Consider the following 57,671-nt stretch of genomic DNA (forward strand, 5'->3'; position numbering starts at 1 on the left):
TCTCCATCGTATAATCTTTAATATTCTACGACTCTAGTCCATCCAAAACCCAAAGAAATCTTTCGAATTACTTGTTGTTTATTCTACGCTGTCGTTTCAATATGTCTAATGAACTTTGTATTTATTTTACAACTTTTAACTCCATTTTCATTACCCTAAAGTAACTCCTCTTTCGCCTCAGTTAACACCCTGCTCTCTAGCAAAGCGGGTGCAAATATAAAACCGTTTTTTTAACCACCAAAAGTCTTTTCAATAATTTTCTAGAAAAAAATCAAATTAAAAACACATATTCTGATTATCAGTGCTTTACAAATAATACTTTAACACTTTTTTTAGGAAAAGAAATTCCAAACCAAACCAAAACGTATCACAAAATCTCTGTACGGATAATTTGGTGCTGCATAATAATTGTACTCTTTTTGCCAAAGCGTATTTAAATGTTCGGCCTTTAAATAAATTCTTGTTTGCCTAACTTTAGCATTTATAAAGAAATCTATTAGAGGATATGCTCCTAATTCCTCCGAATCTTGAATGTAGAAATCTCCTATAAGTGGATTGTAAGCATCCATATTATAAGCAGAAAAGTATTTAAATGTAACTCCTGTTTGTATATACATTGCTTTTTTAAAGACATCGCTTGAATAATACAATGTATTTCTAGTAAGAATCTCGGGCAAATTAAGTACCTGGTTATTTTGATTTACATTTTGATAAAGTACTGTATTGTTCAGTGCCCACTTTCGCCATTTTATTTCTTTTTGCCACTTAGCTCTCAAATAATTAATTGTAGCTGTTTCTTGAAATGGTTTCACAAAAGCATCTTGCTGTCCTGCTTCTATTTGTTCTGTAGTAGCATTGGAATCAAAATAGGTATAATTATCAATATTCGAATATTTAACAGAAATATCACCTAACCATTTTGAGTTTATACCGGCAGTTGCCGACTGTACTCTTTGCTTATCGAAAATGGTAGTATTTTGCCAATTAAAATTTTCATAATCGCTTTGATACAACAAGAAATTAAAATTCGGCATTCTTGAACTTCCATGAATTCTGAAGAATATCTTATTGTTATCATTCAAGTCATAATCAATAGAAGCGTTTAGTAAATTACCTGCTATATCCCCTGAAAGCTGATATTTGAGTTCGCCTTTTAGATGAATTGGCCCCAAAGAATTGTCATAGCTAGCCTCTAGAAGCATTTCATTACCTTCTATTCTATTGGTTATTGTTTGTTCTGGTTGCACTAAAATGCTATTGAAAAAATAATTATAGTTATAAAAACCAAAGCCTGCACTTAAATTTCCCCAACCAGGATTGCTAAAATCAATTGAAAGATTATTCTTAGTTAGCTGAAGTTTAGATTTATCATCTATACTTGTTAAAAACGCATCACCCAGGGAAGCATTAGCTGCTGCTTGAACAAATTGAAAGAATTTTGATTCATATTGAAACTTATGACTCAATGCCAAAAGCGTTTTTTTTGTTACTAAAGAATCTCTCTTTGGTTTTACCAAATTAAACTGATGATTCAAAACATATCTTCTACCCAACAATCTAGAATCGGCATTGGTATAAACCAAATCTATTCTAGAGCGATCTATAAAATCCTCTTCTCCAGATTCAAATTGTTCTGCTTTATTAAGGAGCCCACCGTTTTCTTCTGATTCTAAATCTTGAACTGCTAAATGTCCTCTTACCCAATACCTATTGTTTTTAGTTCTATAATTAAAACCTGTTCTAAATCTACCAGATTCTGCTTGTTCGTATGCATATTTACCCAATGATCTAAAACCAGAATACGCAACTGAAAAGTTTAATCTAGGAGAGGTATTAAAAGTTAATAAGGCATCTAAATATTGCCCCTGCTCAAATGTTGTTTTAAAAAATAGTTCAGTTAAAGGGGTAGGAACATGATAGTACTTAAAGTCTTCTGCTTTAATGTACATGAATTGTTTGGCCTGAGCACCGTAACCTGGCATTACAGAAGAACTCTCAAAATTTCTACCTAATCTATTATATGGTTGACCAACATTAGCAAACGGCATTAACTCAAAATCATCTTTGCGTAGAACATTATACTTATATTCTTTAGCTATTGTTAATGTAGTATCAACAAAGGTTGAGTCACCTTCTTGCGGAATTATTCTATAATCTTTTATGGTAAGCTTCACCTCTTCCTCTGGTTTTTTCTGCTTCAAACTTTTTTTAAGGTTATTAATAGAGTCTCTAAAAGCCTCATCTCGCTGATTCGCGGGAACGGAATTTTGGTTTTTATCTTTTTGACTCCAAATTAAGTTCGATGCTAACAATAACACCACTAACGGAAAGTACTTCATGCTATATACTTGGAGGGCAAAGTTATATCTTTTTGTTACTAAACAAATGTGAAAGTTAACCTTCGATATTACAAAAGCTTTTAAAACAACCAATTTATTAGATGCCCATTTTAAAACTTAAAACTGCGTTAAATTCCCTAATTTGTAGCATAATTAATATTAGATGAAAAAATTAGTACTTCTACTTTTTTTGGGTACATGTTCCTTGGTAATAGGACAGTATAACCAAAATGCTCCTTTTATTGAGAATTTAAAGAAAGAAAACCAAACAACCTTAAAGTCATCCAATTCTAGCTATACTATTAATGAGCTTTCTAATGCTTTTGAAGCGTATTGGAAGAACAAAGACTGGAAGAAAAAAGGAAGTGGTTTTAAGCCCTTTAAACGCTGGGAAAATTATTGGGCTAATCAAGCAGATGCAGATGGTTATTTACCATCTGCTAAAAGCATTCTTGAATCTTTTAAAAACAAACAACTTTCTAAATTAGCACCTAACCCTGTTGCCAATTGGACTGCCATAGGACCTTTTAATCCTGGGGTCTTAGGAGGTGCACTACCAGGTACTGGCAGAATTAACATAATGGCCGTAGACCCTAATAATTCTGACATCTGGTATGCTGGTGCGCCAGCAGGAGGTATTTGGAAATCTACAGATGCCGGACAGTCTTGGACTAACCTGTTTGATGATTTTTTACAAATTGGTGTTAGTGGTATAGCTATTGATTCCAATGATTCTAACATTATTTATATTACAACAGGTGATGATGATGCTAGCGATTCTTTCAGCATTGGCGTATTTAAGTCTATTGATGGTGGTAATTCATGGACAGAAACGTCTTTAGGAGTTTCTAGTGATGCAAATTGGAGTAACAATAGATTTATGAGTGAAATTGCTATTGACCCAAACAATTCTGATATAATTTGGGTAGCAACTAGTTTTGGTTTATATAAGTCGGTGGATGCCGCTAATTCATGGGAACGTAAACAATCAGGAAATATCACAGACTTTAGATTTAAACCCGGAGATAGCAACACAATTTACGCTATTACCAACTCAAATTTTTATAAATCTACAAATGGAGACTCGTTTACAGAAATAACTTCCAACTTACCAATTGCTTCTGGTAGACGAGTCTTAGATGTTACTCCTGCAAATCCGGAATTGGTTTATCTTTTAACAGCTGATACAGGTGCAAACAACTTTGAATACCAAGGTTTTTATGTTTCTACCGATAGTGGTGAAACTTTCACAGAAAGCTCAAATACTTCTGATGTTATGGAATCTAACCAAGCTTGGTTTGACTTGGCGATTGCGGTTTCTCCAACTAACGAAAATGAAGTTTATGTCGGTTGTTTAAATGTTTGGAAAACTACTGATGGGGGTTCATCTTTCTCTAAATTAAATGACTGGGCAATTAATAACCAAGCTTATGCTCATGCCGATATTCATACCCTAAAATTCTTTAACAACATATTATTTACTGGTACTGATGGCGGTCTATATACTTCAGACGACGGTGGAGCAACATTTACCGATATGACCAATAATATGGCGGTAACCCAGTTTTACCGTATGTCTGTAGCCAAGAATAATTCGCAACGCATTGCAGGAGGAACTCAAGATAACGCTGGCTACGTTGGTAACGGAACTTCATGGAACGTTTATACAGGTGGTGATGGAATGGATTATGAGATAGACCCAAATAACGAAGATATCATTTATGGCTTTGTACAATTTGGTGACCCCCTTTTCGTGACTAATAACGCTGGTCAATCCTTAGGCTTTGTAAATGCTCCCGAAGGTGAATCTGGCAATTGGATCACTCCTTTGGCAGTAAATTCTGATGGAGAAGTTTTTGCTGGTTACTCAAGAGCTATTTTTAAACTTGTTGGTAATTCTTGGGAAAAGTGGTCTAATAATTTTGCAGTGGCTGGAGCTGATGGTGGTTCAAACAATATAGAAGATATTGAAATTGACCCAAATAATCCGCTAACGATGTATGCGGTTGATGGCAATAGAGTTTATCGTAGTTCTGATGGCGGTAAAAATTTTTCACTTTATACTGAATTTGATGCAGTTGTTTCTGACTTGGCCATAAACACTACAGATGATTCTGCTATTTATGTTACCACATCTAACAGGGTTGGGGTTGGTGAAGCGGGTCAACCAGCTGCTAGAGGAGTTTTTAGAGTACCCCTAGAAGAAGATGGAAGCGCTGGAGTTATAGAAAATATTACATTAGATTTACCAACAGACCAAGCGTATTATGCCATCGTTCATCAAGGCAGACACTCTTTAAATCCCATATACGTTGGTACAACCCTAGGGGTTTATAGACTAGATGACTCTTTAACTGAGTGGGAAGAATTTGATTTAAACTTGCCAAATACCACTGTAAGCGATTTGGAAATCACCCTTGATGATGAAATAATTACGGCATCAACTTATGGTAGAGGGGTATTCCAGTCCCCTATTCCCATCGAAATTCCTGAAAATGAAATTAGGCTAATTAGTATATCTCCTGCAAATAATGAAATTAATTGCGGAGAAGTTATACCCACAGTAACTGTAGAAAATAAAGGCTTAAATCCCATAACGGAAGTCTTAGTAACGTATAATTTAAACGGTAGCAACAACCAAGAATACACATGGACAGGCACTTTAGAAAGCGAAAATTCCACAGTAATAGAACTTCCAGAAATAACCAATCTAGCAAATGTTGGAGTCAATATTATTGTAGTCAACACCACAATCACTAACGACACCTATGACGATAACAATTCTGCCGAAGGTAGTTTTATAATCAACCCTATCGAGACAGGTAATACTATTCTGGATTTTGAAAGTGAAGAATCAGAATTAGTTGCTTACAATGAATCTGATGACTCTGTTTTATGGGAAAGAGGGGTGCCCACTGGTACTGTTTTAAATACAGCGGTATCTGGTAATCAGGTTTATGGCACTAATTTAGCAGGTAATCATCCGGATGGTACCAAGGCAATTTTACTAAGCCGATGCTATGACTTTAGTTCAATTTTAGCACCAGTATTAAAATTTCAAATGGCCTATGACTTAGAGGTGAATTATGATATAGTTTACGTTGAGTATTCTATTAATAATGGTTTAACATGGTTAAATCTTGGTAGTACAAACAGTCAACCTAATTGGTATAATAGTGACCGTACTAATGCGAGTTCTGGCGCAGCAAACGATTGTCAAAATTGCCCTGGAGCCCAATGGGTAGGAACCAATGCTGAAATGACAGAATACGCTTATGATTTTGAACTTAATGCCACATTAGGCGAAACAGATTTAACCAACGAGAGTGAAATTATTTTTAGAATTGTATTTCAATCAGACCCATCAGTATTTCAAGAAGGTGTGATTGTAGATGATTTTGGAGTGGAAGGATTTCAAAATGATAATGATGATGATGATGATGGCATTTTAGATACTGAAGACAACTGTCCGTTAATAGCCAATGCTGAGCAATTAGATAACGATGGAGACGGTGAGGGTGACGTTTGTGATGTCGATGATGATAATGATGGTGTTCTAGATACAGAAGATAATTGCCCTTTTACCGCTAACCCAGACCAAGCAGATGGAGACAATGACGGTATTGGTGATGTTTGTGATGACGATTTTGATAATGATGGGGTGCCAAATGCAAACGATTTATGTAATAATACTCCAGCGGATACTATTGTAGACATTGATGGATGTCCAATTTTTACACTTCCGTCGACTAATTTTTCTATTCAAACCATAGGAGAATCATGTATAAGTACCAACAATGGGCAGATAGTTATTACAGCCGAAGAAATACTAGACTATACAGTAACTTTAGTTGGTGATGGAGTGGACTTTTCCAATCAATTTACTCAAGAATTTATATTTACGAATTTGTCTGCTGGTGAATATGAAATTTGTATTACCGTACTAGGACAAACTGATTATGAGTTCTGTAATACTTTAATAATTACAGAACCCGCTCCACTTTCTGTATCATCAAAAGTAAGCACTTTAAACAACGAGGTTGAACTAGAACTTAGTGGTGGCAAACAATACACCATAACTTTAAATGGTAAACTTTACCAAACCAGTAGAAACTCAATTACGCTTCCTTTGGAAAATCTGGTAAATTCGTTAACCGTCTCTACTGATATAGCATGCCAAGGCGTGTATTCAGAATCCATTGTTTTAAGTAATGATTTTCTTGTTTACCCCAATCCTGTATCTGTTGACTATTTAAATATTTATTTAGGTAATACTAGCGACTCAGAAGCAGAATTAAACCTATTCAATGTTCAAGGAAGAAAAGTCATGCACAAAACCTTAAAAAACCCTTCTAATCTTATTGAAATGAGTTTAAACGGACTACCAAATGGGGTTTACATTTTAAACATAAAAACAAAAGATTCTCTTAAGAATATTAAAATATTGAAGAAATGAAGAATTTGAAAAACACATCTCTACTATTCATTTTACTCATTGTTTCGGCCTGTAGCAGCTCTAGTACTGATGACGACCCAAATTCTGGCTCTGATGATGATAAAGTGATAATTACGCCCGCAGCGGCAACCTTAATTTTCCCTCTAAATAATACGGAGTGTAATACCGGTGAAATTGAAAATGTAAACCAATCTTGGGTAACCTTTGAGTGGAATGCTTCTAATAATACCGACAGTTATGAAGTAAACATTGTTAACCTCAATACAGGAAATGCAACCCGGTCTAGAGTTAGTGATACTGAGTCGAGGGTTTTAATTGCCAGAGGCACACCTTATGAATGGTTTGTGGTATCAGAATCTTCTTCAACAAATGAAACCGCCACAAGTGAAACTTGGCGTTTTTATAATGAAGGTCCAGGAATACAAAATTATAGTCCGTTCCCCGCAGTTGCTGTGAATCCAGAAAGAGGAGTCAATTTAGCTGCTTCTACTACTGAAGTTTCTTTAGAATGGAGCGCAAGCGATGTTGATAATGATATTTCTTCCTTTGAAGTCTTTTTTGGTACAGATGTTGAACCTACTACCTCAATTGCTGTGACAGAAAATACAGCTGTTTCTAATGTTGCTGTAATGTCAGGAAATATATATTACTGGAGGGTAGTAACTATTGATGAGATTGGTAACAGCTCATTCTCAGAAGTCTTTGAATTCAAAATATTGTAAACTAAAATTAAAAAATGCTATGCTTTCAAAAACCCAAATTTTCATTGCTGGTACCTTACTTTCGGCAACACTAACTGTTAATGGTCAAACCAACAACACCGATTCTGGTGATGCCAACTATCAATTACTTGCGCAAAGCGATTTGTTTGTGTTTAGAATAGTTTCTCAAGAAACCGAAGCTCTTGGTTCAACTTATTTAGATGAATCGTTCTCACCCGGAGTAATAGTTATTAAAAATACAGGCCAAAAGATTAGTTTTCCAATGCGCTATAACGCGCTATCAAATGAAATTGAAATTGATAGAGAAAATCGAGTTGAAGCCATTAAACCATTAGGTGGTTCTGAGGTATTGTTAAACAATAAAACCTTTGTTGCCGTAAAACACCCTATTACTAATAAATTTATTTACGTAGAAAAATTGGTTGGCGTAAAGGCAAAATTGTACGATTTTTTCGAAGTTAAATTGAATAAAGCAGTTGCAGATGCTACACTTCTTGGCATTGAAGATAAAGATGAATACGTGATAAAAGAACAATTATTTTATCAATTACCAGATGACACAATTAAAGAACTCCCTAATAAGAAAAAAGATTTGCTAAACATATTTAAAAAGGAACAAGAATTTATCAGTAATAAGAAGCTAAATCTTAAAAAGAAAGAAGATTTAATTGTCCTCTTTCAATATTTAAATACAATTTAAAAAATAAAAGCCCTGCAAATGCAGGGCCTTTTTATTTTGAAACAAATTACCAATTAATGGAATGGTAATACCTCAGGAGCTGTTTTATTGGCAACCAATATTTCATTTAAATCAATAGTAGTCGTTGCAACACCACTACCTGGAACGTAGTTAATGGCATCTAAATCAGGAATTACCGCCTGAATAAAAGATGGAATTACTGGCTCAGTACCTGCATCACCTTCAGAAATGTTTTCATTTAATAACACCTCATTTTCGTCGATAATAAGCTTAACGCCCATATCTACAAAACGAATACCTTCGGCAATAAAAACCTCTTGTCTAGTTCTGTATAGTAAGGTTAAACCTGCATCATCAGCAGTGATAGAAGGAACATCAGCAGCAGTTAAAGATGTACCAGAAACAGATGGAACATCTACATTTCCATTTTGTCTATCTAAAACTAAACCACTTCTACCATTTACAACGATATCATCGCTATCAGGTCTTGTTGCAGGCTCAAACTCACTTCTTTGTTCAATAGAGTCGTCAATAGTTCTTACTTCTCTTGTTGCAATAACGTCTAATAAACCTGTCATGTTAGTTTGAGCAGCACCAGCGTTACCATCAGCCAAATTAGCTTCAGCCAAAATTAGGTAAGCTTCTTCCGCTTTTAAAATGTGAACAGGTGCGTCACGCTCTGGAGTTAAAAAAGAATATTTAGGATCCAAGAAATCTAATGTTGGTAATGGTTGTAAATCATCGAAAGTTGCTCTTTCATAAAGAGCATTTTCAAATATGTTTGAAGGACCATTAGACTCATCAAAGTTTATTACTCTATCAAAATCTGAACCAAGGGCTAAAGCAGATTGTGCAGATGAAACTGCCTGTGCTTGATTACCTAAATAGTAATAAGCTCTAGCTTTACCTAAGTGATATTCTGGTTTAGCACTAATTGCTAAAGCAGCATCAAAGGATGCTATAGCATTTTGATAGTGATCAGCAGAGCTGATTGGAACTCCTGTTGGCTCAGCTGGTAATGCAGAGAAATACATTGCTGAATACAAATATGATAATCCAGCGTAAAAATTATACTCTGCTTCAATATCAGCCGTATAATTTGGGTCACCAGGACCAACTGTTGATAAACCAAAAAGCGCTAATTCTCTTAGTCTTTGAATTTGTCTTTGGGTATCACGCATATCTGGATCTGTAGGTACAATTACCAAATCATCCAAAAATTGACTAAAGAAAGTCTGCGTGTTAACGTAGTTGTCTGACCCTAATTCAGCAAGCACTAAAATTTCATTAAGCGCTATAGCTGTTTGTCTCTCTAAACCTGCTAACCAAATAGTTGATGAGTTTGGCACTCCAACTACTGAGCCTTCAGACAGGTTAGGGTTTTCTACTTCGGTAAAGTCTACGACATCATCGAAGCCATTTGTGCAGCTAAATAAAAGTAGCCCACCTAAAACTGTAAATATTATTTTCTTCATTATATTTTTCTTTCAATTAAAATTCAAACTTCAAAGAACTCATGAAAATTCTTGGTGGCGATTCAATACCGTAAGCAAAACCACCACTAGCAAATCCGTTCTGACCGCTAATACCTGAACCAGTAGTTTCTGGATCAAAATCACCAGCAGTGAAGTTAAATGGATTTGAAACAGTTACACCAAGACGAATGTTACTAAACACTCCTTTAGCAATTGGTCCAAAATCGTAAGAAGCACCAATTGTTCTCACTTTTAAGAAATCATTATCAAACACAAAGAAATTTGTGTAATTGAAAGGTGAAGTAGTTCCAATTAATTCTTCAGGAATACCCGTGTTATCCACACCTCTTAAGTGTCTTAACAAGAAACTTAAATCAGTGATTTTACCACCCCACTGATAATCAGCGTTAGCATAGAAATTAAAATCACCCCATCTGTAATTTAATCCTAGAGAACCAAAGTTTGGAGCAAAAGTATCACCTAAGAATGAGTTAAATTCAAAATCATAAGTGCCATCATCTTGCAATACAGCAGCCGTTCCTCTTAAGAAACCTAAACTTTGGCCTTCATCAACAACAGAACCCAATACGGTGAAACCACCTACTACGAATGCAGGAGCACCACCAGCATCTGTAACTCTGTTTTCATTTGTGTTATATGAGGCGTTGAAAGATAACGTGTGCTTCTCTGTTTGAATTGGCGTAGCTCTTAATTCAAATTCCCAACCTTTGTTTTCAACCTCACCAATGTTTTGAATTTGGTTAAGCTGACCTGAAGAAGGAGCAGATTGCGGTGTAAATAATGCATCTTCTGTAATTGCAACATAACGTGTACCACTTAAGAATAATCTATCATTAAAGAATCCTAATTCTGCACCAAATTCCGTTGTAGCCACAGTTTCTGAGATTAACTCATTATTTCCTGGATTAGCAAACGTAAATGAAGGGGCACCTAAGAAAGGATTTTGAGCAAATGTTCTATCTTGAGAGAAAGGCTGAGCAAAGTTAGTAGCCTCACCATAGTTAGCTCTTAATCTTACAGTTGATAAAATATTGCTGATGTTTGAATCTCTCCAAAAATCATGGCTTGAAAGGTTATAAGTAATACCAGCTTTAGGTAAGAATAGTGCATCTGTGTTGTCACCAGCTGAAGTGTTTCTATCAAAACGACCACCTAGTTCAACGAAAGCCACATCCCATAAACCAATATTTTCTAAGAAATATAAACCGTAGTTAGCGTTTTCCAATACGAAATCTGCTAAGGTTTGCTCAGAAAAGTTGTTTAATGATCGAGTACCATCAACACCACCTGAACCGTTTAATTGATTTTGTCTGTCTGATGTTCTAAAGAACTGCCCACCTAAAATAGTAACAAAAGAGAAGTTATCTAAATTAGCTTTGTGGGTAAAGTTTAAATCAGAAGTAACGGTAAAGGCTGAACGTAAAGACCTAGATAATGAACCTTGATCCGTTGTACCTTCTGCCACAGCACCAATTGCTACTTGAAAAGCATTTGATTGTAAAACTTCTTGAACCGTATTCCTGTTATCAACACCAATGGTGAAGTTAGCTTGAAAATTTGGCGAGAAGTCGTAAATAAATTTGTTCGAAGCCGTAAAACGGTTTGTTGAAGAAGTATTATCCACCAATGGGCCAATTGCATTAGATCTATCTAATTCAGATTGCCATTGTTCTGGAGTCAACTCGTCAAGATTACCACGACCACCACCTTCAAAAGCAGAAAATCTTGAGAAACTTGTATTTGCGTTGTAATCTAAGTTCGAATCAAAGTTTACATATGAGAATGAACCTTGATATCTTAACTTGTCACTTACTTTAGCCGTTAAACCAAATGTAAAAGTTCTTCTTACCTGCTCATTTAATAAGTTGAAAGAATCATCTTTATATAAGCTTCCACCAAAGTTATACGAGAATTTTTCGCTACCACCATTGATACCTACTCTAAATTCTTGCGAAAAACCAGTATCAAACAAGGCTTCTTTCGTTCTTTCATACTTTAAAAAGTCATCAGTTGCAGAAATTACACCCAATCTACTTTCAAAAAATGCAGAGGCTCTACCATCTCTACCTTTTTTAGTGATGATTTGAATAACACCATTTGCAGCATCTGCACCATATAGTGTTGTTGCAGCACCACCTTTAATGTATTCTATTCTCTCAATTGATTCTACAGGAATATCTGCTAAAGCAGAAGTTTGTAGACCACCAGTAGCAATACCTAGTTCTGGGTTAGAGTTAAGGTTATCAACTCTTACACCATCAACTATTACTACAGGAGTAGAAGAAGTAGCAGCAGAAATTGGACCCCTTGTTCTAATTACAGAAGCTGTACCTGGCTGACCAGAACTTAATCTAATCTGAGCACTAGGAGCAGTTGCTTGTAATAACTGATCAATTTGGTTAGCAGGAAGTTTATCAATGTCTTCCTCATCTAATACATCAACAGTTGTAGAAAGTTTTCTCCTTTCAATACCAGAACCCTGTCCTGTTACAATTACTTCTTCTAACGCTTGCGCATCAGTTTCCATTTGAACATTGATTGTTGAACCAGAACCAACTGTTTGGTCAACTGACTTTTGGCCTAGGTAGCTAAATCTTAATACCTGACCTTCTGATACATTAATGGTATAATTACCATCAAAATCTGTTTGTGTTCCATTAGTTGTACCAACTACAACTATGGAAACACCAGGTAACGGTAGACCAGTTTCGTCTGTCACGTTACCTGAAACCGTTTTCTCTTGTGCAAAAGAAAACGAAAAACATAACACCAATAGTGGTGTTAACATCCAAGTTAACTTTGATTTCATTTATTTGAATTTTGAATTAGTCAATCCCAAAAATGTCGAAAAACAAATAATTGTACAAGATAAATGCACATAAGAATTAAGGTATTGTTAAATAAAAAATGCTTTTTGTGATTTTCAAACTATTTTGGCGTTTTTAATAAGGATTATATATTTATTTAACAAAAATAAATACTAACAAAAGCTTAATAAAAATTTAAATATTTCTGATGCTAAAGCAATTTTACAAGCTTGAAAATGAAGCAGGCACTGATGAAGCTGGTCGAGGATGCCTTGCAGGCCCTGTTACTGCGGCCGCTGTAATTCTACCCAGTTCATTTAAAAATAAGGTGTTAAACGACTCTAAAAAATTAATTTCTTCTTCAAGAGCATCTTTAAAAAGTATTATAGAAAATGAAAGTATTTGTTACGCAGTAAAACATGTTTTTGAACAAGAAATTGATGAAATCAATATTTTAAATGCTTCAATCAAAGCTATGCACCTAGCAATCAATGAACTAACGGTTAGCCCTAACTTTATTATTGTGGATGGCAACCGATTTAAAAAATTTGGGACCATTGAACATGAGTGTATCGTAAAAGGAGACGCCAAATTTATGAGTATTGCAGCGGCCTCTATACTTGCCAAAACTTATAGAGATGAATACATGACGCAATTACATCATAAATATCCCATGTATAATTGGGCTAAGAATAAAGGATATCCAACAAAAGAACACAGAGAAGCCATTAGAGTTCATGGCCCTTCACCATACCATCGTAAAAGTTTTAAGCTCTTACCTGAACAATTACATTTTAAATTTTAAACAATGTCCTAACTTTGCCCAAACCTATAGAAAATGAAATTTAAAGCGTTATTGCTTTGCTTACTTTTTATGGCATGCGCCAAAAAAAAAGAATCTTCTACGAGTTTAATTGGGCATTTACCTAAAAATCCGATAGTTATTTTAAAAGTAAATTCCCTTTCGAATTTGCAAAACGAACTAACCAACAACACGTTTACTGCTAACTTAATTACTACTACTACAGGAAAGCGTTTCACAGACCGGTTGGCTGTCTTAAAAGGAATAGACTCTATAGGAGAAGTTGCCATTGCATTTTATGAGAATCCAGATACAGAAATTGATTTTTTGCTAACTACGCAAGGCCAAAGTAATCTCTTCAGAACTGAGAATTTTGAAAATATTAAAAAAGAAACTGTTTCTTACAACACCTATACCCTTGAAAAAGTTACCATTGAAGAGGATGCTTATTATGTATTTGAAGAAAACGGTTTACGCTATGCATCTAACCAACTTAATCTGATTAAAAGTATAGCTGAAGACACAGCTATTTATGAAAACTCAGATGAACTAAATACTCTTTATCAGACAACAGATAATAGCAAATCCGCCTCTATTTTATTTAATTTTCAAAATTCCGATTCACTTAATAATTCATCAATAATTGCTAAAAATAATAGTGTATCTGCTATATCTAAATGGGTTTCGCTTGATATTGTAAATGAAAACAACAACCTTTTTCTTAATGGTGTAGCAACAGCAAATGATAGTGTTTTTAAGTTTTCAAAACTGTTTGAAGGCACCATTCCGCAGACCGAACGTATTGCCAATGCTGTACCAGGAACTGCTGAAGGTTTATTAGTTTATGGTTATGGGGATTATTCACAATTTTCAAAAAACAAAGAAACCTATCTACAACAATCTCAAGATAGAGATACCATACTAAACACTACTGAAGAATTAGGAGTATTTACACTAGGTTCAGAAAAAGTAGTAGCTCTCAACTCTTACGGGCTTTCTGGATTGTTGGCATATATGGAACCTCATATAACAAAGACAAGCACTTTTGAAGGATACGAAATACACGCACTAAATGACACCAGCTTTGTAACTGATAGGCTTTCACCATTAGTAACATCATTTGAATCTAATTTCTATTTTATTTCAGACAATATCATCTTCTTTGCTGAAACTGCAAGTGCGCTAGAAAGGGTAATTTCGAACTATAAAATTGGTAACACCTTTGCTAAAACCAGAGCTTATATTTTCGCCAAAGAAAAGTTGCCTACAGAATCATCCATCTTTTTAGTTACTAAGGCGAATTCGTTAGAATCTTTTTTAAACAACACCTTAACTATTGAACTTAACCAAGATATCATCAATAGTGCAGAAAATATGGTGTTTGCCGCTCAATTAACAGCGGACCAAAGTGTTTATCACACCCAAGTTATCATTGCTAAACCCAAAGAAAAATCAAGCACCTCTGGCGTTTCTCAATTGGTATCTATACAATTAGATACAGATTTAGCTATTGACCCAATATTTGTAAAAAATCATAGGAATAATTCTTATGAAGTGGTTGTTCAGGATATTGACAACAATCTTTATTTAATTTCTACAGATGGAAAAATTCTATGGAAAAAGCCTCTAGAAAATAAAATTCGCGGTAAAATACATCAAGTTGACGTATTTAAAAACGGTAAACTTCAATTGGCATTTTGTACCAGTAATCAATTTTTGATTTTAGATAGAAATGGCGAATTGGTAGAACCTTTTAACAAAAAATTTGAGGGTGGCAACCTTAATCCATTAGCGGTTTTCGATTATGATAAAGACAGAAACTATCGTTTTGTTGTTACTCAAGGCACAAAAGTATTTATGTATAACAGTAAAGGAAATATCGTAAAAGGTTTTACGTATACAGACACTAACAGTCCTATTGTTAAAGCTCCAAAACATTTTAGCATTGGCAAAAAAGATTATTTAGTTTTTGCACTTGAGAATAATCAGTTACAAATAAGACATCGTTCGGGTGGCCAACGTATTAAGGTCAATCGTAAAATAGATTTTTCTAACAACCCAATTTTCTTGTATAAAAACAAATTTTCTGTAACCGATAAAAAAGGTGTACTACATCAAGTAGACACTAAAGGTGGATTAGCCGCAACTAATTTTAACCTTAGCAAAAATCACGGCATGTTTGCAACAAGCAAAACGCTCGCCTTAATGGATGAAAATGTACTTAGTATTAAAGGTAAGAAAGTAGAACTGGATTTAGGAGTGTATAGCGCTCCGCAAATCTTTTACATTTATGATAAAATTTACGTATCAGTTACCGATATTCAGAATCAGCAAATTTATCTTTTCGACAGTCAAGCTCAACCAATCTCAGGTTTTCCTGTAAACGGTAGCTCAGCCATTGATTTAATAGATGTTGATGGTGATAGAAAACTAGAACTGGTAACCAAAGACCAAGAAAATTCTATCCTATTATACCAACTTAATTAAACCATACAAGCTTACCTACCAGTTACACAATTTTTAAATTTTATTCTTAGACTACAGTTAACTTGTTATGGTTTTATTTTAATACAACCGTATTAACTTAGGCCTAAATCAACAAATAGAATTAATTAAATCGAAAACCAAAATGAAAAAATGTATTCTCCCACTGTTAGTGTTTTTTGCACTTACCAATTACGTTAATGCTCAATCTGCCTGTAGCCAATACTACCCCTTAGTAGAGGGTGCTACTATGGAGTACACCAACTACGATAAAAAAGGTAAAGAAGATGGCGTTATGCATTATAAGGTAACTAATGTTAAAACTTCTGGCTCTACAGATTCGGCTACTATGATGATGACCATGACCGACAAAAAGGGCAACGAATTTAGTTCAGAATACGATATCCTATGTGAAGGTGATATTGTAAAAATTGATTTTGAATCTCTAATGAACGAGCAAATGATGAATCAATTTGGTGACATGGAAATGGAAATGTCTGGTGTAGATATAGAAATACCCAACAACCTCTCTGTTGGCCAACGTTTACCAGATGCTAATATTAATATTAAAGTTACCATGGGCGGAGGTATGAATATGAATATGAATGTGGATACGGTTAATAGAAAAGTGGAGAAAAAGGAAAAAGTAACCACACCAGCAGGCTCTTTTGATTGTTATGTGATTTATAGTGATACTCAAACCAAAATGATGATGGCCAATCAAAGCTTTCCAACTAGAGTATGGTTAGCAGAAGGCGTTGGTATGGTTAAGCAAGAAACCTACAATAAAAACAGGAAATTAATGAGTAGTACACTTCTAACAGCTTACAATAAGTAAAAAACTATAAACCTCGGTACTAAACCGAGGTTTTTTCTTTTATAAGTTCAACTTCGAAGAGTTTAGTAAAGTGTTTTAATAACTTTTGCTGTACTTCCTCTACATCTATTTGTTTCTTTCCTAACTCTACATTTAAAGAAGTTACGGCTTTGTCTTTAATTCCGCAGGGTATCATCATATCAAAATAACCCAGATTAGCATTTACATTTAAAGCAAAACCGTGCATGGTTACCCATCTACTTGCGCGCACGCCCATAGCACATATTTTTCGAGCAAAAGGTGTACCCACATCTAACCACACCCCAGTCTCCCCTTTAGAACGTTCCGCTTTTAGTCCATACTCAGCTAGGGTTAAAATCACCATTTCTTCTAAAAAACGTAAGTATTTATGAATATCTGTAAAGAAGTTATCCAGGTCTAAAATTGGGTAACCAACTATCTGACCTGGTCCGTGGTATGTAATATCTCCGCCTCTGTTTATTTTATAAAATTTAGCGCCCTTTTCTTCTAGTTTTTTTTCATCCACTAAAAGATTGTCCATATCGCCACTTTTACCTAAAGTAAAAACATGCGGATGTTCTACGAACAAAAAATAGTTAGGCGTCTCTAGACCAGCTTCTTCTCTCCTATTTTTAATTTTGGTATCAACTATACCTTTAAATAGAGTTTCCTGATAATCCCAAGTTTCCTTATAATCTTTGTGACCTAAATCTTTAAGTAAGACCTTTTTATTCATCTTACAAAGTTACGAATACCCTATTTCTTTTCTAACTCCACAGTAAAGTCAATTGCAGTTGGGTTTTTCATCATGTTTAAGAAATTAACTTCGTAAATCATTGTTTTACCATCCATAGAAAATGTTGCTCCTTCAGCCGAAGTAGCTTTTATTCTTCGAGGAAAATGATATTTAAAAGTATACGTAGAACTGGATAAAAACATTTCAGCACTCTGCAAGCTATCTAAGCTTTTTTCAAAGAGTGTTTCATCTAAAATTTTTACAGTTCTAGAAAATGTGTTTCCATTAAAATCATAAACCACTTCAGTAGGCATTTGAGGTGGTTTTTGCCCAGCAGCATCATTATTTGAAGAAGGCCCTATTGATGATGCATCTTGAAAAGCGTTGAAAGCATCATTAACCTCATTTACGTTTTTAAATTCACTATACATATCAAAACTCATTTTTTGAGTCTCTGAATCCATTACCATGTGCATCGTAAATGGCTCAAGCTTTTTCAGTTTTTCTTGTTCTTCTACTGGTAACTGTGCAATACTATCTTTACGTTCTTCTAATAAATCTCTAAACACTAAAGTAGTATCAATTTTCTCTTCGAGGCTTGTACTATCAGTACCCATAGACCCCATAGCAGCCATTAACTCATCACCATTAAAGTGAATATTAATTTTACCAGAACCATTATCATCAAGAAAAATTTCTTCAGTAAAATTACAGGCAACAACAAGTACAGCAACCGTTAAGAAGCTTAAAAATTTAAAGACTCGCATAGTTCTTAGTTTGGATTGTTCAAAATAATTAACGCGGCAATTACCCCTGGCACCCAACCGCAAAATGTTAAAAGTAGAACAATAAAAAATGACCCACAACCTTTGCCAATAACAGACAAGGGTGGAAAAATAATTGCTAATAAAACTCGTAGAAAACTCATAGATTTGATTGATGTACCTATATGTCGCAAAACTGCTTATGTTGTTACAGTTTTTACACCTGTTTTTTAGACGTTTCTTTTACGTCTCTATACTTTTTTGTTTAGGAACTATGCAAGCGCAATTTCAATTTAGTGGCCAAGTAGGTGAGCCGTATAGGAATCAAAGCGTTTATTTATCTCTTGTTGAAGATTATCGTAAAACAGAACGGGTTTATCAAAGCCAATTTTTAGAACAAACTGTTGCCGACTCTTTAGGTAATTTTACTTTCTCTGGTGATAACCTTCCTAAGAAAAATAGAATTTACAGAGTTCATGTTGACGGTTGCAATGATAGCATTGTTAGCGGCAATCATTTTTTAAAAGCGTGCAATTCAATAGAAAGCATCTTATTTATTGCCAATAACAGCGATACCATAAATCTACCCTTTACATTTAATCAAACATTTTGTGAGGTTAATGCAACCAATAATTCGGCAGATAAGATTTTAGAATTTTATGCTCTAAAGGATGAAATGATTTTAGACTTTGCAAACGCCGATTCTGATTTAGCCAAGGATTTAAAATTTGCGAAATGGTTTGAAATTTTTCAAGAATTTGGCCTAAATTCAAACGAACCTCTTGTAGAATTAGTAGTTTATAATTTTTTATCTAATCGAAGTTCAGAAACTCACGATTACTATTTAGAAGATATTTTAGATTCTAAATATTATTCCGATTTATTGGAGCGCTTACATAGAAAATACCCAGAAGCTGCTTTTACCAAGCAATTTGAAGCGGAAATATCTGCAGACACTTATATTCAATCTTCTTCGAAAAATGCTACAAAAGACCCAAACTTTTGGTTTAAATGGTTTGCTTACACTTTACCAATTGTAGTCTTTCTCGTTGGTTTATTAATCTACAAATCTAGAAAAGTCAATACTAAAAACTACCACCTAACACAACAAGAAGAACGGGTGGTTAAAGCTATACTAGAAGGAAAATCGAATAAAGAAATTGCCGCAGAATTATTTATAAGTTTAAGCACAGTAAAAACCCATATTAATAGTATCTATAAAAAGTTAAATATTACTTCTAGAGCAGAAATTCATTCTAAATTTTAAATTTCAACGGGGGTCTAGTCCCATTTTCAAACCCTACCTTCTTTTGCTAAGTAGTGTTTTTATTGATTTTCGGACAAATTCTAAAAATCATGAAAAAACTAACATGCGTTGCAGTTATGCTTTCCACTTTTATGTTGAATGCACAGTCAAAAGAAATCGTTTTACCCAATGGTACTACCTTTCTAGTTGGAGAAATTTCGGTTACCGATTTAAAAACAAATTCGTATCAATCCTGGTTTGAACCGCAATTTGAGAACTATACCATTGACAACACCAAATCTGCCCTTATCGCTAGCAAGCTAAAAACGTATAACCTACTCTTATTTATGGGCACATGGTGTGGAGATAGTAAACGAGAGGTACCCAAAATTATTAAACTATTATCGCATTTGAATTTTCCAATGAATCAACTTAAAATTGTTGCTGTTGACCAACGAAAAGAATATTACAAAAAAAGCCCTGGCGGCGAAGAATGGGGTCTCCATATCAAACGTGTTCCCACGCTAATTTTTCTTAAAAATGGTAAGGAAGTCAATAGAATTATAGAAACGCCTGTTACTTCTTGGGAAGCCGATTTTTTTGCCATTGTTAGCAATCAAACATATAATCCTAATTATGAACAAACCAAGTAAGTACTAAAGGGTTTTTATTAAAGCGCAAAAGTGTAATTTTGCGCTTTAATTTTTGAGAAGTTTTTTTAGTTCCTATTGAATAAAACTGAACTACTTTTTAAAAAAACAAATTGGTTTTACTATGCAACTGTCTGAACAAGAAATAGTTCGAAGAGAAAAATTATCCAAATTACGAGAAATGGGTATTGACCCATACCCTGCAGCCTTATATCCTGTTGATGCCACATCAAAAAGTATAAAAGAAAATTTTGAAGCTGACAAAAAGGTAATTATCGCTGGTAGGTTAATGTCTCGTAGAATTCAGGGAAAAGCTTCTTTTGCTGAATTGCAAGATAGTCAAGGGCGTATCCAAGTATATTTTAATAGAGATGAAATTTGCCCTGATGAAGATAAAACCCTGTATAACGAGGTCTATAAAAAACTACTTGATATTGGTGATTTTGTAGGGGTTGAAGGCGAACTGTTTACAACACAGGTTGGTGAGAAAACAGTATTGGTTAAGAACTTTAAATTGTTAAGCAAAGCGTTAAGACCCTTACCGTTACCAAAGGTTGATGCAGATGGTAAGGTATACGATGAGTTTAATGACCCTGAATTACGATACCGTCAACGATATGTTGATTTAGTTGTAAACCCTAAAGTAAAAGAGACGTTTATTAAACGAACTAAAATCACTAACAGTATTCGTGAATTTTATAACGCCAAAGGGTACTTAGAGGTAGAAACGCCTATTTTACAACCCATACCAGGTGGTGCTGCTGCACGCCCATTTTTAACGCACCACAATGCGTTAAACATTCCTTTATACTTAAGAATTGCCAACGAACTGTATTTAAAAAGATTAATTGTTGGTGGTTTTGATGGTGTTTATGAGTTCTCTAAAGATTTTAGAAACGAGGGAATGGATCGTACTCATAATCCAGAATTTACGGTAATGGAATTGTATGTTTCATACAAAGACTATAACTGGATGATGGATACCACCGAACAATTATTAGAAAAAGTAGCCAAAGATGCCACCGGAGGTACCACCATTACCGTTGGTGATAACAAAATAGAATTCAAAGCTCCTTACCCTAGAGTACCTATTTTAGAAGCTATTAAAGAACATACCGGTATTGATGTTTCTGGTATGGGAGAAGAAGAATTAAGAGCTACTGCTCAAAACCTTGGTTTAGAGGTAGACGAAACCATGGGTGTAGGTAAATTAATAGATGAAATTTTTGGTGAAAAATGTGAGCATTTCTATATACAACCCACTTTTATAACAGACTACCCGAAAGAAATGAGTCCGTTAACTAAGGCACATAGAAGCAAACCTGGTCTTACAGAGCGTTTTGAATTAATGGTCAATGGTAAAGAGTTGGCTAATGCATATTCTGAGCTAAATGACCCTATTGACCAGCGTGAGCGTTTTGAAGAACAGTTACGTCTTTCTGAAAAGGGTGACGATGAGGCCATGTTTATTGACCAAGATTTTTTACGAGCATTAGAGTACGGTATGCCTCCAACTTCAGGTATTGGTATTGGTATAGATAGATTGGTAATGTTAATGACCAATAATGCTAGCATACAAGAAGTACTTTTCTTTCCGCAAATGAAACCTGAGAAAAAGAAGGTTGAATTAACTGAAGAAGAAAAGGTAATTATCGACATTTTAAAGCCCATAAGTGAAATGCCATTAGCTGATTTAAAATCTAAAGCTGGTTTAAGCGGTAAAAAATGGGATAAAAGCACCAAAAATCTCGCAAAAATTGGGCAACTTAAAGTTGAAAAAACAGACGATAACCTTATGGTAAAATATACAGGTTAGGTATAGCTGCCTAAGGTAAAAGTATTTAGGTATTTTTGAGAGAAGCTGCAATAATTATGCAGTATTACTCTTGAAAATACCTTTTTTATGCGCATCAATCTCATAATTCTCGGACTTGTATTCTTTTCGCTTGTAAATTTTAAGCTACAGGCACAACACAAAGCCATGTCTTACAACATTAGATATAGCACTTCTAATGATGGTGAAAATGCGTGGGATAATAGAAAAGAAGCCGTGGTGGCACTCATTAAAAATTATGAACCAGATTTTCTAGGAATTCAAGAAGGATTACTATCTCAAGTAGCTTACCTCAACAAAAATTTAGCTGACTATGCATATACCGGGGTGGGTAGAGATGACGGAAAAGAAAAAGGAGAATTCTCGGCAATATTCTACAATGGTAAGGCATTTAAACTTATAACAGGTGAAACTTTTTGGTTGTCAACAACCCCAGAAAAAATATCTGTTGGTTGGGATGCCGCCATGGAACGCATCTGTACGTACGCACTTTTTGAACATTTAACTACGGGTGAAAAAATATATGTATTTAATGCCCATTTTGACCATATTGGTGAGCAGGCAAGAAAAAATTCGGCATTACTCATTGAACAAAAACTACAACAACTACAAATTCTGACGGAACCTGTAATTGTAATGGGCGATTTTAATAGCGAACCTAATAGCCCTCCAATTCAAACATTTACTAGCTATTTAGATGACGGTGTAGCCATCTCAGAAAAATCGTTATACGGACCAAAAGGCACATTTAACGGCTTTGATGAAAACCTAATTCCACAAAACAGAATTGACTACATATTCTGTAAAAATTTAAAAAGTGTTCAGAAATACCGTCATATAAACGACAAAAGAAATAATGGCTTATGCCCCTCTGACCACTTACCTATTTACATGGAATTTACACTGAATAAAAAAATTACGGGTTATGATGTATCTTTAAGTGAAACCAAAAATCAATCAATTATGCAATTGGGTAACTTTTCTATTAGTCTAGCGGTTAAAGACATCAAAGCTTCGAAGGCATTTTATGAAAAACTGGGATTCACTGAGTTTGGTGGAGACATTGCTCAAAACTGGTTAATACTACAAAACGATACCTGTACTATTGGGTTGTTTCAAGGCATGTTTGATAAAAACACGTTAACCTTTAATCCAGGATGGGACAATAACGCAAATAACCTAAAAGAATTTACAGATATTAGGCAACTAAAAGAGCAATTAGAGGCTGAAAACATCACCATACTATCAGACGGAATCAAAGGCGAAAAAGGCCCCGGAAACTTAGTGCTCATGGATCCAGATGGTAATCCTATTTTAATAGACCAGCATCGTTAAAAATAGCTTTTTCACTTTGTTAAAAAATAGTTAGCTTAGTTTCCCATGGAGCTAAGTAAAAAAATTGGGCTATTTCTAGGCCCTATGCTATTTATCGTATGTGTTAATCTTCCATTTGAACTAATTTCTACCAAAGGTGATGCTGTAATTGCGGTAGCCCTTTGGATGCTTGTTTGGTGGATTACTGAAGCGGTTTCAATTTCAGTTACGGCATTATTACCATTATTACTCTTTCCCATTTTAAATATTATTCCTATTGCAGAAGTAGGCGCTAATTATGGTAGTCCTATAATATTTTTATTCTTTGGTGGATTTGTAATGGCCTTAGCTTTAGAAAAAGTAAATCTGCATCGTAGAATTGCGTTAACTATAATTAAACTTACTGGTACAACCCCCAACAAAGTTGTTTTGGGTTTTATGATTGCAACAGCAGCCTTAAGCATGTGGATTAGCAATACGGCAAGCACGGTTGTAATGCTACCAATAGCACTATCTGTTATCAATCTCTTAATTCATGATGCTGATGGCTTTACTCAAAAAGACCAAAATTTTGCCTTAAGTGTAATGTTGGGTATTGCATTTTCTGCCAATGTTGGTGGTGTGGCTACGCTCATTGGAACTCCTCCCAATTCAGTTATGGTTGGATTGTTAGAAAATGAATATCAAATTGAAATCTCGTTTCTAAAATGGATGGTATTTGGGGTGCCTTTTGCCACTTTAATGTTAGTAATAACCTACTTTGTTCTTGTAAAATGGATGTTCCCCAGCAAAGGGTTGCGTTTTAATGCTTCTAAAGATGTAATTAAAACGGAATTGGAAAAGCTAGGTCCAACTTCTGGAAAAGAAAAAATGGTCTTAGCCATTTTTGGAGTTACCGTTTTCTTATGGATTTTTAGAACATTAATAAATGGTGTTTTTCCAGCACTGGGCCTTACAGATACTATGATAAGTATTTTCGCCGCTATTTGTCTTTTTGCCATTCCTTACAATCTTAAAAAAGCTGACTTTATAATAGAATGGAAAGATACTTCGAAACTTGCATGGGGAATTTTAGTTCTGTTTGGCGGTGGCTTGGCACTTGCAAAAGGAATGTCTGTAAGTGGTATTGTTGACCTTGTTGCTAATGGTATTGCACAAAGTGATATCAGCATTCTGCTAACCGCATCTCTTTTAATTTTACTAATGCTTTTTATGACAGAGTTAATGAGTAATGTAGCGTTAGTTGCTGTTTTAGCACCCGTTGTAGCAGGTATTGCTATAGGTTTAGAAATACCTATTCTTTATCTTTTAATACCAGTTACCGTAGCTAGTAGTTGTGCGTTTATGTTACCAATGGCAACCCCACCTAATGCAATAGTTTTTGCTAGTGGCTATGTAAAAGTTCCGCAAATGGCAAGAGCAGGTGTAATTCTTAATTTAATTGCGGTTTCGCTATTAATCTTGGTATTTCAGTTTGTGTTACCACTCTTGTTTTAGTGGATAAAAAAAAAGGCTTGCAACACCATAGCAAGCCTTTAAAAATGAAAAGCATGGTTAAGATTACTCTTCGTTATCGTCTTCAAATTTAGTTTCCGCAGTACCTTCTTGAGGCGCCATAAAATCTAAAGGAATATATTTTAAGTCTTTAATATCAACATCTAAAGCAACTAATTGCTGCTGTGATAATTGGTGTAGACCTCTTAAATCATTAAAATTATTATTTGCCAAATACAATTTATTTAGCTTTTTTAAATTCTCCATCCCTGATGGCATGCCTCCTGTAAAATTGTTATCTGCTAAAACAAGGCTGTTTAAATTACGCAACTCAATTATCGATTTTGGTAATTCACCTTCGAAAGCATTTTTTCCTAAATCTAGATAGGCCAAGCTCTCTAAACGGTTTACGGTTAACGGCAAAGAACCTTTAAACATATTAGCGCTTAAATCTAAATACTTTAGATTTTCAAACTTTCTAAGTTCTCTTGGCATTCTACCCGTTAGTTCATTCTCTGATAAATCTAGATATTCTAAATTTCTGAGATTACCAACCGTAAGTGGCAAATTACCTTTAAGATTGTTGTCTGCTAAATCTAAGGCAACTACTTTACCATCTTTTACTTTGACACCATACCATGTTGAAATGGGTTGGTCCAAATCCCAAGGGTGGGTCCATTCGTGGCCATTAGTTCGAGCATGTAATTCTAATAAAGCAATTTCTTCTCGTTTACTTACTTCTTGAGCAAAAGTGGAAAAAGCGAAGGGTAAGATTAGCAGGGGAACTAAAAGTACTTTTTTAATCTTCATAATTATAGTGTGTTTGGGAACTGATTGAGACATTAAAAAAAATCAATTCGGTTAAATGTAACAAAAAATAGATGTGAACCACGCTTAACCAGAAGTGTGAACCCAAGATTTTGTTGTCTTTTCGACGAACTGCACAATCGTTCTTACACCAAACTATAAAACCCTGAAAAATCTCAGGGTTTTATAGGCCTATTTCATAAAGAGAATTCTTACTCGTAAGCATTAAAATTCTCTGGCAAATACTTTTTAGTATCAATAGTCAGCTCTTCTTCGATTTCTATAAAATCAATGGAGTGAATATTTGATGCCGCAGCATATGGGTCAAAATCTGCAGGCAAATAACTTTTGGTGTCAAAACCTAAGTTTATTTCCTCAGAAACCTCAACAAACTCAATAGCAGATACATCTACTTTTGAGTTGCTTTTTTCTGTTTTAGTTTTTGCACCCACTAATGGCATTAATAATAACGCTACAAATAAGGTACTTAAGTACATTTTGTACTTCATAATATTGCTTTTAAAATTGCACATGTATAACCCTATTACGATGATTTTCGTATGTGTAGATGAGTATGTAAGTAATTCTAAAACCCCAGTCATTCATAATTATTTTAACATACCTTAGAAACATTGCTACTCTGTTAATCTACTTAGTCACTTTGTTGCACATTTAACAACAAAATGATTGAAATTTTATCAGTTACACTTTATCGAAAAAATAGGTTAAGTTTTTGTTAAGCAGCGAAATAGAGCGATTAAGAGGAATAATAACAACGCATACCACATAAAAAAACCCTCGATTTCTCGAGGGTTTTTACCAACTAACTAACTCAAATTTGATAAAATGAAAACATCCTACCTAGATTGACCTTTTATAAGGGTCAAAGCCTTCTGGAAGATACGGTCTCGTATCAAATCCTAATTCTATTTCGTCATCCATATCTATAAAGTTTATAGAGTGTATGTCTATTATATTGGTGTAAGGGTCAAAAGAATCATCTAAATACGTGTCTGTATTTACGTCTAACACTTCTTCTTCCTCAATAATTTCAATGTCATGAATATTGAAGTATGCTTTATGTGGATTAAATCCTTCTGGCAAATAAGGTTCAGTGTCAAATCCTAAATCCTCATCTTCAATTTCAATAAAGTCTATAGAATGAATATCTGTTGGCGTGGCATACGGGTCAAAACCTGAGGGTAAATAATCCGAAGTGTCAAAACCTAACTCAATTTCATTTTCTATCACTGAACTTATATTGGAATCAAAATCAAAAATTGTAGTAGTTTCTTCTTCAGAGGTAGCACTATTAGTAACTACAACTTTAGTCTCCACTAATTCTTTTTCTAAGATTTCTGAATTCCAATCCATAAATTGTACAGACTCATTAAAAACGTCTGTTACAATTGGTCTTGTTTCAGCAGTAACATTTACTACTGTTAGTTCTTCTAAGCTACGGTTTGTTTCAACTTGGGGTTGAATTAAAAAGTCCGTACTTTTTTGTTCTTCTGCTATGGGTGAACCGCCGATTAAGGTACACGCATAAATAATTAATAACTGTTTCATTTTTGATTGATTTTTTGATTGATGTTATATGCTTATAAGACTACACTAAAACCAAAATGTTACATCGAATATTTCATTTTAACAATTTCCTAATACTCCGCTAAGTCAACTATAGCAGGAGCTAACAACTGAAACCAAGTCTAAAACGCAGGGTTGCCAAAGATTCACCATCAAAAAAAATAGTACACACCTTAGCATGGTTTTAACAGAAAGATTCTTCTTTTTTTTGGTTATTTACAGCACTGACAAATTCAAATGATGCTAAAAAAGATGATTTCAAAGTTATTTTTGAGGAGTTTCCTCATGTTTTTTGCATTAGTAAGCTTTCAAACTGCTGATGCACAACTATTCAAAAAGAAAAAGAAAAAAGCCGATTCGGCTGCTGAATCAAAACCTAAAAAAGACGAAAAAATTAAACCTTACAGCAAGGTAATTACTTCTGATGCTAAAACTGATGAAGGACTTTTTCATGTACATGATGTAGATGGAAAATATTTCTACGAAATTCCAGATTCACTATTTAATAGAGAAATGCTAATGGTGAGCAGAATTTCTAAAACAGCAACCGGTATTGGTTTTGGTGGCGGAAAAATAAATACTCAAGTACTACGCTGGGAAAAAAAGCCAGAAAAAGTATTGCTAAGAGTGGTATCTTACCAAAATTATGCGGCGGACTCATTACCCATACATGAGGCGGTAGTGAATTCTAATTTTGAGCCTGTTCTATTTTCATTCGACATTAAGGCCTTTAATACAAAAGATTCACTCAACACCACTACAGTAATTGAGGCTAACAATTTGTTTACCAAAGATGTTAAGGCGTTAGGTATGCCAGACTCTAGAAGAAAACGGTATAAGATTTCTCGTTTAGATGGTGACCGTAGTTATATAGAAAGTATAAAAAGTTACCCGCTTAACGTAGAAGCGCGTCATGTAAAAACGTATGCTGCAGGTAACCCGCCAAGTAATCAAAGTTTAGGTTCTATCTCTATTGAAATTAATAACTCCATGATTCTTTTACCTAAAGCACCTATGAAAAGACGCTATTTTGATGAGCGTGTGGGTTGGTTTGCAAGAGGTCAGGTAGATTATGGTGATGATGCTCAGCGCAGTAAAACGGTGACTTATTTAGATAGATGGCGTTTAGAGGTTAAAGATGAGGACATTGAAAAATATAAAGCTGGCGAATTAGTTGAGCCTAAAAAACAAATTGTATACTATATAGACAGAGCCACACCAAAAAAATGGGTACCCTTTATAAAACAAGGTATTGAAGATTGGCAAGTTGCTTTTGAAGCTGCCGGTTTTAAAAATGCTATTATTGCTAAAGACCCCCCATCAGCAGAAGAAGACCCAGAATGGTCACCTGAAGATGTTCGGTATTCTGTGGTACGTTATTTGGCTTCTCCCATACCTAACGCTAACGGTCCGCATGTAAGTGACCCTAGAAGCGGTGAAATTTTAGAATCAGACATTAATTGGTATCATAATGTAATGTCATTATTACGCAACTGGTATTTTGTACAAACAGCTGCAATTAATCCGGAAGCACAAAGTACTGAATTTAAAGATGAGATTATGGGGCGTTTAATTCGTTTTGTATCGTCTCACGAAGTTGGTCACACTTTAGGTTTACCTCACAATATGGGTAGTAGTGTGGCATATCCGGTAGATTCTTTACGTTCTGCAAGTTTTACAAAAAAATATGGTACTGCGCCTTCTATAATGGATTATGCGCGTTTTAACTACGTGGCACAGCCAGGTGATGGTGATGTGGCCATGATGCCTAATATTGGGGTATACGATAAGTATGCTATCAAATGGGGTTACAAACCTATTTTAGATAAAACAGCTAAAGAAGAAAAGCCAATTCTAAACAAATGGATTCTTGAACATGCGGGTGACCCAATGTACCGTTTTGGTCACCAACAGGTAGGAGATATTCATGACCCTAGTTCACAAACTGAAGATTTAGGTGATGATGCTATAAAAGCTAGCGAATATGGTATTGCTAACCTGAAACGTATTGTGCCTAATTTAATGAAATGGACAACAGAAGATGGCGAAAACTACGATGAGTTGGGCACTATGTATGGGCAGGTAATTTCGCAACTTCGAAGATACATGGGCCATGTAGCTAATAATATTGGTGGTGTTTATGAATATCACAAAACTGCTGACCAAGAAGGTGTAGTCTATACCCACGTACCAAAAGCACATCAGAAAAACTGTATGGCATTTTTAAATGAGCAATTATTTGAAACGCCTGAGTGGTTATTAGATAAAGCTATTTTTCAACGTACCGAATATTCGGGTTCAGTAGAACGCATTCGTGCTTTACAAGAACGCTCATTAAATACAGTTCTTGGTTTAGGGAAACTAGCAAGAGCTATTGAAAATGAATCCTTAAATGGTAGTGATGCTTATACTATTACCGAGTTAATGCGCGATTTAAGACGAGGTGTTTGGTCAGAAACTAGAAGCGGAAGGTCAATTGATACGTATCGTAGAAACCTACAAAAAGCGCATATTGATAGATTAGAATATTTAATGACTGCTGAAAACCAACGTAAATTGCCCGACTTTGGTGGTTATCGTAAATCAACTGCTGTAAATACAAGTCAGTCAGATATTAGGTCTGTAGCACGAGCGGAATTAAATAACTTAAGGCGCGATATTAGAAACGGACTTTCAAGAATTTCTGATACTATGAGTCGCTATCATTTACAAGATGTGCTCGAAAGAATTGATATGATTTTAGACCCAAAAAGCTAATTTCACATACATTTTAACAGTTGAAAGGGACGAAACCATGCATTTCGTCCCTTTTACATTGGTATTAACTCCATTCACCTACACTTTTCTGCATTTCGCAACCATTTAAAAATCTGAATTACTTAATTCGGTAATTTTACAGTCCCAAATCTTATTATCATGAATTCCCAAAAAGTAAAAAGCCTATTCTTTTTCTGTTCATTTGTTGTTGCTGCTATCGTTTATTATAACGTAGAGCAAAAAGATTCTTTTAATCCACATATGGACATGAGTCAGACCGCTGACCTCCAAGTAGATAACACAGACACCTTAGAAGACACTGAGCTAGAGAGCTTAACTGAGTAGAACACAACGTCTTCTGTTAAAACACTACTAAATTTTGTAGTTGGTTTAAACCTTGTTCTTGTTTTAAGGTCAAAAGAACAAACAGTAAAATTTAAACCATGAAAAAAATAGTAGTTGTATTAGTGTTGTTGACCACAACCTTAAGTTTTGCGCAAGAGCGCCAACGTGGCGAAAGACCACGTCAAAATCGTTTTGAAGATTTATCCGCGGAGCAAATTGCTACGCTTCATACCAAAAAAATGGCGTTAGCTTTAGATTTAACTAACGACCAAGTTAAAAAGGTTCAAAAAATAAATCTTGAAAACGCTGAGCTTCGCAAAGCACACATGGCCAAACGAAAGGCGAATAAGGAAAATGCTGATGCTAAAAGGCCAACGGCTGAAGAACGCTACGAGCGCGAAAATGCTCGTCTAGATAGACAGCTAGCAGTTCAAAAGCAAATGCAAGACATACTTTCTGATGAGCAATACCAGAAATGGAAGAAAATGTCGCATAGAAAGCATAAAAAAGGTAATAAGAGACCTAATAGGGATGAAGCAAAAAGAGGGTAGTGTTTTTTGTTGATTTGAAAAGCCCTGACAGAATTTGTCAGGGCTTTTTGCTTTTTATACAACTTATACGGAATAGGATACCGTGTTACCAACAAACGCCGTATAACCACTATCTGCAATAGTATCTATAAATTGATAGTTAGCCGTTGCCGCTCCTTGGCTAAATTCCATCAGAATATAACCTCGCTGTTTGGCGTCAAAATATTGAAGCCCATCTATTAGTAACGTAAAGGCTTGCTCAATACCAGCTATGGTTGCAGGGTCTGTACCAAAAATGCCTTCAAAACCTGGAGAGGTTACAGATGGACAGGCAAATTCCATTCCAACGTTGTTTCCATTCAAATCAGTTAATACATTATTCCATGCATTGTGTGTGTCTCCTGCTAAAACCACTGTGTTTTTTCCATTCAACAAACCAAACAATTGCTCGCGTTCAACAAAATAACCGTCCCAAGCATCTAAATTATAAGGTACTTGTGCAGCCAATCTTGCTTGCTCTTCTGGGGTTAAGGTGGGGTCTCCTGCTAGAGCTCTTGCTTTTAAAGTCGATAGCTCAACAATAAGGTTTTGCAGGGCTGTTAAAGTTTCAGGTGAATTGTCTCCACCAGCTACCTGACCTATTAAAATTAAAAGCTCAGCAGGAACTGTCATTCTTCCCATTAATACTTGCTGGCCAAGAACTTGCCATTTTGCAGTACTGCTACCAATTGCGTTTGCTGTCCATGCCAACTGCTCATCTCCAAGCAAACGTTGATTAGGGTCTCCTAATGCTGCTGCACAACCATTGAAGTCAAAACTTCCGTCAGTATTAAAATAATCGGTAAAACTTAGTTGTTTGTCTCTACCTACGATACGCGTATCTAAAAACACCAAATTGGCAAGATTACCATATTCAAAATTTCTGTAAATAACTCCTTCAGCGTCTGTTCTTACTGGCAGGTATTCGCTATGAACTTTTATAGCACGTTCTAAACGAGCTTGGTAATCTCCTTCACTTTCATCATGATTTTGAGCACCATCTTTATACGCATCATTAGTAATCTCATGGTCATCCCAAACCACCATAAATGGTTTTTTCTGATGTGCCAGTTGTAAGCCCTCATCAGTTCTATACTGACGATAACGCAATCTGTAGTCTTCTAAAGTTAATATTTCTGTTGCAGGGTCATGTTCTCTATTTAATGGCACTGTATTTTCATTGGTTCCATATTCGCCAATACCATATTCATAAATGTAATCGCCTAGATGAATAATGATATCTGCATCACTTTTAGCCATTGCATCATAAGCATTGAACAAACCAGCAGGATAATTACTACAAGAACACACGGCTAACTTTAAGCTATCTACAGCAGCTCCTGGTTCTGGTAAAGTAATGGTTTCACCAGTTACCGAAGCCATATTTCTATCTGGTTGCACAAAACGATAGTAGTATTTACCATTAGACGCTAAACCAGTAACGTCTTGTACAATGGTAAAATCGTTTTCAGCAGAAGCATACTGCATGCCTTCTTTAACCACCTCAGTAAAGTCAGCATCTGTAGCTACTTGCCAATTAATTTGTATAAAATCTGAAACCTCATCTGTGGTTGGCGTAAAACGTGTCCAAATAATTACTGCAGTGGCTGTAGGGTCAAAACTGCCTACACCGTGTAAAAAGCGTGGGGTTTGTTCGCCATCATCACCATCACCCAATACATCATCTAATCTATTGCATGCTACTATTTGTGAACTTAAAAGCACCCCTCCTGAGGCTAAAATAGACTTTGCCAAAAAGGCGCGTCTGGTTTGTATTTTTCTTTCCATTTGTTTGTTTTGAAATGTGTTCTCTGAATACTTTAAAGCTATAACCCCAACGTAGCTTTTGGGTTATTTGAACTTTACGAGAAAATTAAACTGTTGTGCCTTAATGTTAAGTTCTGGTGAACCAAGCTATGCTTTTAGAGCGTATTTAAAATAAGCTTACCACCTATTACGTTTAATTTTTAATTCTTTTCTTATGAAAACACGTAATTTTTTAGCTGCCTTTACCTTACTAATCACCTTTGCTATACAAGCACAAATGCACCCTAAATTTCATTGCCTTTGGGGCGAATGTGATTTTCAACCAGGTCAACTTATATATGCCTTTGGAGATAATGTAAAAATGCGTACTGCACCCAATACCAATGCTAAAGTGCTCGATTATTTGCCTATTGGACATCCGGTTTTAATTGTAGAAAAAACTTCAGAAACCATGACCTATAATGGTTACGAGAGCCCCTTTTATAAAGTGGAATATGACAATGCCACGGGCTACATTTTGGGCGCACTGCTTTCTTTGGAGAAAAAAGAAATTAATGGTAATACCTTACTCTTTAGCTACAAAAAAGAAGGGGATGCTACTTTTTTACTGATGCGAAATCGAAAAAGCGATGGTAGCTACACCCAAGACAAAATACCGTTAGCAAACAGCATGCTTAGTTTAGAAGTTAAAGATTCTGGAATTGACGGGCTAAACCAATTACTGTACGTAAGTTATTTATCTGAAGCGTGTGGCGTTGAAGGTGGCGGAATCTATCTTTTACCTACACAAGATAATCTTGTACAATTGGCTGAACTTTCTCAAGTGTCTGAAGCGGGGCAATTCTGGTACTCTGAGCGGTTTATATTTCCAAGTGATGAAGGCGGAGTGCCTCAAAAAATTCTCTTTAAAAAAGAAAGAAGCGTTACTATCGATGAAAGCCATAATTGGGTGAGTAACTCAGAAGAAAGCGTTGAATTAAGCTGGCAAGACGGTAAATTACTCCCCGATTTTAGAAAAAATCAGGATTAAAAATAAGGTTTCTCAATATTTTATGCTCTTTTTAAAGCATATTTTTAATTATGTATTATTTTATACATATATTTGATTATATCTTTTTAAGTACATAAAATGATTGCAATACTTACGGGTGACCTTATTAAGTCTCAAAAAGAAGATGCTAAATTATGGTTACCCACCTTAAAAGAAGCTTTAAACCATTTTGGGCCTACCCCAAAACAATGGGAAATTTACCGTGGCGATAGTTTTCAGTTAGAAACCTCAGCTACTGAAGCGTTGACGGCTGCCCTATTACTTAAAGCCAGTTTAAAAACCTACAAAAAATTAGATGTGCGTTTGGCTATTGGCTTGGGCGAAAAGTCTCATAATGCTGCCAATATTACCGAAGCTAACGGCACTGCTTTTGTGCATTCTGGGCAGTGTTTTGACCAACTAAAAAAACATACGCTGGCCATACAATCTGCTCAAACAGATTTTGATACCGAATTTAATTTGCTGTTTCGTTTGGCTGCGCTGACCATGAATAGCTGGCCACCAGTTACGGCTCGCATTGTAAAAACTGCTATCTTGAATCCAGAAATGGACCAAAGTGAGCTTGCCGCACTTTTAGACAAAGACCAACCCTACATTAGTCGTGCCTTAAAACGTGCGGGTTATGAAGAACTTTTGCAACTGAACCAACATTACAAACACAAGCTGAGCAACCTATGATGAGTTTATTTTTTGCCTTAAAACTGCTACTTGCACATTTTTTAGGTGATTTTGCCCTACAACCCCAAAAATGGGTTGCCCACAAAAAAGAGCACAAAGCAAAATCTAAATACCTCTATTTTCATGTAGGTGTGCATCTGCTACTCTTACTGTTAGTGTTACAATTTCAAAAGTTTTGGGTGGTAGCGTTAATAGTGGTCAGCCATTACCTCATTGATTTAATTAAGCTACTACTTACCAACTCTAAAAATGAACGTTGGCTTTTTGTAGCTGACCAACTACTACACCTTTTGGTAATTGCTTTAGCAACCTATATGGTAGCGCCCTTTAGCATTGACCCAAAAACCATTTTAACACCTAAAATAGTGCTCTTTTTATGTTGTATAGTTTTTGTTACGGCGGTATCCGGAATTTTAATGAAACTACTACTGCAACGGTATATTACAGATTTGGCCGAAAGCGAAAAAGACAACCAAGAAGGGAGCTCTCTCAAAGATGCAGGGCGCTATATTGGTATGCTCGAACGGCTGTTTGTTTTTGGTTTTATTCTAGCCAGTCAATGGTCGGCTATCGGTCTGCTTATTGCGGCAAAATCAGTGTTTAGATTTGGCGATTTAAATAAGGGGAACAACCGTAAACTAACCGAGTATGTGCTTATTGGCACCTTACTCAGTTTTGGCCTCGCCATTTTAACGGGTTTGGCATATAAACTTTTGGTGGTACACCTATAAAAAAGCCATCCCTTTAGAGATGGCCTTTAATCATGGTTGATTAATTACTTCTAATTATGCGGTAACAGTGGCGTTCCAAATACCGGTTTTTGCAGTTGTAGCTACATAATCTGTAAATGCAATAGGTTTTCTGCCCAACACTTTTGGTATACCATCACCAATAACTTGGTTTTTAGCATTGCCTAAAACTTCGGTAAACAAATATTCTATAAGCCAAACGTATCCAGAGGGTAAGTCTAAACTTTCTAAATGGGCCAAATACGCTTCTAACGTAACCGGAACAAAAGTTAGGTTTCGGTCTGTAGCTTTTGCAATCTCAGCAACTACTTCTTTAAAGGTAAAAAAGGTGTCTCCAGTAAGCTCGTAAATTTCACCCGTATGACCTTCATTAAGTAACACCTCAACGGCTACATCTGCAATATCATTGGCATCAACATAAGGCACCTTAACCTCAGCCTTGGGTAAGGCTACAACACCCTGTTGTATGGGTTCTAAAAAGAAACTTTCACTAAAATTCTGATTAAACCAACTTGCACGCACTACCGTACTATCAATTCCGCTATGTAACACAATTTGTTCGCATTTTTCAGCTTCGGTTTCGCCTTTACCCGAGAGCAATACCAACTTTTGTACGTTTTGTTCTTTCGCTACTTGTACTAGTTGCTCAATTGCTTCTTTGGCACCTGGCACGGCTAAATCGGGCTGATAACTAATATACACAGCTTCTATACCTTCTAAAACTGCGGGCCAAGCTTCGGGTTGGTGCCAGTCAAAAGCCGGACTCGCATTACGTGACCCTACCCTTACGGTAATGCCTTTGCTTTGTAAACGGTCTACTATTCTTCGACCTGTTTTTCCATTTCCTCCTAAAACTAAAATGTTGTTTCTCATGATTTTCGAATTTTGATTTTTATTAATTTATTTTAATATTCCTACTATCGTCAATAAGGCAAAAGAGACTATTGATGCTAGTACTCGTAGCAGATGAAACCTATTCCAAGGGGTTTCAAATTGCCTTCTCAAGGTTTTCAATTCTTCAGCGGTACTAGCGGCCAAATCGGTTTTTTCTAATACCTGATTCAAGGGCACATTACCAAAAATGGTGACCAAGACTATGCCCACAAAGTAGATGGCCATACCCAGCATTAATAATTTGTATTGCACAGGCTCCAAGCTTTTATTGGTTAGTAAGGCTGCAATACCTAAAAGAAAGCTCCCAAAGAAGACCATGAAAAAGAGCGGATTTTCAATGCTTCGATTCATTTTTTGAAATGCTTCCAAGTAATAAATATCGCTTAGTTGCCCAATTCCTGGGGTTACGGCATTGCCCCAAGTAAAACATATTCCCGCAGTTAGACCTACGCCTAAAATGGTTAAGCATAAACTGCTGTTTCCTAAAGTAATTTCCATGATGTAATTTGTTTTTTGATGTTAGTATTTGTTAAACGGATGCCACTTTTTTTCGGTGAAACCAATACCCATATACCGAAGCTACCAAGACAAATTCCGCAGCTATTATCCAAAAACCAGGTGCGGTAAAAAACGCTTGATAACTACCGCCTACAGGCAAGACCAGTAAAGGCACGGTAAATAGGGCGTCTAAAAAGGCCGCGATACCAAAAAAGGCTAGACCTACAAAAAATCCTTTTGTGGTGGAATCTTTTTTAAAGTACCATCCAGTTCCAAACCATACTATTGGTAGAACTGCTAAAGAAAGACTACAATTGGCTTGTAATTCGGCATCCGCAATAAGCGGAATACTGTAAGAAAGTACATAAATACTTACCCCTAAAACCCAAATGAGCAGACCTATTTTTGCTATTGCTATTATTTTCATGACTATTCGTTTTTTGATGATTACACCGCAAAACTAGAACAGCCGCTTCCGCCTTATTTGTTTGAAACGGAGTTTGATTTGTTCGAAATGGAGAAGATATTTGTTGGTTATTTTAAACCTTAAACTCTGAACTTTGTACTTTGTACTTTGTACTTTGTACTTTGTACTTTGTACTTTGTACTTTGTACTTTATACTTTCTACTTTAAACCCCCTTTACTTCACTAGGCCTAAAGCCATATTTTTTAGCAAAAGCATTAGAGAACGAACTCAGACTATCATACCCTACATGCCAGGCAGCCTCTTGTACCGTAGCTTTTTTATGGCGCAGCAATTCGTGCGCGCGCTCCATACGTTCATTTTGTAAGTATTTAAACACAGGAACACCAAATAACTTTTTAAAGTCCTTTTTTAAACGAAACGTATTAAGACCAATGAGCCTTGAAAGTTCAGTTAACGAGGGTGGCTCATCTAAGTTTTCAGAAAGTATTTCTTTGGCCTTATACAGTTTGTCTCGTTCTACCTTTGAAAAATCTTCGGTTTTTAGTTGGGAAAGTTCCCAAAAAAAGTGCGATAATAAGGCCGTTACCTGACTTCTAAAAAACATCATTTTGGCTTTACCTTCATACGTATTGCTAAAAACGTTGTCGATAATATGCTCCATTTCTGGGGTCATATAAAATCGAGGTCCTTCTACATATGGGGCATCGGGTTTGGCTAATTTACCTAGTAGCTCGGTAAACAATTCGCCTTCACCATTAGGTAATTTTTCCAAATTTTTAGGGGCTGTAGCTATCAGCAAACATTGCAGTGGTTTTTCTGGTGAAATGGTATGAATACAATCTACCGTAGTATCCGCAAAAAACGATAGTGCCAATCCCTTGGTATTGTCATAATCATGCGTAGCATTTTTGTGCTGCATGCGCAAATGCACATTACCCGAACCATAAAAGGCTACCGCAATAAGGGGCTCATCAAAACGGCACGAATCGATAAGTTCCTTATCCGTATTCGCCTCCTCTACCAGAACAATAAAGTCATTAATGTTAATACTATCGCGTACCATTGCATTCCTAAATTACAAAAACAATGCTTACCTTAAAACAGTGCTAAATAAACCTATTCTTATGAAAACTTTAAATTTAACAGTACTTGCTGCACTACTTGTTATTTCTTGTAAAAACCAAGCTCCAGAGCCCAACACACTTACCGTTAACGGCCTAAAAGACCAGGTAGAACTCATTAGAGATGAATGGGGCATTAATCATATTTACGCTCAAAACGAACACGATTTATTTTTTGCTCAGGGTTATGCCGCGGCTAAAGACCGCCTTTTTCAGTTCGAAGTTTGGCGCAGACAGGCCACAGGAACCGTTGCTGAAATTTTAGGAGAGCGCGAAATTAAACGCGATATTGGCACCCGACTATTTAAATTTCGGGGTGATATGACTACCGAAATGAATCACTACCACGATAATGGCAGCGAAATTATCACCGCCTATACCAAAGGCGTTAATGCCTATATTGAAGAAATTTTACAAACCCCTGAAAAGTTACCTATAGAATTTCACCTGCTTAATATTCGGCCTCAGAAATGGACACCAGAAGTGGTAATTTCTAGGCACCAAGGGCTACTTGGTAATATTGGAAGCGAATTGCAAATTGGGCGCGCCGTTGCCACTTTAGGCGAAGAAAAAGTTAAAGAATTGCTCTGGTTTCACCCCAAAGAACCGCAACTAACCTTAGACCCTAAAATTGATAAAAACTTGCTTTTTAATGATATTCTAGACGTGTACAACGCCTATCGCAAACCGGTAGCATTTACGCCTGAAGATATTGTACCCAAATACCGTAAAAGCGAAAAGGCCATGGCCCTACTCACCCAAAAACCAATACAAACCGATTCACTCGCTATTGGCAGTAACAACTGGGTAACCCGTGGCGACCTCATGGCAGATGGCAATACCTATATGGCTAACGACCCCCACCGTACTATTGCCATACCCTCTTTACGCTATATGGCGCATTTGGTGGCTCCGGGGTGGAATGTTATTGGGGGTGGTGAGCCTGAAATTCCTGGAATTTCCATCGGGCATAACGAATATGGCGCGTGGGGACTAACCGTTTTTAGAACCGATGGTGAAGATTTGTATGTGTACGACCTCAACCCTAAAAACCTCAACCAATACCAGTACCAAGGGGAGTGGGTAGACATGACTGTGCTTACCGAAACTATTGCCGTAAAAGACCAAGCACCCGTTGCGGTAAAACTACACTACACCCAACACGGCCCAGTTACGTATATTGATAAAGAAAACCACAAAGCGTATGCCGTGCGGTGCGCATGGTTAGAACCCGGTGGCTCACCGTATTTAGCCTCATTACGAATGGACCAAGCCAAGACCTGGGAAGAATTTCGTGAGGCTTGTAATTATAGTCATATTCCGGGTGAAAACATGATTTGGGCCGATAAAGAAGGAAACATTGGCTGGCAAGCCGTAGGTATTGCGCCAATTCGCTCAAACTTTAGTGGTATGGTTCCTGTTCCCGGTGACGGCAGTTACGAGTGGGATGGCTACCTTCCTATTATCGAAAAACCACATGCCTACAATCCTGAAAAAGGGTTTATAGCCACCGCAAACCAAAATGTAACTCAGGCCGATTATGAACACTGGAATGCTATTGGGTTTTCTTGGTCTGACCCCTATCGTGGCGACCGGGTAAACCAAGTGCTGAGCAATAAAAAAGCCCTAACCATGGAGGATATGAAAGCCCTACAGGTAGACTACCATTCGTTACCCGCCCAAGCGCTAGTGCCCTATTTAGAAAGTATGGCTTTTGAAGGTACTGCTGAAAAAGCTAAAGAACAGCTATTAAATTGGGACTTTAAATTACTACCCAACAGTATTGCTGCGGCAATCTACGTGAGTTGGGAGAACGAAATTCGTGCACAAGCCCATAAACAATTTGTGCCTAAAGAAGCGCAAGAATTTATCACCGCTATTCAATTAAAACGCATTATGGATTGGCTACAAAAACCCGATACCAAATTTGGACCACAACCTATATTAGGGCGCAACCAATTTTTAAGTAACACCTTTAGTGCCGCGGTAAACAATTTAGAAGAACGGCTCGGTACAAGTATGAACAACTGGCAGTACGGCCAAGAAAAAAATAAACACAGTACCATCACCCATGCTTTGGGCGCTGTGGTCACAGACAGTTTAGCCAATAAACTAAATGTGGGGCCGCTCCCCAGAGGCGGTAATGGCTATACCCCCGGCTCTACGGGTAACAATTACCAACAAACTAGTGGCGCTTCTTTTCGGATGATAGTTAACACCGGCAACTGGGATGCCGCTGTGGGTACTAACGGCCCCGGCCAATCTGGTGACCCTGACAGTAAGTTTTACAATAACCTTTTTCAACCCTGGGCAGCAGACCAGTATTTTCCGGTATTGTTTAGTAAAGCGAAAATAGATTCGGTAGCGGTAAGTACAACGCTTTTACAGCCCATGAATTAACAATTGTCATTCCAATGAAAATGGGAAGCTACTAAAATCAGTTGAAAGTAAAATGGTTTCCTGCTTTCGCAGGAATGACAAAACCACGACGAAAAGGTTAATGTGTGGTTTGCTTTACAGAAGAATACATTGAGAAAGCTCGGAATGGCACCTGTTTCGTGCAACGAAACGGCCGAGTTTCGAGATGGGTTTTACGAAGTAAAAATACCTGCTGGAAAGTGTGCTTTCTTTTGCTTGACAGCGCTACATCTCGCACATAAAATTTAAAGATGCACTGCATTTTTAAATTTTAGTCGTTGCACAATCAAAGAAAATGAAGAGAACAAGAGATTTCTCAATCGGCTAACGCCTAATTTCGAAATGACAAATCGCGTAATTTATTGTCTTTTCCATGAAAATGAGAAGCTTTTAAAAAGCAATTCTTAGCGTAATGGATTCCTGCTTTCGTAGGAATGACAGCGTTACAAAAGGCTTTCAGGACGCTAAAGGTCATTTCGAACCGAAACATATTGTAGCGTGAGAAATCTAGTTTGTTTTTGAGATTTCTAAATAAAGGTTAGCGACAGTCGGCGTGTTTTTGTGTCCGATACTTTTTTCATCGCCAAAAAAGTATCCAAAAAGTCTAGGCTGATTTTCCGATTCTTGAAATCTAACGAAGTCTTTGGTCCGCATCGTCCAGACCGTTTCCGATGTTATCGGAATACTCTTTGGACGATTTCCCTCAACCTTCTCAAATACTTCTTGATTTACTACAAATCTGAAAATAGGCCGGATTCCCCTTTAATGGACAATTTTCATTAGAACGCTAAAGGTCATTTCGAACCGAAACATAGTGAAGTGTGAGAAATCTAGTTTGTTCTTGAGATTTCTCAATCGGCTAACGCCTCATTTCGAAATGACATAAAACTGGAACAATAACTACTACCTATAATTTACAATTACGAACGGCATCAATAGTTTTATCTAAATCAGTATAACTAATAGCATCATTTAAAAAATAACTTTCAAATGCTGATGGCGGTAAATAAATACCCTGGTCTAACATGCCGTGGAAGTACTTTTTAAACGAGTCATTATTGCCTTTTGCAGAAGAGGCAAAGTCAACAACGGGCTCCTCACAAAAATGAACCGAAATCATGCTCCCAAAGCGGTTGATTTGATGCGCAATTCCTCTTTCGGTCAAAACCTCAGCAATTCCTTTATGCAAGTATGCTGTCTTGTTTTCAAGACTTTCAAATACTTCAGGATTGTTATCAATTTCGGTAAGCATGGCTAAACCAGCACTCATTGCTAGTGGATTTCCACTTAAAGTGCCAGCCTGATAAACCGGACCTTCCGGAGCTAAATGCGCCATAATTTCGGCACTGGCGGCAAAGGCACCTACGGGTAAACCGCCACCAATTACTTTACCAAACATTACAATATCTGCAGCTATTCCCAATACTTCTTGCGCACCACCAGCTGCTAATCTAAAGCCTGTCATTACCTCATCAAAAAGCAACAAAATACCTTCTTGGGTACATAAAGCGCGTAACCCTTTTATAAATTCATCTGTAGGAATTATACATCCCATATTACCTGCTACAGGTTCTAGAATAATGGCAGCAATTTCACCTTTATTAGCGGCTACCAATTCTTTTACGTTATCCAAATTGTTATAGGTAGCTAACAAAGTGTCTTTTGCCGTACCTTGAGTTACACCCGGACTGTTAGGACTACCAAAGGTAACTGCACCACTACCCGCTTGGATTAAGAACGAGTCTGAATGCCCATGATAGCAACCCGCAAACTTTATAATCTTGTCTTTACCGGTATACCCTCTAGCCAAACGTACGGCACTCATACACGCCTCTGTACCCGAATTTACAAAGCGAATTTTATCAATATTAGGTACCATTTTTACCGCCAGCTCCGCTAGTCTGGTTTCAATTTCTGTGGGTATACCAAAAGAGGTTCCTGCTTTGGCTTTTTCAATTACGGCATCTAATACGGGTTGATGTGCATGACCAAATAACAAAGGCCCCCAAGAAGAGATATAATCAACATATGCATTACCGTCCTCATCATGTAAATAGGCTCCTTTAGCATTTTTTATAAAAATAGGTTCACCACCTACAGCTTTAAACGCTCTAACTGGGGAATTTACACCGCCTGGAATATATTTTTTTGCTTCAGCAAATAGTGCACTACTACGTTGGTATCGCATAGAATTTATTTTCGGAATGTTCGATTATAAAAAAGATTCTCTTATCAGAATATAAGTGTAAGCACTCTTAGTTGGTGCTAACTTTTCGCAAATTTAAGACTTGTCCGATAGAAAGTTGCGAATTAGACAAATTGTTCAAGCGTTTAATTTCATCTATAGAAACTGCATACTTTTTAGCTATCGCATAAAGGGTATCCCCTTTTTCAACAACATGGGTAAATACATCGTATTTTTTAGGTTTACGAACCACATCGTACCCTGATGAAACCACTTCTTCATCATACGCATCTAAATTATAGCGCTCAATTAAAGAAATTAATTTGTTAGGATATTTAGGGTCTGTAGCGTAACCTGCTTTTTTTAGACCGTAAGCCCATTTTTTATAATCATCTCTTCGGTAATTAAACAAAAAACGATACCGCGTACGAGAGGCTAAAAAAATACTATGGTCTCTAAAGGAATACATAGGGTGGTTGTACTTTCGAAAACATTCGCCTTTAGCATCATCATCATGAAAATCATAATCGCCCTGCCAACCAGTATGGCACTTGATTCCAAAATGGTTGTTGGTTTTACGCGTTAGCTCTCCTCTACCCGATGCACTTTCTAAAATACCTTGTGCTAACGTAATACTTGCAGGTATACCAAATGCCTTCATCTCATACTGTGCCATTTCAGAAAAGGTTGCAATATAATCTTGGGTAGAAATTACCTCGTACCTAATAAACCTACCTGGTTCTTCTGGCAAAGGGTACAATTCTGACTTGTTAAACTTGGTGTTTTCTAAACCTGTGTTGGGCTTGTAAATACCTACCTGTTTTTTAGAAGTATCAACTTTTGCTGCAGTTGTGCGTTTTTTAGCCCCACAACTTGCTAATAGAATTCCACTAAAAAGAATAAGAACAATACGATTTATCATAGCTGTAGCAATGGTAAATTTTTAGTTTTCAAAATAGCATTCATGCCAAAAACACCTTGTAAACCTCCTGTATGTATGGCAAGAATCTTTGTTTGAGGTCGAAAGTATCCTTTTTTTATGAGATTGAATATACCAAACATCATTTTACCCGTATAAATTGGGTCTAAAGGAACCTGATGTGCTACTGCAAAATTATTAATGAAATTAATGAGTTCTACATCTATTTTAGCATAACCCCCAAAATGATAGTCGGTAATCAGTTTCCAGTTATTCTGATGGGTATGTTTCTTAATTTCCTTTTTGAGAAAATCACCCTTTAGTGCAGGAAATCCTAAAACGTGTTGCTTTTTGTTTCGTGAATTAATAATACCTGAAATAGTACCTCCGGTACCTACAGCACAGGTTACCACATCAAAAATGGTGTCTTCTGGTAATAAAATCTCTTCACAACCTTGTATAGCCAAATTATTAGTACCCCCTTCAGGCAGTAGGTAATAATCACCAAACTCAGCCCTTAGATAATTTAAGAATTCAGGGGCATTCTTATTTCTATAATCTTCTCTAGAGATAAATTTAAATTGCATGCCATGGTCGGCTGCACTTTTTAAGGTATGATTAAAATGCCATGTTTCTTGAAGTTCGTCTCCACGAATAACGCCTATAGCCTCAAAACCTTGTTCTTTAGCGGCAACAGCGGTAGCTAAAATATGATTGCTGTAAGCACCACCAAAAGTTAATAGTTTTGTACTACCTTCTGCTTTAGCGCGCTCTAAATTGTACTTGAGCTTGCGATATTTATTACCTGATATTAGTGGATGCAACTCGTCTTCTCGTTTTATAAACAAAGAAATTTGATGTTGCTCAAGTAGTGGGGATTTTATTTCTTGGTTTCTAGAAAACACCGTTAAGACCTAAACATGTATTTTAAAAAACTATAGGCTTTTCTGCGTTGTGTATAGCCCAATTCTTTTTCATTCTCGTAGGCTTCACGCTCAAAACTCACATTTTGATACGCTTTATACGTATCCCAGTAGATTAAAGAACGCCACAACCACTCAACCACATACCAAATATAAAATGGTATAATCAGCAATTCTAATTGCTGTTTTAGGTGAATTTTTTCATGATTGATTAAAATAGAATCTCTCTTATAACTATCCTCTTTTACAATTATAAAAGGCCATAGTGATAAGCCCACATAATTGCTTCTAAAGAAATACTTAAAGACTAGAATCATAGGTGAAATTTGGTTTGCTTGAGCTCAAATATAAACTGAAATTCATAAAAATCTGTTAAGAACTATACAGATCCTAGAGAGGTTTAGACCAAGCTTACAGTAAATTCGTTAATCGGTTGTTAAGCCCAAGCTAAAACGTTTGAATTCTACTAACTTTAAAGGATTATTGAGCAAATTCAGATGCGGAAATTTATACCTTTAGAAGACGGAGATTATTACCTTACAGCAGAAGGTTATAAGGTATTTACAGAACAGTATCATCTTAAAAGAGGGTATTGCTGCGAGAGTGGTTGTCGTCATTGCCCCTATGGCTATAATAACAAGACAAACAGACAAGAATAACCACGGTTTTCGGCATAATATTTGCTGCTAGTATTTGTAGTTACCTTCAACTCAAAAAAATAGTGTTATGAAAAGAATTAAAAATATTATCCTACCCCTGTTAGTACTTTCCCTTTTTGCCTCTTGTGTAAGTGTACGTGTGGCTACTGATTATGATAGGGATACAAATTTTACCGCATACAATACCTATGCATTTTATAAAACAGGTATTGACCAAGCTCAAATTTCTGACTTAGATAAAAAACGAATTTTACGTGCTATTGAAACAGAAATGAGCAATAGAGGTTTTAGCAAATCTAACGACCCAGATTTATTGGTAAGCATATTTACTAAAGAACGTGAGCAAGTAGACGTTTACAACAACAACTTTGGCTGGGGCTGGGGTTGGGGCTGGGGAGGCTTCTACAATCCTTGGGTTTGGGGTCCTGGATGGGCCGGTGGCTGGGGACCAAATGTGAGCACCCGTACCGAAGGTTCTTTGTTTATAGATTTAATTGACAACAGAAACAAATCGCTAGTTTGGCAAGGTAGAGGTATTGGAACATTAAATAATACCGATAATGTTGAAAAGAAAGAAGAGCGAATTAAAGAGTTTGTAGCAGAAATTATGAGTGCCTATCCGCCAGAACGCGTGGTAGTCGCTAATTAAAATAGAAGATGGCGTTGTGTTTTAAGGTGATGAGTGTTTTCAAATGTTAGTGTTCATGCGCCATTGGAAGAAAAAACCCTTTTTGCAATTTGCAAAAGGGTTTTTTCATTTCTAAAGCATTCTGGTTTTGAAATGGCAGGCGATAACTTTAACTTTAAGAACTGAATAAAACTACATGAAACACCATTTGGCACAGGCAAATATTGCCCGATTTAAAGCTAGTTTAGACGACCCCATAATGAAAGAATTTGTTGACTTTATTGGGCCTATTAATAAGCTAGCAGAAGAAAGTCCAGGATTTGTATGGCGTTTAAAAGACGACGAAGGCAGGTCTTCTTCATACATTGAATCGCCGTTTAGAGATGAAATGCTAGCCATTAATTTAAGTGTTTGGGAAGATTTACCATCACTTAAAAACTTTGTGTATACCACCGTTCACAGCTACTTTTTACGAAATAAGAAAAAGTGGTTTCAAAAAGATGGTAAATCACAATTTGTAATGTGGTGGATTCCAGAAGGGGAAGTGCCCACTTTAGAACTCACCAAACAGAAGCTTGAACTTTTAGATACTAACGGGCCAACTCCTGAGGCCTTTTCTATAAAACAACTATTTGACGTTAACGGTAATACAATTGCATTATGATGAATGATAAAGCCTATGAGAGCAATCCGGTATTAGATAAATTACCCAAACATTTAAGACAATATATTAAGCCTCAAAATTATGAGGATTACACCGCTATAGACCAAGCTGTTTGGCGCTATGTAATGCGCAAAAATGTAGATTATCTTAGTACAGTTGCTGATGATTCTTATGTTGAAGGTCTACAAAAAACAGGAATCTCTATTGACCATATTCCGAATATGTATGGAATGAATAGAATTCTAAAAGAGATTGGTTGGGCCGCTGTTGCAGTCGATGGCTTTATACCTCCTGCTGCTTTTATGGAGTTTCAAGCCTACAATGTTTTAGTCATAGCTTCTGATATACGACAGCTCGAAAATATTGAATACACTCCTGCCCCAGACATAATTCACGAAGGCGCTGGCCATGCACCCATAATTGCCAATCCTGAATATGCGGAATATTTGCGGAGATTTGGTGAAATTGGCTGCAAGGCAATTTCTAGTGCTAAAGATTATGAGTTGTATGAAGCTGTTCGGCATTTAAGTATTATTAAAGAGGCAGATGGCACCCCAGAAGCGGATATTAAAATAGCTGAAGAAAAGGTTGAAAACTTACAACAAAATATGGGTGAGCCTAGTGAAATGGCGCTTATTCGTAACTTACATTGGTGGACGGTAGAGTATGGGCTAATTGGTAGCGTAACACAACCTAAAATTTATGGAGCAGGGTTGTTATCATCTATTGGTGAGAGCGCATGGTGCATGACCAATGAAGTTAAAAAAATACCGTATACCCTAGCCGCAGCGCATACCGAATTTGATATTACCAAACCACAGCCGCAATTATTTGTAACGCCAAACTTTGCTCATCTTTCCCAAGTTTTAGAAGACTTTGCCAATACCATGGCCCTAAGAAAAGGAGGATTGGAAGGAATTCAAAAACTAATTGATTCTAAGGAACTCTGTACGGTAGAACTTAGTACGGGTCTTCAGATTTCTGGAAACTTTACCAAAGTAATTGCTCATGAAGGTAAACCGGTTTACATTCAGACTGCTGGTAAAACCGCCTTGGCCTATCATGAAAAAGAATTAATTGGTCATGGTATTGAAAAACACGCTACTGGTTTTGGTACGCCTGTAGGCAAACTAAAAGGTATTAATTTGGCGATAGAAGATATGGGGCCAAGAGACCTTAAAGCCTACAATATTTTTGAAGGTGAAACCATCACCTTAGAATTTGAAGGCGAAATTAAAATCTCTGGTAAAATAATCACAGGAACCAGAAATCTTCAAGGAAAAATACTTTTAGTAACCTTTGAGAAATGCATGGTTACTCATAATGATGCGGTCATTTTTAAATCGGATGGAGAAACCTATAGTATGGCCGTAGGTGAAGCAGTGGTTTCATGCTTTAATGGCCCTGCAGATGTTACTAGTTTTAATATGGTAACTCATGAATTATCAACCTCTACAGCTCCAAGTAATATAGATAATGCTAGAAAACGCTTAGAAAAATTGTATCAACGCATACGAGATTGGCGTGAAAATAAAGACCGCACAGTTTCTCGAAGCAAAATTTTTGAAGAATTGCAAGAGAAATACCCTAATGATTGGTTGTTATCTGTGGAATTGTATGAACTGGCTCAGCTAGACGGCAAGAGGCAATTAGCTGAGGCAATAAAAGTACACTTAGAGCACGTAAAGCTTGAAAATCCTAAAGTGGGCCACTTAATTGATGATGGTTTAGCGTTGGTTGACCAAGCCAATACATTAAAAGTGTAGATTGACTTTTAATAAAAAACTAAGAACTAATGGTGAATGTTGCTATTTTCTATCATCTGCCATTTCCATGAAAATGGGAATCTAATAATATCAATAAGAACTCCTACCCCTGGTCAGGGGAAGGTGGACTGACGATGGTCGGGACGGAAGGGGTTGTGTATCTGATACTTTTTTCATTTCCAAAAAAGTATCCAAAAAGTCTAGGCCTATTTACTGGACAACTTTCATTAGAACTCTAAATGTCATTTCGAACCGAAACATAGTCAAGTGAGAGAAATCTAGTTTGTTCTTGGGATTTCTCAATCGGCTAACGCCTCATTTCGAAATGACAATCGTGTAATTTGATGTCATTCCCATGAAAATGGAAATCTACTAAAATCGGTAGAAAGTAAAATGGATTTCTGCCTTCGCAGGAATGACAGCGTTACAAAAGGCTTTCAGAACGCTAAATGTCATTTAGAACCGAAACATATTCAAGTGAGAGAAATCTAATCCATAAGCCGCAACTCTAATTGCTGTGGTTCTTTAATTGGTACATCACCATAAACTAGTGTCCAACCCATACTATTGGTCAAAACTAATAGTTGCGAGAGTTCAGAAAGCAACCTGTTTTCTGCATTTGTAAGTAAAGTGGACTGTTCTATCTTTTTTAATAATGATGTGTTAACATTACGCTTAATAGTGTTATAGTCATTAGCATCAAACTGATTCAGATAATCGGCAGTAACGTCATAGTATTCAAAATCTGGATTGATTTTTATTTCGGCTTCAGGTACGCTTTTTAGTCTAAGAGTTTTGTTGGCCTCATCAATTTCATACCGTAATTGTGTTAGGTCGTAAGCCACTAAGACTTCGGCATTAACTACCACCAAAGCTTTTTTATCTGCCGTGATTAATGGTCCAAAAAGTTCTTTTGAGTCTTTATAATTATAAACCTCAGCAAAATGGCCTTCGGTAACAACCAATTTAGAAACATTTTTTAATTGCTGCTCAATTAGCATGGAATTCTCTTGAAGAATGGCATCTTTATTGGCCTTATCTGTACAAGATTTATATACCAGTACAACTGCCAATGTTAGTACTACTCCAAAGAGAATTTTTTTCATGACAAATACGCTATTGCTTTTTCTAAAGCTTCGGTAATACCAGCTGGGTTCTTACCGCCTGCAGTTGCAAAAAACGGTTGGCCACCGCCACCACCTTGAATATATTTGCCAAGCTCTCGAACTATTTGTCCGGCATTAAGATTTTTAGCATTTGCCAATTCTTTTGAGATATAGCAAGATAATAAGGCCTTACCTCCTTTTTCTGAACCTAACAACACAAATAAATCTGTTTTGTTTTGACCCATATCAAAGACCAAATCTTTCATACCTGCAGCGTCCAAGTCTACTTTACGGGCTAAAAACTGAGCACCATTAACTTCTTTTAAACTGTTAAGAAGTTCACCTTTCAATCCTTTAGCTTTTTCTTTTAACAAAATTTCAAGCTGTTTTTTAAGCTCGCTATTTTCTTCTTGCAATTTGGTTACGGCCTGCACAGGGTCTTGATTTTTACCTACCAAATCTTTAATTTCAAAAAGCATACGGTTATTGGTAAAATAAAAATCTTTAACCGCATCTGTAGTAATAGCTTCAATTCTTCTTACCCCAGCGGCAACCGCACTCTCAGAAGTTATTTTAAAATGCCAAATATCGCTGGTATTTTGCACGTGAGTACCACCACACAATTCAACAGATTGGCCAAAACGAATGGTTCTAACAGTATCTCCGTATTTTTCACCGAATAATGCCATAGCGCCTTCTTCTAGCGCTTTATCCATAGGAATATTACGCTGTTCTTGTAAAGGCAACGCCCCTTCAATTCTTGCATTTACAAAGTTTTCCACCGAGCGTAGTTCCTCAACCGAAACTTTTGAAAAATGAGAAAAATCGAATCGTAAATATTTAGAGTGTACCGCAGAACCTTTTTGTTCAACATGCTCACCCAAAACCTCTCGTAAAGCTTGATGTAATAAATGCGTGGCTGTGTGATTGGCTGCCGTTCTGTATCGTTGTTTCTTATCAACAACAGCTTTTAACGTAGCTTCTTTTTCTATGGGTAGATTTTCAGAAAAATGAACTATTTCATTATTTTCTTTCTTGGTATCTGTAATGTAAAGAACGTCACCATTAGGCTGTTCTAAATAACCTTTATCACCTACTTGACCTCCACCTTCGGCATAAAAAGGCGTTAGGTTAAATACCAATTGGTAGTGGTCACCCTCTTTTTTACTTTTTACCTTTCTATACTTCACCAATTTAACATCAGCTTCTAACTGATCGTAACCAACAAATTCTTGTACAGCATCTTCTCTTAAAATGGTCCAATCTTCTTTAGAAACTTCTGAGGCTTTTCTCGACCGGTCTTTTTGCACTTGTAGTGCTTTTTTAAAGCCCTCTTGGTCTAACTCATACCCTTTTTCTTCTAGAATCAAAGAGGTTAAATCAATCGGGAATCCGAAGGTATCATACAATTCAAAAGCCTTTTCACCATCAATAACTTTACCAGCATTTGATTTAATGATGGAATCTAATAAATGAAGTCCTTGTTCTAAGGTGTTTAAAAACGATTGCTCTTCTTCTTTAATTACATTTTCAATTAGTTGACGTTGTTGTTTAAGTTCTGGGAAGGCATCGCCCATTACCTCAATTAATACGCTGACCAATCTATGTATAAAAGGTTTAGAAGCCCCCAAAAATGTAAAGCCGTAACGCACTGCTCTTCGTAAAATTCGTCTAATAACGTATCCAGCACCCGTGTTACTCGGCAATTGCCCATCAGCAATAGCAAAAGCAACAGCTCTAACATGGTCAGCCACTACACGTATGGCAATATCTGTTTCGTTAGACTGGCCAACTTTAGTATGGGTAATTGTTTCAATCTCTCTTGTTATCGGTGTAAAAACATCAGTCTCGTAAGTAGATTCAACTCCTTGTAATACCATACAAAGGCGTTCAAAACCCATACCAGTATCAATATGCTTTTCAGGTAAATCTTCTAATTGACCATTTGCTTTTCTATTGTATTGTATAAATACGAGATTCCAAATTTCTATTACCAACGGATGGTCTTGATTCACTAAATCTGCTCCAGAAACCTTGGCTTTTTCTTCTTTAGAGCGAATATCAACATGAATTTCTGAACAAGGACCGCAAGGGCCTTGGTCACCCATTTCCCAAAAATTATCCTTTTTATTGCCCATTAGTATACGGTCTTCAGGAATTATTGCTTTCCAAAAATCGTATGCCTCCTGGTCTAAACTTAGGTTATCTGCATCTTTACTACCTTCAAAAACGGTTACATATAAATTATCTTTATCAATACCGTAAACTTCTGTTAACAACTCCCAAGCCCAAGCAATTGCTTCTTTTTTAAAGTAATCACCAAAACTCCAGTTACCTAACATTTCAAATAACGTATGGTGATAGGTGTCTTTCCCAACTTCCTCTAAATCATTGTGTTTGCCACTAACCCTTAGGCATTTTTGCGTATCTGCTACGCGCTTATCTGTTGCTGCGGTATTGCCTAAAAAGTACTCCTTAAACTGGTTCATACCAGCGTTTGTAAATAGCAGTGTTGGGTCGTTTTTAATTACCAACGATGCCGACGGTACTATTTTATGCGTTTTGCTCTTGAAGAAGTTTAGAAACTGTTCTCTAACCTTTTGGGATGTCATTTTGTAAGTTAAGCTTTAATTAATTTTAACAGACAGTTTAAAACAATTTTTATATTTGTTTGTTCTGCTATTTAGATAGCCAAAAATAGGACAAAAACCACACATGTCTAAGGTAAAGTACTATTACGATCCAGATACGCTTTCGTATAGAAAGATAGAGCCTAAAAAGTCTAGGCGGTACCGCAACATTTTTTTCTTTTTGTTGGGAGCTGCGCTCTTTGGTTTTTTAGGACTTATAGTTTTGCTCAATACGAGTCTAGTGAATACGCCAAAAGAACTCTCGTTAAGTAGAGAAGTTCAGAACTATGAGCTTCAATTTGAAATCCTTAATAAAAAAATGGAACAAATGGAGCGGGTTTTAGCGAGTATTGAGGATAGAGACAACAATATTTACCGACTTTATTTTGAGGCCAACCCTATACCAGAAGAACAACGTAAAGCTGGTTTTGGGGGTGTAAATAGATATAAATCTTTAGAAGGTTTTAATAATTCTGAAATTATTATTGATGCTACCAACCGACTTGAAGTAATTCAAAAACAAATGGTTGTACAATCAAAGTCTTTAGATGAAATTGCCAAACTTGCTGAAGAAAAAGAAAAACTTTTAGCATCAATGCCCGCCATACAGCCTGTACGAAATGAAGATTTAACGCGAATGGCATCAGGTTACGGTTGGCGCTCAGACCCTTTTACTAAAGCACGAAAAATGCATTATGGAATGGATTTTACAGCCCCAAGAGGAACACCCATTTATGCTTCCGGAAATGGTAGGGTAACTAGAGCAGATAACAACTCATCTGGTTACGGAAAGCATATTAGAATAGACCACGGATACGGTTATTTGTCTTTATACGCACATTTAAGCAAGTACAACGTTACCCCTGGCCAAAGAGTAAAAAGAGGTGATTTAATTGGCTTTGTGGGTAATACTGGCCGTTCAGAAGCACCTCATTTACATTATGAGGTTTGGAAAGATAAAGAACGTATCAACCCGATTAACTTTTACTATGGAAGTTTATCTCCGCAAGAATTTGAGAATATGCTCAAATTTGCCAACCAAGAGAACCAATCACTCGATTAATGCATATCGATTTACCTGAAAAAAGATATTACGGTATTGGCGAAGTTGCCAAAGCCTTTGGTGTGAACACCTCTCTCATTCGTTTCTGGGAAAAAGAGTTTGATGTACTCAAACCAAAGAAAAACGCAAAAGGAAATCGAAAATTTACTCCTGAAGACATTAAAAATCTTCAGTTAATCTATCACTTAGTAAAAGAACGTGGGTTTACTCTAGAGGGTGCTAAAATTCATCTTAAAGAAGAAAAGCATAAAACGCTTACCAATTTTGAACTCATTCAAAAATTGCAAAAAATTAAAGCTGAACTCATTAAAATAAAAGAACAGCTATAAAAAGCGTAACAAAACTTACCTTTAACATACTAATTAAATAACCACAATAAACACTAAAACTTTTGACAATGAAAAAATGGTTAATTCCTTTACTTGTTCTTGGGGTTCTTGCCTTTGCATTAGTAGGCTGGTACATTAGAACTAACAACACTTTTGTAGATATGCGTGGCCAAGCAGTTAAGCAATGGGCTAACGTAGAAAGTTCTTACCAAAGAAGAAACGATTTAATTGGAAACTTGGTAAAAACAGTACAAGGTGCTGCCGATTTTGAACGTGGAACATTAACAGATGTTATTGAAGCTCGAGCAAAAGCTACTCAGATTCAGGTGAATCCTGAAAATGCACAACAGTTAGCTGAATTTCAACAAGCGCAGACAGGATTATCTTCTGCATTATCACGATTATTAGTTACGGTAGAACGCTACCCTGACTTAAAGGCTAATCAGAACTTTTTAGAACTGCAAAGTCAATTAGAAGGTACTGAAAACCGTATTAACGTAGAACGTAATAGATTTAATGAAGCTGCTGGAGAATACAATATTGCTATTGAAAAAATTCCAGGAAATATTGTGGCTGGTTTTGCCAACTTTGACAAAATGCCACTATTTGAGTCTGACCCTGGTGCAGAAGAAGCTCCTGATGTAGAATTCAATTTTGACTAATCAAATGTCCCAAGTCGAAGCCTTTTTAACCGCTAATGAAGAGCAGCAGATTGTAAATGCCATTTTAGAGGCTGAAAAAAACACCTCTGGCGAAATACGTGTGCATATTGAAGCCACTACTAAAATCGACCATTTTAGTAGAGCGCAACAGGTATTTCATTTTTTAAAAATGGATAATACCAAAGATGAAAATGGCGTGTTGCTTTATGTAGCAGTAGAAGATAAAAAATTTGTGATTTACGGTGACCGCGGTATCGATAGAGCTGTACCTCGCGGTTTTTGGGAATCAACAAAAGAGATAATAGCAAGGCATTTTAAAAAGGGAGAATTTAAAGACGGTATAATTGCTGGTGTTTTAAACGCTGGTAAAGAATTAGAAGCCCACTTTCCGTGGCATCATGGAGACCAAAACGAATTAAGTGATGCAATATCTAAAGGATAAGTGGACCGTTTTAACTTCTGAAAGGGAGCAGTGTATTTGGTTTCAGGTGTATTCATATTTGAAACCAAATACCCTAATTCCATTTTTGTCTATTTGTATCCTGCTAATTTCTCAATTTAGTTGGGCCCAATTTCAAATTCCACCTGTTCCCAAAGAACAGACCAGCGTTTACGACTATGTAAATTTGCTTAGTGCTGGTCAAAAAACACAATTGGAACAAAAGCTCGTTAGCTATGCTGACAGTACCTCAACACAAATTGTGGTGGCTATTATTAGTTCAACTGAAGGTGAAAACATTAACTTTCTAGGTGCGCAATGGGGGCAAAAATGGGGTATAGGTCAAGCTGATGAGGATAACGGAATACTAATTCTTCTGGCCAAAGACGACCGCCGTATTGCCATTAAATCTGGTTATGGAGTAGAAGAATTTTTAACAGATTACCGAAGCAAACAAATTATAGAACAAGTAATTATACCTGAATTTAAACAAGGTGATTACTACGGTGGGTTAAACGCTGGTGCCGATGCCATTTTTCAAGTATTAACAGGTCAGTTTATTGAAACACGTAATTTCGACAATCAAGGTATTGGACTACAAAAACTACTGCCATTCATAATTTTTTTAGTGATTATGCTAATCCTCATCAATCGAGGCAAACGTGGCAACGGCCGTAACAATCGCGGAGGTAAAAACAGCGGCTTAGATATTTGGGATATGATTATTCTAAGTAATATGGGTCGTGGTGGTTACCGTGGCGGTTCTTCTGGAGGAGGATTCGGTGGAGGCGGCTTCGGCGGAGGTTTTGGAGGCGGCGGCTTTGGCGGCGGTGGTGCTTCTGGTGGCTGGTAAAGTTTAAAATAAAAAGCGCTTTGGCAGCAACCTTTTTTAGCTAACCTCATCTTTAATTTAAAATACAGAATGATGTTGAAACCTACCTTAAGCCTAGCATTTCTACTTCTATTATTTTCTAGTTGCGATGTTTTAAATGATACATCTGACGATTTTGACTGCGCCACAGTGCTGTGTGCTGGCCCCTATAACTTATTTCTAGAGTTTACTGAAAACGGCGAAAATATTTTTGATGCCGAATTATATACGCTTGATGATATCTCTTTATTGGGACAAAATAGAGATGCGTATTCGCTTTCACTTTACAAATCAGATTATGATGCTATTACCCGTTTGGTGATTGATAATTCAGATTGGAAAGAAGGAACTAACTCCTTCTCACTCAACATTACAACTGATTATAATCTTGAGTTTGAAATCGTAATTGAATCAAATACAGAAGGTTGTTGCTCTGGCATACCTTACGCTAACGAAGTGAGCATCAACGAAGTAATTCAAGAAAATGTGTATGATATTCCGGCTATTGCGTTGGAATAATCAGTAGTTTAAGTTAACTTATTTACCTGCCAATTATATAAATTGTTACCCTATGCCAGCATACAAAGTTGAAACCCTGATTTATTATTCTAAAATAACAACTGATAGCAAACACATTGCTAAGGCTTCTGAAAAAGAAATTCAAGAAAAGTTAGATGAATATGCTAAAGAAGGGTACAAATTAGTATCAACAGATGCTACTAATTTTGGCTTAGCTGTATATATCTATCTGTATTTTGAGAAAATTGCCTAAACTTAACTTAAGTGTTTGGTTATCTTTTTACTCATAGGTTTAGTAATAGAATAGTAATAGTCAACTAAATTACCCCGTGGACTTATCAGATATTTTTGAAAATTCCATTTAACACTAGAATTCTTTTTGCCGTTCAATTCTTTTGAGGTTAACCACTGATATAATGGATGTTGGTCAACACCTTTTACATTAAGTTTTTCGGTTAACGGAAAAGTAACTCCAAAATTAACTTCGCAAAATCCTTGAATTGCTGTGGCATCGCCTGGCTCTTGCGCACCAAATTGATTACAAGGACACCCAAGCACTACCAATTTATCTTTATAGGTGTCACTCAACTTTTGCAACTCTTTGTATTGCGGAGTAAAACCACATTTAGAAGCCACGTTAACAATTAACACATACTTGCCTTTAAACTGAGAAAGGTCCATTTTAGAACCATCTAAATTAGAAATAGCAATATTGTAAATTGAAAAGGGTTCTTTTTCAGAATTGGATTTTGAAGTTTTGGCTTCATTAATAGTTTTCATAGCAGTTTATCTTACTTCTTTCGAATAAATACAGAAATAGGCACACCTGTAAAATCAAAATTTTCTCGAATCTGATTTTCTAAAAACCTACGATACGGGTCTCTAACGTATTGGGGCAAATTGCAATAAAATGCAAATTGCGGATAGGGTGTTGGCAACTGTGTACAGAATTTAATTTTAACGTATTTACCTTTAATTGCTGGTGGTGGCTTACGCTCAATTATTGGTAACATTACATCATTAAACTTGCGTGTTTTTATCTTTCTAGAGCGGTTGTGATATACCTCAACAGCAGTTTCTATAGCTTTATAAATTCGCTGTTTGTTTAGTACCGAAATAAACACAATAGGCACATCTGTAAAAGGTTCTATAGCTTTTTTGATTTTTGTAGTATAATCACGAACCGAGTTGGTTTCTTTTTCAACCAAATCCCATTTGTTTACCAAAATTACAACTCCTTTGTTGTTACGGTGCGCTAACCAAAAAATATTCTGAACCTGCCCATCAAATCCTCTTGAGGCATCAAAAAGTAGTAAACAGACATCACTATATTCAATAGACCGCACAGAACGCATTACTGAATAAAACTCTAAGTCTTCTTTAACCTTAGCTTTTCTTCTTATACCAGCAGTATCTACCAAATTAAATTCAAAACCAAAACGGTTGTATTTGGTATCAATACTATCTCTAGTTGTACCGGCTATATCTGTTACTATGTATCTATCTTCACCGATTAAGGCATTTATAAAAGATGACTTACCAGCATTTGGTCTACCAACCACCGCAAACCTTGGTAAGGTACTTTCTTCTTCAATGGTTTCTGGTAATTCTTTTACCAAAGCATCCAATAAATCTCCTGTTCCGCTACCATTTATACTGGATATGGTGTAGTATTCTCCTAAGCCAAGAGAATAGAATTCAGTTGCGTCAGCTTCTCGTTGGGTATTATCAACCTTATTAACGGTTAAAAAAGTAGGCTTGTTTGCTCGCCTTAATAAGTTAGCCACATCTTCATCCATACCAGTAACCCCAGATTCAACATCTACCATAAAAATAATGGCGTCTGCTTCTTCAATGGCCAGTTCTACTTGCTTATCTATTTCTTGCTCAAAAATATCATCACTACCCAAAACATAACCTCCTGTATCTATCAAAGAAAATTCTTTTCCATTCCAAT

51 protein-coding genes (1 of these 51 running past the window's edge) are annotated in these 57,671 nt (G+C 36.3%); 29 read left to right on the forward strand and 22 right to left on the reverse strand.

Translation table 11 applies throughout. The features are described 5' to 3' along the window. Positions 1-332 precede the first annotated feature (332 nt). Complete coding sequence (locus H5V42_RS03600) at positions 333-2,339, reverse strand: putative porin (protein WP_185781767.1); 2,007 nt, start codon at positions 2,337-2,339, stop codon at positions 333-335. 163 nt (positions 2,340-2,502) lie between these two features. Here H5V42_RS03600 and H5V42_RS03605 point away from each other — a divergent pair, with 163 nt between their 5' ends. Genes H5V42_RS03605 through H5V42_RS03615 form a run of 3 tightly spaced genes read left to right on the forward strand, consistent with a single transcriptional unit; the run spans position 2,503 to position 8,217 of the window. Then, positions 2,503-6,795, forward strand: coding sequence for a T9SS type A sorting domain-containing protein (locus H5V42_RS03605; protein ID WP_185781768.1), 4,293 nt, complete (start codon positions 2,503-2,505; stop codon positions 6,793-6,795). Next, positions 6,792-7,517, forward strand: coding sequence for a hypothetical protein (locus H5V42_RS03610; RefSeq protein WP_185781769.1), 726 nt, complete (start codon positions 6,792-6,794; stop codon positions 7,515-7,517). Before H5V42_RS03605 ends, H5V42_RS03610 begins: the two co-directional genes overlap by 4 nt. A gap of 19 nt (positions 7,518-7,536) precedes the next feature. Next, positions 7,537-8,217 carry a hypothetical protein gene (locus tag H5V42_RS03615; RefSeq protein WP_185781770.1) on the forward strand — a complete coding sequence of 227 codons (681 nt, stop codon included), beginning with the start codon at positions 7,537-7,539 and terminating at the stop codon, positions 8,215-8,217. Between the two features lie 53 nt (positions 8,218-8,270). Here the strand turns inward: H5V42_RS03615 and H5V42_RS03620 are convergent, their stop codons facing one another. After that, entirely contained in the window at positions 8,271-9,692 is a 1,422-nt protein-coding gene (locus tag H5V42_RS03620) for a hypothetical protein (RefSeq protein WP_185781771.1), read from the reverse strand. A 16-nt stretch (positions 9,693-9,708) separates the two neighbouring features. Then, the gene (locus H5V42_RS03625) at positions 9,709-12,522 is read right to left on the reverse strand and encodes a TonB-dependent receptor domain-containing protein (RefSeq protein WP_185781772.1); all 2,814 of its coding nucleotides are present in this window, start codon (positions 12,520-12,522) and stop codon (positions 9,709-9,711) included. Between the two features lie 206 nt (positions 12,523-12,728). Here H5V42_RS03625 and H5V42_RS03630 point away from each other — a divergent pair, with 206 nt between their 5' ends. From H5V42_RS03630 to H5V42_RS03640, 3 genes are all read left to right on the forward strand, one after another. Then, positions 12,729-13,325, forward strand: coding sequence for a ribonuclease HII (locus H5V42_RS03630; protein ID WP_185781773.1), 597 nt, complete (start codon positions 12,729-12,731; stop codon positions 13,323-13,325). A gap of 33 nt (positions 13,326-13,358) precedes the next feature. Further along, positions 13,359-15,809 (forward strand): ribonuclease HII, encoded by a 2,451-nt coding sequence (locus H5V42_RS03635; RefSeq protein WP_185781774.1) that lies wholly within the window; start codon positions 13,359-13,361, stop codon positions 15,807-15,809. Between the two features lie 142 nt (positions 15,810-15,951). Continuing rightward, the gene (locus H5V42_RS03640) at positions 15,952-16,644 is read left to right on the forward strand and encodes a TapB family protein (protein ID WP_185781775.1); all 693 of its coding nucleotides are present in this window, start codon (positions 15,952-15,954) and stop codon (positions 16,642-16,644) included. A gap of 19 nt (positions 16,645-16,663) precedes the next feature. On the opposite strand, the gene lipB is transcribed toward H5V42_RS03640, so the two are convergent. Genes lipB through H5V42_RS03655 form a run of 3 tightly spaced genes read right to left on the reverse strand, consistent with a single transcriptional unit; the run spans position 16,664 to position 18,308 of the window. Continuing rightward, a complete protein-coding gene (lipB, locus tag H5V42_RS03645) occupies positions 16,664-17,380 on the reverse strand; it encodes a lipoyl(octanoyl) transferase LipB (RefSeq protein ID WP_185781776.1) in 717 nt (238 codons plus the stop codon). 20 nt (positions 17,381-17,400) lie between these two features. Next, positions 17,401-18,147, reverse strand: coding sequence for a hypothetical protein (locus H5V42_RS03650; protein WP_185781777.1), 747 nt, complete (start codon positions 18,145-18,147; stop codon positions 17,401-17,403). Between the two features lie 5 nt (positions 18,148-18,152). Continuing rightward, entirely contained in the window at positions 18,153-18,308 is a 156-nt protein-coding gene (locus H5V42_RS03655; RefSeq protein WP_076457143.1) for a YqaE/Pmp3 family membrane protein, read from the reverse strand. Positions 18,309-18,418: 110 nt separating this feature from the next. Here H5V42_RS03655 and H5V42_RS03660 point away from each other — a divergent pair, with 110 nt between their 5' ends. From H5V42_RS03660 to H5V42_RS03680, 5 genes are all read left to right on the forward strand, one after another. Next, complete coding sequence (locus H5V42_RS03660; protein WP_185781778.1) at positions 18,419-19,411, forward strand: response regulator transcription factor; 993 nt, start codon at positions 18,419-18,421, stop codon at positions 19,409-19,411. Between the two features lie 89 nt (positions 19,412-19,500). Further along, on the forward strand, positions 19,501-20,043 hold the full coding sequence (locus H5V42_RS03665; RefSeq protein ID WP_185781779.1) for a thioredoxin family protein: 543 nt from the start codon (positions 19,501-19,503) through the stop codon (positions 20,041-20,043). A 121-nt stretch (positions 20,044-20,164) separates the two neighbouring features. Continuing rightward, the gene (gene lysS, locus H5V42_RS03670) at positions 20,165-21,856 is read left to right on the forward strand and encodes a lysine--tRNA ligase (protein WP_185781780.1); all 1,692 of its coding nucleotides are present in this window, start codon (positions 20,165-20,167) and stop codon (positions 21,854-21,856) included. 87 nt (positions 21,857-21,943) lie between these two features. After that, positions 21,944-23,209, forward strand: a complete 1,266-nt coding sequence (locus tag H5V42_RS15335; protein ID WP_185781781.1) for an endonuclease/exonuclease/phosphatase family protein — start codon at positions 21,944-21,946, stop codon at positions 23,207-23,209. Positions 23,210-23,254: 45 nt separating this feature from the next. Beyond that, positions 23,255-24,685 carry an SLC13 family permease gene (locus tag H5V42_RS03680; protein WP_185781782.1) on the forward strand — a complete coding sequence of 477 codons (1,431 nt, stop codon included), beginning with the start codon at positions 23,255-23,257 and terminating at the stop codon, positions 24,683-24,685. Positions 24,686-24,748: 63 nt separating this feature from the next. Here the strand turns inward: H5V42_RS03680 and H5V42_RS03685 are convergent, their stop codons facing one another. The 3 genes from H5V42_RS03685 to H5V42_RS03695 all read right to left on the reverse strand — a co-directional run bounded on the left by H5V42_RS03685 (position 24,749) and on the right by H5V42_RS03695 (position 27,058). Then, the gene (locus H5V42_RS03685) at positions 24,749-25,492 is read right to left on the reverse strand and encodes a leucine-rich repeat domain-containing protein (protein ID WP_185781783.1); all 744 of its coding nucleotides are present in this window, start codon (positions 25,490-25,492) and stop codon (positions 24,749-24,751) included. A gap of 209 nt (positions 25,493-25,701) precedes the next feature. After that, the gene (locus H5V42_RS03690) at positions 25,702-25,998 is read right to left on the reverse strand and encodes a hypothetical protein (RefSeq protein WP_185781784.1); all 297 of its coding nucleotides are present in this window, start codon (positions 25,996-25,998) and stop codon (positions 25,702-25,704) included. Between the two features lie 352 nt (positions 25,999-26,350). Then, positions 26,351-27,058, reverse strand: a complete 708-nt coding sequence (locus H5V42_RS03695; RefSeq protein ID WP_185781785.1) for a hypothetical protein — start codon at positions 27,056-27,058, stop codon at positions 26,351-26,353. A gap of 303 nt (positions 27,059-27,361) precedes the next feature. On the opposite strand from H5V42_RS03695, the gene H5V42_RS03700 reads away from it, so the two are divergent. From H5V42_RS03700 to H5V42_RS03710, 3 genes are all read left to right on the forward strand, one after another. After that, on the forward strand, positions 27,362-29,833 hold the full coding sequence (locus tag H5V42_RS03700; protein ID WP_229665596.1) for a zinc-dependent metalloprotease: 2,472 nt from the start codon (positions 27,362-27,364) through the stop codon (positions 29,831-29,833). A gap of 159 nt (positions 29,834-29,992) precedes the next feature. Beyond that, a complete protein-coding gene (locus tag H5V42_RS03705; protein ID WP_185781787.1) occupies positions 29,993-30,178 on the forward strand; it encodes a hypothetical protein in 186 nt (61 codons plus the stop codon). Between the two features lie 98 nt (positions 30,179-30,276). Continuing rightward, a complete protein-coding gene (locus tag H5V42_RS03710) occupies positions 30,277-30,729 on the forward strand; it encodes a hypothetical protein (protein ID WP_185781788.1) in 453 nt (150 codons plus the stop codon). 63 nt (positions 30,730-30,792) lie between these two features. On the opposite strand, the gene H5V42_RS03715 is transcribed toward H5V42_RS03710, so the two are convergent. Then, positions 30,793-32,535 (reverse strand): alkaline phosphatase D family protein, encoded by a 1,743-nt coding sequence (locus tag H5V42_RS03715; RefSeq protein ID WP_185781789.1) that lies wholly within the window; start codon positions 32,533-32,535, stop codon positions 30,793-30,795. A gap of 193 nt (positions 32,536-32,728) precedes the next feature. On the opposite strand from H5V42_RS03715, the gene H5V42_RS03720 reads away from it, so the two are divergent. The 3 genes from H5V42_RS03720 to H5V42_RS03730 all read left to right on the forward strand — a co-directional run bounded on the left by H5V42_RS03720 (position 32,729) and on the right by H5V42_RS03730 (position 34,974). After that, a complete protein-coding gene (locus H5V42_RS03720; protein WP_185781790.1) occupies positions 32,729-33,544 on the forward strand; it encodes an SH3 domain-containing protein in 816 nt (271 codons plus the stop codon). 99 nt (positions 33,545-33,643) lie between these two features. Next, positions 33,644-34,243 (forward strand): transcriptional regulator, encoded by a 600-nt coding sequence (locus H5V42_RS03725; protein WP_185781791.1) that lies wholly within the window; start codon positions 33,644-33,646, stop codon positions 34,241-34,243. Then, positions 34,240-34,974 (forward strand): DUF3307 domain-containing protein, encoded by a 735-nt coding sequence (locus tag H5V42_RS03730; protein ID WP_313792123.1) that lies wholly within the window; start codon positions 34,240-34,242, stop codon positions 34,972-34,974. Before H5V42_RS03725 ends, H5V42_RS03730 begins: the two co-directional genes overlap by 4 nt. 54 nt (positions 34,975-35,028) lie before the next feature. On the opposite strand, the gene H5V42_RS03735 is transcribed toward H5V42_RS03730, so the two are convergent. From H5V42_RS03735 to H5V42_RS03750, 4 genes are all read right to left on the reverse strand, one after another. After that, positions 35,029-35,865: an SDR family oxidoreductase gene (locus H5V42_RS03735; RefSeq protein ID WP_185781792.1), complete on the reverse strand. Its 837-nt coding sequence runs from the start codon at positions 35,863-35,865 to the stop codon at positions 35,029-35,031. A 27-nt stretch (positions 35,866-35,892) separates the two neighbouring features. Then, the gene (locus H5V42_RS03740) at positions 35,893-36,384 is read right to left on the reverse strand and encodes an anthrone oxygenase family protein (RefSeq protein WP_185781793.1); all 492 of its coding nucleotides are present in this window, start codon (positions 36,382-36,384) and stop codon (positions 35,893-35,895) included. Positions 36,385-36,415: 31 nt separating this feature from the next. Further along, entirely contained in the window at positions 36,416-36,811 is a 396-nt protein-coding gene (locus H5V42_RS03745) for a DUF5367 family protein (protein WP_185781794.1), read from the reverse strand. Between the two features lie 203 nt (positions 36,812-37,014). After that, the gene (locus tag H5V42_RS03750; RefSeq protein WP_185781795.1) at positions 37,015-37,875 is read right to left on the reverse strand and encodes a helix-turn-helix domain-containing protein; all 861 of its coding nucleotides are present in this window, start codon (positions 37,873-37,875) and stop codon (positions 37,015-37,017) included. 61 nt (positions 37,876-37,936) lie between these two features. On the opposite strand from H5V42_RS03750, the gene H5V42_RS03755 reads away from it, so the two are divergent. Then, positions 37,937-40,333, forward strand: a complete 2,397-nt coding sequence (locus H5V42_RS03755; RefSeq protein ID WP_185781796.1) for a penicillin acylase family protein — start codon at positions 37,937-37,939, stop codon at positions 40,331-40,333. A gap of 925 nt (positions 40,334-41,258) precedes the next feature. Here the strand turns inward: H5V42_RS03755 and hemL are convergent. The 4 genes from hemL to H5V42_RS03775 form a co-directional block, all read right to left on the reverse strand. Then, positions 41,259-42,539: a glutamate-1-semialdehyde 2,1-aminomutase gene (hemL, locus tag H5V42_RS03760; RefSeq protein ID WP_185781797.1), complete on the reverse strand. Its 1,281-nt coding sequence runs from the start codon at positions 42,537-42,539 to the stop codon at positions 41,259-41,261. 67 nt (positions 42,540-42,606) lie between these two features. Further along, entirely contained in the window at positions 42,607-43,458 is an 852-nt protein-coding gene (locus H5V42_RS03765; RefSeq protein WP_185781798.1) for a glucosaminidase domain-containing protein, read from the reverse strand. Beyond that, positions 43,455-44,360 carry a 1-aminocyclopropane-1-carboxylate deaminase/D-cysteine desulfhydrase gene (locus H5V42_RS03770; RefSeq protein WP_185781799.1) on the reverse strand — a complete coding sequence of 302 codons (906 nt, stop codon included), beginning with the start codon at positions 44,358-44,360 and terminating at the stop codon, positions 43,455-43,457. Before H5V42_RS03770 ends, H5V42_RS03765 begins: the two co-directional genes overlap by 4 nt. A gap of 2 nt (positions 44,361-44,362) precedes the next feature. Further along, a complete protein-coding gene (locus H5V42_RS03775) occupies positions 44,363-44,695 on the reverse strand; it encodes a hypothetical protein (RefSeq protein ID WP_185781800.1) in 333 nt (110 codons plus the stop codon). 180 nt (positions 44,696-44,875) lie between these two features. Between H5V42_RS03775 and H5V42_RS03780 the strand changes: the two genes are divergently transcribed. From H5V42_RS03780 to H5V42_RS03795, 4 genes are all read left to right on the forward strand, one after another. Further along, positions 44,876-45,037, forward strand: coding sequence for a DUF5522 domain-containing protein (locus H5V42_RS03780; RefSeq protein ID WP_185781801.1), 162 nt, complete (start codon positions 44,876-44,878; stop codon positions 45,035-45,037). A 67-nt stretch (positions 45,038-45,104) separates the two neighbouring features. Beyond that, positions 45,105-45,686, forward strand: a complete 582-nt coding sequence (locus tag H5V42_RS03785) for a DUF4136 domain-containing protein (RefSeq protein WP_185781802.1) — start codon at positions 45,105-45,107, stop codon at positions 45,684-45,686. 175 nt (positions 45,687-45,861) lie between these two features. Then, a complete protein-coding gene (locus H5V42_RS03790) occupies positions 45,862-46,329 on the forward strand; it encodes a DUF3291 domain-containing protein (protein ID WP_185781803.1) in 468 nt (155 codons plus the stop codon). Beyond that, positions 46,329-48,095 (forward strand): aromatic amino acid hydroxylase, encoded by a 1,767-nt coding sequence (locus tag H5V42_RS03795; RefSeq protein WP_185782255.1) that lies wholly within the window; start codon positions 46,329-46,331, stop codon positions 48,093-48,095. Before H5V42_RS03790 ends, H5V42_RS03795 begins: the two co-directional genes overlap by 1 nt. Before the next feature lie 488 nt (positions 48,096-48,583). On the opposite strand, the gene H5V42_RS03800 is transcribed toward H5V42_RS03795, so the two are convergent. Both H5V42_RS03800 and alaS read right to left on the reverse strand, forming a co-directional pair. Further along, entirely contained in the window at positions 48,584-49,201 is a 618-nt protein-coding gene (locus H5V42_RS03800) for a DUF4230 domain-containing protein (protein WP_185781804.1), read from the reverse strand. After that, on the reverse strand, positions 49,198-51,813 hold the full coding sequence (gene alaS, locus H5V42_RS03805; protein WP_185781805.1) for an alanine--tRNA ligase: 2,616 nt from the start codon (positions 51,811-51,813) through the stop codon (positions 49,198-49,200). Before alaS ends, H5V42_RS03800 begins: the two co-directional genes overlap by 4 nt. A 103-nt stretch (positions 51,814-51,916) precedes the next feature. Between alaS and H5V42_RS03810 the strand changes: the two genes are divergently transcribed. The 7 genes from H5V42_RS03810 to H5V42_RS03840 all read left to right on the forward strand — a co-directional run bounded on the left by H5V42_RS03810 (position 51,917) and on the right by H5V42_RS03840 (position 55,967). After that, entirely contained in the window at positions 51,917-52,894 is a 978-nt protein-coding gene (locus H5V42_RS03810; RefSeq protein WP_185781806.1) for a M23 family metallopeptidase, read from the forward strand. Beyond that, positions 52,894-53,223, forward strand: a complete 330-nt coding sequence (locus tag H5V42_RS03815) for a MerR family transcriptional regulator (protein WP_185781807.1) — start codon at positions 52,894-52,896, stop codon at positions 53,221-53,223. The genes H5V42_RS03810 and H5V42_RS03815 overlap by 1 nt, the downstream gene beginning before the upstream one ends. A gap of 68 nt (positions 53,224-53,291) precedes the next feature. After that, positions 53,292-53,885: a LemA family protein gene (locus H5V42_RS03820; RefSeq protein WP_185781808.1), complete on the forward strand. Its 594-nt coding sequence runs from the start codon at positions 53,292-53,294 to the stop codon at positions 53,883-53,885. A gap of 4 nt (positions 53,886-53,889) precedes the next feature. Next, positions 53,890-54,327 (forward strand): TPM domain-containing protein, encoded by a 438-nt coding sequence (locus H5V42_RS03825; protein ID WP_185781809.1) that lies wholly within the window; start codon positions 53,890-53,892, stop codon positions 54,325-54,327. Further along, positions 54,308-55,177 (forward strand): TPM domain-containing protein, encoded by an 870-nt coding sequence (locus H5V42_RS03830; protein ID WP_185781810.1) that lies wholly within the window; start codon positions 54,308-54,310, stop codon positions 55,175-55,177. The genes H5V42_RS03825 and H5V42_RS03830 overlap by 20 nt, the downstream gene beginning before the upstream one ends. A 69-nt stretch (positions 55,178-55,246) precedes the next feature. Beyond that, the gene (locus tag H5V42_RS03835; RefSeq protein WP_185781811.1) at positions 55,247-55,714 is read left to right on the forward strand and encodes a hypothetical protein; all 468 of its coding nucleotides are present in this window, start codon (positions 55,247-55,249) and stop codon (positions 55,712-55,714) included. A gap of 52 nt (positions 55,715-55,766) precedes the next feature. Then, positions 55,767-55,967, forward strand: coding sequence for a DUF4177 domain-containing protein (locus H5V42_RS03840; protein WP_185781812.1), 201 nt, complete (start codon positions 55,767-55,769; stop codon positions 55,965-55,967). A 2-nt stretch (positions 55,968-55,969) separates the two neighbouring features. Here H5V42_RS03840 and H5V42_RS03845 read toward each other — a convergent pair whose 3' ends face one another. Then, positions 55,970-56,494: a glutathione peroxidase gene (locus tag H5V42_RS03845; RefSeq protein WP_185781813.1), complete on the reverse strand. Its 525-nt coding sequence runs from the start codon at positions 56,492-56,494 to the stop codon at positions 55,970-55,972. Between the two features lie 11 nt (positions 56,495-56,505). Continuing rightward, positions 56,506-57,671, reverse strand: partial view of a ribosome biogenesis GTPase Der gene (gene der, locus H5V42_RS03850; RefSeq protein ID WP_185781814.1) — the 3' portion only. Its footprint extends 136 nt past the window's final position; the window shows 1,166 of its 1,302 coding nt (coding positions 137-1,302); the start codon falls outside the window, past its right edge; it ends in the stop codon at positions 56,506-56,508.

It is taken from the genome of Croceivirga lutea (assembly GCF_014235875.1).
GTDB classification, from domain to species: domain Bacteria; phylum Bacteroidota; class Bacteroidia; order Flavobacteriales; family Flavobacteriaceae; genus Croceivirga; species Croceivirga lutea.

Excerpts from the sequence above, each read along its gene's own strand:
- H5V42_RS03600 (WP_185781767.1), bottom strand. The coding sequence starts at position 2,339 with ATGAAGTACTTTCCGTTAGTGGTGTTATTGTTAGCATCGAACTTAATT.
- H5V42_RS03605 (WP_185781768.1), top strand. The coding sequence starts at position 2,503 with ATGAAAAAATTAGTACTTCTACTTTTTTTGGGTACATGTTCCTTGGTA.
- H5V42_RS03610 (WP_185781769.1), top strand. The coding sequence starts at position 6,792 with ATGAAGAATTTGAAAAACACATCTCTACTATTCATTTTACTCATTGTT.
- H5V42_RS03615 (WP_185781770.1), top strand. The coding sequence starts at position 7,537 with ATGCTTTCAAAAACCCAAATTTTCATTGCTGGTACCTTACTTTCGGCA.
- H5V42_RS03620 (WP_185781771.1), bottom strand. The coding sequence starts at position 9,692 with ATGAAGAAAATAATATTTACAGTTTTAGGTGGGCTACTTTTATTTAGC.
- H5V42_RS03625 (WP_185781772.1), bottom strand. The coding sequence starts at position 12,522 with ATGAAATCAAAGTTAACTTGGATGTTAACACCACTATTGGTGTTATGT.
- H5V42_RS03630 (WP_185781773.1), top strand. The coding sequence starts at position 12,729 with ATGCTAAAGCAATTTTACAAGCTTGAAAATGAAGCAGGCACTGATGAA.
- H5V42_RS03635 (WP_185781774.1), top strand. The coding sequence starts at position 13,359 with ATGAAATTTAAAGCGTTATTGCTTTGCTTACTTTTTATGGCATGCGCC.
- H5V42_RS03640 (WP_185781775.1), top strand. The coding sequence starts at position 15,952 with ATGAAAAAATGTATTCTCCCACTGTTAGTGTTTTTTGCACTTACCAAT.
- lipB (WP_185781776.1), bottom strand. The coding sequence starts at position 17,380 with ATGAATAAAAAGGTCTTACTTAAAGATTTAGGTCACAAAGATTATAAG.
- H5V42_RS03650 (WP_185781777.1), bottom strand. The coding sequence starts at position 18,147 with ATGCGAGTCTTTAAATTTTTAAGCTTCTTAACGGTTGCTGTACTTGTT.
- H5V42_RS03655 (WP_076457143.1), bottom strand. The coding sequence starts at position 18,308 with ATGAGTTTTCTACGAGTTTTATTAGCAATTATTTTTCCACCCTTGTCT.
- H5V42_RS03660 (WP_185781778.1), top strand. The coding sequence starts at position 18,419 with ATGCAAGCGCAATTTCAATTTAGTGGCCAAGTAGGTGAGCCGTATAGG.
- H5V42_RS03665 (WP_185781779.1), top strand. The coding sequence starts at position 19,501 with ATGAAAAAACTAACATGCGTTGCAGTTATGCTTTCCACTTTTATGTTG.
- lysS (WP_185781780.1), top strand. The coding sequence starts at position 20,165 with ATGCAACTGTCTGAACAAGAAATAGTTCGAAGAGAAAAATTATCCAAA.
- H5V42_RS15335 (WP_185781781.1), top strand. The coding sequence starts at position 21,944 with ATGCGCATCAATCTCATAATTCTCGGACTTGTATTCTTTTCGCTTGTA.
- H5V42_RS03680 (WP_185781782.1), top strand. The coding sequence starts at position 23,255 with ATGGAGCTAAGTAAAAAAATTGGGCTATTTCTAGGCCCTATGCTATTT.
- H5V42_RS03685 (WP_185781783.1), bottom strand. The coding sequence starts at position 25,492 with ATGAAGATTAAAAAAGTACTTTTAGTTCCCCTGCTAATCTTACCCTTC.
- H5V42_RS03690 (WP_185781784.1), bottom strand. The coding sequence starts at position 25,998 with ATGAAGTACAAAATGTACTTAAGTACCTTATTTGTAGCGTTATTATTA.
- H5V42_RS03695 (WP_185781785.1), bottom strand. The coding sequence starts at position 27,058 with ATGAAACAGTTATTAATTATTTATGCGTGTACCTTAATCGGCGGTTCA.
- H5V42_RS03700 (WP_229665596.1), top strand. The coding sequence starts at position 27,362 with ATGTTTTTTGCATTAGTAAGCTTTCAAACTGCTGATGCACAACTATTC.
- H5V42_RS03705 (WP_185781787.1), top strand. The coding sequence starts at position 29,993 with ATGAATTCCCAAAAAGTAAAAAGCCTATTCTTTTTCTGTTCATTTGTT.
- H5V42_RS03710 (WP_185781788.1), top strand. The coding sequence starts at position 30,277 with ATGAAAAAAATAGTAGTTGTATTAGTGTTGTTGACCACAACCTTAAGT.
- H5V42_RS03715 (WP_185781789.1), bottom strand. The coding sequence starts at position 32,535 with ATGGAAAGAAAAATACAAACCAGACGCGCCTTTTTGGCAAAGTCTATT.
- H5V42_RS03720 (WP_185781790.1), top strand. The coding sequence starts at position 32,729 with ATGAAAACACGTAATTTTTTAGCTGCCTTTACCTTACTAATCACCTTT.
- H5V42_RS03725 (WP_185781791.1), top strand. The coding sequence starts at position 33,644 with ATGATTGCAATACTTACGGGTGACCTTATTAAGTCTCAAAAAGAAGAT.
- H5V42_RS03730 (WP_313792123.1), top strand. The coding sequence starts at position 34,240 with ATGATGAGTTTATTTTTTGCCTTAAAACTGCTACTTGCACATTTTTTA.
- H5V42_RS03735 (WP_185781792.1), bottom strand. The coding sequence starts at position 35,865 with ATGAGAAACAACATTTTAGTTTTAGGAGGAAATGGAAAAACAGGTCGA.
- H5V42_RS03740 (WP_185781793.1), bottom strand. The coding sequence starts at position 36,384 with ATGGAAATTACTTTAGGAAACAGCAGTTTATGCTTAACCATTTTAGGC.
- H5V42_RS03745 (WP_185781794.1), bottom strand. The coding sequence starts at position 36,811 with ATGAAAATAATAGCAATAGCAAAAATAGGTCTGCTCATTTGGGTTTTA.
- H5V42_RS03750 (WP_185781795.1), bottom strand. The coding sequence starts at position 37,875 with ATGGTACGCGATAGTATTAACATTAATGACTTTATTGTTCTGGTAGAG.
- H5V42_RS03755 (WP_185781796.1), top strand. The coding sequence starts at position 37,937 with ATGAAAACTTTAAATTTAACAGTACTTGCTGCACTACTTGTTATTTCT.
- hemL (WP_185781797.1), bottom strand. The coding sequence starts at position 42,539 with ATGCGATACCAACGTAGTAGTGCACTATTTGCTGAAGCAAAAAAATAT.
- H5V42_RS03765 (WP_185781798.1), bottom strand. The coding sequence starts at position 43,458 with ATGATAAATCGTATTGTTCTTATTCTTTTTAGTGGAATTCTATTAGCA.
- H5V42_RS03775 (WP_185781800.1), bottom strand. The coding sequence starts at position 44,695 with ATGATTCTAGTCTTTAAGTATTTCTTTAGAAGCAATTATGTGGGCTTA.
- H5V42_RS03780 (WP_185781801.1), top strand. The coding sequence starts at position 44,876 with ATGCGGAAATTTATACCTTTAGAAGACGGAGATTATTACCTTACAGCA.
- H5V42_RS03785 (WP_185781802.1), top strand. The coding sequence starts at position 45,105 with ATGAAAAGAATTAAAAATATTATCCTACCCCTGTTAGTACTTTCCCTT.
- H5V42_RS03790 (WP_185781803.1), top strand. The coding sequence starts at position 45,862 with ATGAAACACCATTTGGCACAGGCAAATATTGCCCGATTTAAAGCTAGT.
- H5V42_RS03795 (WP_185782255.1), top strand. The coding sequence starts at position 46,329 with ATGAATGATAAAGCCTATGAGAGCAATCCGGTATTAGATAAATTACCC.
- H5V42_RS03800 (WP_185781804.1), bottom strand. The coding sequence starts at position 49,201 with ATGAAAAAAATTCTCTTTGGAGTAGTACTAACATTGGCAGTTGTACTG.
- alaS (WP_185781805.1), bottom strand. The coding sequence starts at position 51,813 with ATGACATCCCAAAAGGTTAGAGAACAGTTTCTAAACTTCTTCAAGAGC.
- H5V42_RS03810 (WP_185781806.1), top strand. The coding sequence starts at position 51,917 with ATGTCTAAGGTAAAGTACTATTACGATCCAGATACGCTTTCGTATAGA.
- H5V42_RS03815 (WP_185781807.1), top strand. The coding sequence starts at position 52,894 with ATGCATATCGATTTACCTGAAAAAAGATATTACGGTATTGGCGAAGTT.
- H5V42_RS03820 (WP_185781808.1), top strand. The coding sequence starts at position 53,292 with ATGAAAAAATGGTTAATTCCTTTACTTGTTCTTGGGGTTCTTGCCTTT.
- H5V42_RS03825 (WP_185781809.1), top strand. The coding sequence starts at position 53,890 with ATGTCCCAAGTCGAAGCCTTTTTAACCGCTAATGAAGAGCAGCAGATT.
- H5V42_RS03830 (WP_185781810.1), top strand. The coding sequence starts at position 54,308 with ATGCAATATCTAAAGGATAAGTGGACCGTTTTAACTTCTGAAAGGGAG.
- H5V42_RS03835 (WP_185781811.1), top strand. The coding sequence starts at position 55,247 with ATGATGTTGAAACCTACCTTAAGCCTAGCATTTCTACTTCTATTATTT.
- H5V42_RS03840 (WP_185781812.1), top strand. The coding sequence starts at position 55,767 with ATGCCAGCATACAAAGTTGAAACCCTGATTTATTATTCTAAAATAACA.
- H5V42_RS03845 (WP_185781813.1), bottom strand. The coding sequence starts at position 56,494 with ATGAAAACTATTAATGAAGCCAAAACTTCAAAATCCAATTCTGAAAAA.